Source organism: Bacillus cereus group sp. MYBK227-1 (genome assembly GCF_051916325.1).
GTDB lineage: Bacteria > Bacillota > Bacilli > Bacillales > Bacillaceae_G > Bacillus_A > Bacillus_A cereus.
Genome location: NZ_JBQAGK010000007.1, coordinates 115,343 through 173,013 on the forward strand (window position 1 = coordinate 115,343; position 57,671 = coordinate 173,013).

The window sequence follows — 57,671 nt, forward strand, 5'->3', positions numbered from 1 at the left end:
AGCTAGTCCATCATACTTAGACGCGCTTTCTAATCGATTGAGAGCTGCTTCGAGTTCTACAGCTTCAAAAGAGGATTTATATACGCGAGATTGCTTTTTATTCACACCTGCGTATTCGTACACTTCCCTATAGATTAACTCTCCCTCGCGGTCCGCGTCACATATGTTCACGGCATGGTCAACATCAGGTCGCTGTAACAGTTTAACAAGGATTTGTAGTTGCTCTGCATTATCTTGTATCACCTTATACGATGGTTGAAAAATTAAAGGTAAGTGTTCTAACTGAAACACTTTATACTTTGGATCCATCTCTTCCGGATTTTTTAGTTCCAGCAGATGTCCGCGGCACCAACTTACAATATAATGATCATTTTCGTAATAACCGTAATAAGGTTTGCTCCCAATGTACTTTTGTGAGTGACGGAATCGTGGCGATTTCATAATTTCATTGGCCACTTTTGGTTTTTCTGCAATAAATAACGTTTTCCCCATAACTTTTTCCTCCTTAAACAAAAAAAGGACACACCTACGCTATGGTTATGCGTAGGTGTGTCCTTTTGCAATATGATTTTTTAGTATTGGATTACTATAATTATAGCACATATCACATTTAATATACATGATGTCTGATTCATTCACTATCAATATTTAACCTTAAACGTCTTTAAAAGAGGAGGAAACTGTTCTTTTAGCTTTTCTTCTACGAAGTTGCAATCCTCAACAAAAATATATGCGTAAATCATATTATGATTCTCTAAACATTTATAGCAATTTAGGTGTAAGTTACTATTACCTTTATGACCATTTACATGAGCCATTCCTCTTCCATAAATAATATCACTTTCTCCCCAATATAACACATAGTAGTTTTCTTTGATGGGTTTGATTTCAAGATTGTTTTCTCCTAATCCACCTAATTCTTTAGCCTCCTTAATTAAAATTTCCTTTTGCTTTTTATCTAACTCACAAGCCACCCCATATACAACTCCATTATTATTCGGATTACTAGAATCCCTATCATTTTCCCAAGTATCTACCTTGAATTGAAAATTACCCAATAACTTTGTTTCCCTCCTATTCATTTTTTTTAAATTCTTTCTCATAAATGATAATAGATCCATAACTTTAGGCTCCCTACTTCGATATTCATTTTAATCCTATATTATAATATTAGCATTTAACTTATTGTTTTTTAAAATTAATAAATAAGATAAATTAAGATATACTCATATGGTAAATTAAAAAATAAAATGGGGATGATTTTATTGATAACAAAATTAAAAAAAGATAAGTTGTTTTTGTTTCCTAATGTAACAACAGAGGCATATTATGATCCAATAAGTCAATCAATAGTATATTGCAGTATCAATCGTAAAGATTTCGATAATATTCTTCAAAATCCTTATGATTTAAGCATAATTAATAAAACAAGGGTACTCGTTCATGAAATTGCTCATTATATAGACCATCTCTCAACACTTCACGGACAAAAGTTACTAGAATCTACTTGCAAGTCATTTAACGCAATTATGCATGGTACAGAAAAAGATTACCATCATATGATAAAAATGAATAAACAGATACGAAGTCTTAAATTCGAAGATTTTTATAAGCAATTATCCGGCTTACAGGCTAGAGGAGGTAATGAAAAAGATTGGGAGTTTAGAACATCCATTGGTTGTCGATATAATATAAATGGGGAAACAGATAAGACAAAGCCAATCATTTTCAGTCAGTTTTTCTATCGAAAGCAGTTTATAGGGAGAATCCCTCTGTCAGTTGAATCGCTTTGGGAAACTAGTGCAATGGCCACAGAGGTTACTATGCATTCACAAGCCATGTTAAAACTAAGTGATAATGACGAGAGACAGGTAGCATCACATGAATTTATACGCAGTAGTTATGATTGGCTATATAACTCTGAATTACTTACATATTCAACTGCAGCACACCTTGTTTCTGGTTTATTAAACATTAGTGATATTTATACAGGACTTCGATTATCAAAATTATTAGCTTTAATAAGTTTAAATTTTCCAAAAGAGTATGTCCCTATGTTGAAACATGGTAACTATTTCAATTTAGAAAAAGATACAAAAAAGGCACTTATAAACACAAATGATCCAAGTTATATCTTTTACAGACTTGTACATAACATTCAATTGTCTAATGAAGATATAATGAGCAAAGATGGGGAATTTGATATAGAAAAAATACTACAGATTAATGGATTACCTAGTCAGAAGCAATTTGAAGAAAGAGTTGTTAATTCCATGAAAGCTATTAGCGATAATCATATAGACGGTCAATTTTCTAAGCATATGAAAGCTTGTCTAGAGCTTGGTACTTATACTTTTAAAGAGTTCGGTTTGAATATTTATAGATTATCGCCATTACACTTAATTGAACTCGCAAAGAGTGATAAACTACCTTTAATCTTTGAGGAAGATGATACTTTTGATGAAACGAAATTTCTACCCGAAAGGTACATCTATCTAGGCGGTATTGAGAATAGAATAAAAGAATTTATCCAGGCTTGTGGTTATTAACAAATTAAATATTCTTAAAAGATAAATCCTCACAATTAACTTACTTTAAAATATAGTCTGAAATTCTATCATTTTTTTTGATTTAAATATACTTTTGGCGAAATTATTGGACTAAGAATAATTAAAGAAAAGGATACATCTTTATAAAAAAATGTATCCTTTTCTTTTGAATTAACATCCACCTACTGATTTGTTTTTTTTATAAAATTTTTCGGATCTCCTTTTAGCTTGTAATACTTCATGTTAAGACGAATAGCTACTAAAGAGATTACAATAAACCCTATTACATATAACATATATCTCTCCATTTCTTATTGTTTAGCAAACTTATTCTGTAAATACTTCACATGTTTCTTTTCAACTCTCCATTTCTTATTGTTTAGCAAACTTATTCTGTAAATACTTCACATGTTTCTTTTCAATATCTTTATCCGTAATGTTCACTCGCGATATTGTTTGATAAATATGCTGGATCTCGTCATTTGTTAGTTGTACATCAGTATATGATTCAATACATTTTTGTAGATCGTTATAATACAGGGCATGTTTATCTTTAGAATGAACATGTACCCTTTTTAGACTGCATTTTGGATGAAACGCAGCAATCGAAATACACGGCAGCTGTTGTTCCATCACCCATTCAATTGCTTTTATATGTTTATAGTTTTGTCGAAATGGATTTTGAAAAGAGTGTTTCTTTCTAAAGATACCTTGTGTCCATCTTGCTGCTTTCTCACTTCCATAGATCCAGCCCTCATAGTTCTTCGTCTCTAGAACAAATACACCTGTTTCAGCGATAACAATATGGTCAATTTGCGTTGTATCACCATACTCCGTATTAACCGTAACATCATGTAACACGCAATAACTTTGAGAATCTAACTTGCTCAATATACGTTTTACTAATTTCTCTCCGGCTTTTCCTTTCCATTTCGGTACATGTTTTTTTACAACAATATTCAACGGAATGAGAACCGCAATGAGAATTAATTCAAATATCAATACTTTCATAATAGAAGCCCCCTTTTTACACCCTTGCGTTTCTGCGCATTAAACGATATACATGCGTTTCTAATCCTAAGATAAAATATGAGATACATAAGCCTTTAATCACCATCTCTACGAAGCCTAATGCTAATGAAACAAGGAGCCCACCTCGAAACTGAAAAGGTCTAGTCACTCTTCGATTTACTGGTTTTTCAATGACGCCAAAGTTGGCCCAGGTAGGCAAACGTTTTTCCACATTTTTCACGGTACCCATTAATCCGTATTTTAACGATAGAATGAAACATCCGATTAATAAATAAACAACAGAAGAAAAATAGATAGATAGGCCTATTACGAAGCATGTCAGTAACCAGCCTATTAATATAGAATTTCGCAAAGTAATATATTCTCGATTTCTATTCAATACAAACAGTCCTTTCAAAATTTATAAGGTTATTTTTATTTGGAAAATATTTACATTTGTTTATAAGCATGATATGATACGTCTATATTAATTTACGAACTAGCCAAAAAAGGATTGTGATAGACGTGTTAAAACTTGTAGTAGATAATACCGTAACAGAACAAGAAACAGATTCAGCTTTTTCAAACTTTTTCACTTGCAAAGACTGTGTATATTATCTTTCAAAATCAGATTCTTGCAGTCTACAATTAGCGGCTGATTCAAATAATCCCCTTATTCCTTATGAATGTGGGAATTTTGAGGAAACCTATGAAATCGGAACGGAAGATCCATTGAATTCACATATTCATCAACGACTTCGTGAAGAAAAAGTACAAACGCTAGCTGAAAATTATCCAGCACAACCTTCTATTGATCCAATTCACAAAGACGCAATATGGTATGGAACAGTAAACTATGGTTGCTGGATTGTAAGTGATGCAAAAAAACGCTTTGCACTTGCAGAACAGGTTCCTTTCGGTGATAATAATATGTTACCTGAAAAATACGCATCTCCTTTTCCTTTACATGACCATGGTGCAAAAGAAGGTATCCGACACTATATGTGTTGGTACGTAAATGAAAAAGGAATTGGCGAATACCATCTTCTTATTGGTGGTGTCATCATGAAAATTGCAGAAGGAGTTAAGAAACTTGGATTCAATAACTAATCACATCTATAAGAAAAGAATGTTAGAACATACCCTACTATTTAGTTTGGTACAGTTGGTACCACTGATCATATCTACCGGTATCATATATATGTTGCTAGAACTTACTGATACAGAGTGGATAACCTGGTTTAGTTATGAAGGTATCTTTGCCGTTCTTTTCCTTATAACGAGGTTCCAGGTGTTCCAGAATAAGAAAAGTATTATTTCTTTGAATCAATATGAAAAGTGGTTTTCAAAGTTAAATATTTTCTTGGTCTCTATATTTCTAGTATTATTTGCCTCCATACCAACTCTATTAAAGGTTGCCTTCATTCTACAAATGACTGTTATTCTATTTCTACTAGAGTACCTTTGTTTGTATATTAATCGTTTACCAATACATAATTTATATAGAGTACAAGAGATCATTTGTGATAAAAAGCAACTCAAAATTGAACGAATTATTCCAAACAATGAGGAACACGGTACTCATACAATTAAAACAAGAGATGGGCAATGCTTTTTATATACCGCTGTGTATTTGAGCGGCATACTATCGCCAATTTCAGAAGAAGTATTTGAAGAATATGAAAGAAAGAACCTAATGGGTAGATAAAAGGTACTGAATGTAGATTCAGTACCTTTTCTATCTTTATATATAGTTCTTTACATATTAGCAAATAGCCATGGAGCGAGTACGGCTAACATACACAGCAAACAAGATCCCGTTATGACACGATTGGCCCAACGGTAATATTCTGGCTGTTTCGTACTCTCATGAATTCTTCTTAAACGAATACCTGCGATTAACATGAATGGTGTGAAAATAAGTGCTGTTGCTTTAAACAGGTCTAAAAAATCCGTAAAGATGTTCATAAATGAAAATACATCGGAACTAAACAAGAAGTATACACTTAGTCTCATCGACATCATGCTGATAAATGAGAAAATCATACTTCCGGTTGCCCACTTCATCCATTGACCATTTTTTGTAATTAATGCCATAACCATGACAATAACGCCTAATACGAATGAAATAGAAAAGATATTGACTCCTACTTTAAAAGCCGGTGCATACAATCCTTCAATCTTTTGAATGATTGATGATCCAAATGAATCATCTTTCTCTGTTGTTTTCGTTCGATTGTTTAGTCCATCTTTAAATGATGACGAAACATCATTTCCTTTTAACTCATTAAAATCTACTTTTACAGAAGCTTGAGCTGCTTGTAAGGGTACAAGTAATAAAATCATCAAAACAAGCGTGCATAAGACTCCTATCATTCCTTTTTCTCGTTTCATCACACATCACCCGCTAATTTTGGTTTGATGCTCTTTAATTTGATTTCATTTCCTTCTGCAGCATAATAAAGATCTGCTGCATAATAGATATTTGCTTTTGTATATGCCCCCATAATTGCATTTGCAATTTCTTCTTTTTCTACTGCCACATATGTTTCATTTTCATTGTAAAACTCAATTTCAATTCGGTTAATATTATTATTTAATACTGTAATATGTAATTCTTTTAAGCTATCTAAGCGATTCCCTAATCCACATACCAACTTAAATACTTTATTTGCAATTGTTGGTGGTTTTACATACGTCGTATTAAAATGAATCGTTTCATCATCTATCACACCATCTTCCTCGACTTCACACGTCATAATGAAAGAATGATTTTGTTTTTCAATTTCTTGTTGACTCAACTTGCGATCAATGACATACTTCACGCTTGTTGACAGGTTTTCTATATATTCATCCAGTTCGGTATTTGAAATTTTAACCTCTGAGAATTCCGGAAAAATCATGTAAGCGTGTATATTAGAACTACTTTTACTTACACGTAATACCTGGACTTGTTTCTTTTCATAGCGCACCGTTTGTTCTAATTTTTCTACTACATTGTTACTTATGGAATTAATATTCATTTACATTCACCTTTCAAAATTGTTATTTTTTTAACTCAAAAATATTTTTTACTTCATATAATCCTCATGTTTGGATTTAATCTATTTTAAGCATTGTAATATTACGAAGAGTTCTCAATTCCCCTGTTTTAAGACTGTTAATCACTTGAATCTCAAAACATTTCAATATTACAATGACGTACAATGTCTCATTATAGTCGAATATCTTTATATGGTGAATCATTCTGTCCCACTCATTTGTACAAAAATAAAAAAATATTTTACTCTTGTACAAATGAGTGGAAAAATGCTGTATTTCATGCTATTTAACTAAGAAAATACAACTAGGAAATAGATTTATATATTCCCTAGTTGTCTATTACTCCATTCAACTAGTGTATAAGAATAAGGTGAATTGACCTCTAATTCCATATACAGTAATTGATTTTTTGGTAATATCTCTCCCTCTGTATGAATCCAATAACGCTTCTTATTAGACATATTTATGACGCGTGTCAGTCCTTGTTCTTTTTCTTGTTCTATTACTTTTGCAGTCCACCTCACAAAATCCATATCTTCAACATTAGCTACTCCTTGTTGAACAGGAAAAACGTGTTCTGTTTCCGGTGGAATTGAAACATATTCTTGTTGTGGATACATGTCCTCATATTCTAATAATTCCACTGGTATATCCTCATCACTTGGAAAAGGCATATCATAAACAGCCTCAGGAGTGGGAGTATGATGAAAATCTTCAGCATACTCCACTTCTTCTATATCCTCATGTTTTAATCTATCACTCTCTTCCTCACCCAGATTCTTATGAACAGATGTAGCAACTAAATCATATATACTTGCTACATCCTTTTCTAAGGCGATCTCTTTTGTTGGAACAGTAACACGCTCTTGTTCCCTTCCAATAGGTTTATTTTCTCTTGGGCACCAATAAACGGGGCGTTCCACCGGTTTATTTTCCATTTCTTTTTTCTTGGCTTCTTCCATTAGAAATTTTTTCTTTGAATTACGAACTACCAAAAACACATAACAAAATAGACCAATAAATATTTTTGTAATCATAATAATCCCCTCTCGATCATCCAAATAAATCGAACTCAAACTGTCCATCGATTACTTTGTTTTTTCGTTTTCCATTCTTTTTAGAAGAATCCACTTCAACAATAACTGAATCCCAGAATGTGATATCTTGTTTTTGTACAAGCATGCGCTTATCAGTATTCAGTGTTGTTAAAGCTCGAATGACACCTTCTATTTCTCCATCTATTTCAAGTACATTCTGCTTCACTCGAACTCCAGGTACTCGCTCTTTTTTAATACATTCAACAGCCCTTTGTACAAATTGAGCCTCTTTCATAAATGCTACGTCCATCGTTTCTGGTAATTTCTCTACCCAATTTGAAAATTGAATTTCAATTGATTCAAATACAGGCGTAATGACATTACCGATATTTGCAAGGACGCGTTTCGATTCATCAGATGCTGCTTTTGTCCATTCCTCTGTTGAACCCTTTAATTGATTTCCACTCTTAATGTTTTGAATTAATAGAGTCTGTAGATCTCCAGTATCACCAAGCATTGCATTCAGCCCATCGCTTGTAGCCTCACCGTTCATTGCTTCAGCAGCTTTATTCTTTTGGGCAATTAATTGCGCCATCTGCTGCTGGAACGTTTCTCGGTATCCAAGATAGAAGGTCCTACATTGTTTAGTTTGTCCAATACGACAGTGTCTTCTAGCTGCCTGATTCAACGCGAATAAGCTAAATGGTAATTGATAAAATATCAATGTAGGTGTTGCCAGTAAATCAAGACCCACCTTCACTAATTCTAGCGAGCATATAATTACATTCACACCGCTATTCACTTGATCTTTTAGCCATTCACTACGCTTTGGCGGAGTAACTGTATTGGTACGGAGAATAGCTACTTTCGCACCAGGTATTTGCTCTACAACCTTCTGTAAACGGGGTTGAACGTCTCGTTCTTTTACTGTAGATCCTGTATCACATACGTATACGATTGTTGGACGGCCCTCAGAAATTTCTGTACGCAATATATCTTGCAACTCCTTCTCTTTAGGCTGTATACAATCCTCATCAAATTTGAATTTATCATTAGACCAAACCAGTTCTTTTTCTGCATCATCTAAGTAATAGTTCGGATAATGGATCATATTGTCTGGATATGCATTACCTGTACGAATATAAGAAAGCCACAGTTTTCCGGCGTCTGGTGTACCTTTCGCTGCTTCAATTGCTTTTTCAAACGACTCTTTCATATGCTCATAGGCTTGCTTTTGTTCTTCCGACATATCGACAAGAATCGTAGGTACATTAATTAACTCCACAGGATTTGGCCACACATCTTTTAAGCGTACATTAATGGTTGTATCCATTAAAAATTGGGTAAACACATAAGGTGAAATACCAGGTACAACCTTAGTTTTATCTAATATACCTTGTGCTCCGCGTGAAGCTATATTAGATGTAACCTCACCATCATGGTAATATGTTCTCTCGATGTTTCCGTAGGTTTCATTCCATTCCATGAAAGAACTGTATTCAAAACCACTTTTCACCATTTTTTGAGGGAATAAACGCCATAACGTATAGAATACATCGCTTGCGCGGCCACCAAATAATGTACCTGTTCCAGCTACAACTTTCTTACAAACCTTTGCTAAACTTCCTAAGGCAGTTCCTTGTGCTGTTTCACTTTTTAATTCGTGGACTTCGTCACAAATTAAAGCATCAAAAAAGTGTTTCATTTTTCTACGAATATACTCAACAGTAGCTACCTTTCGATATGCTCTTCCTGATTGCTTCGCATCATATGGCTTCACACGATTCTCTAACTCTAGTTGTTTTTGCAGCGGTTTATTTCCCTCTTTTATTGCTTGCAATAATTTATTTTCATATTTGGTCCAATCTTTAAAACTTGCATATTTTGTTTTTACTTTTGGACTCCAAATATTTGAATTACAATCAGCACATACACTGTTTTTATTTGTTTTCGAATCTAAGTCACTTCCTGTAAAATCTTTATACTGACAGACTTCTTTCTGTTCGCCATTAGCTTGGTGAACCATGATAGAAGATGTTTTTTTACGTAACTTAGCACCACAATCTGGACAGTAATATCCATCCTTATAATATCTTTGCACCTCTTCCTCCGACTTCTTGGGAAGTGTAATTTTCTTATAAGGCAATGGCATTTGTTTGATAGAATCCCCTCGCATCGTTGTAAAACTAATGACAAAAAAGGTTGGTTTTTCTGGTTTTGGTCTTCCTGCCTGAATCCAAGATTGATGAATGCGTATTAAATCCTCTGTACGTTTAATCAGATGTACGTCTGCGTCTGGTATTAAGTGTCGTATTTCTTCTTTTGCCCACTTCTCAGTAAGAGTCGGTGGAACAAATACGCAGGTACGATACCCTTTTTTCCCGGTTAAATGGAAATATCCATCTACTGTCGCTGTCATAATTGCACTTTTGCCGGACGACATTTCTCCCTGTATAATGATTCCTTTTTGTACTTGTAATGCTTTTGCTGCACCTGTTGCTACATGTGCCTGTACAGGGAATAATGGTCTCTTGTATGTATCAAAATGAGATAATGCCTGATCTTTCATTGGTTGATGCAATGGCTCATCTAATTTTGTTACCTTATCAAGCATGACAGGTGAATATTCCAATAGATATTCATTTAAATCTTGTATTTTATTAATTTTTTCGCCTGTACCCTCTTGTGGAAATTGACATTTTCCAGAGCGAATCATTTCTGATAAAAACTCTTTACAATCCTTTTCTTTTAGTACGACTTGTGCAATAGATAGAGAAGAAAATTCATTCTTATCAAAATATACCTCTAATGGCTGTAATAGATTTCTTGTTAGCATCTCCTCATAAATTGGCTTCGCCCATTCTTCTAAAATTGGCAAGCCGTACGGAGGGGCCATTAAGAAGTCTCTCACTTGCATTTCTGGTGCTTCGTCAATTGCAACAATGTATTTCGTCTCTAATTGTTTGGAAAACGCAATAATTGCTTTCTTTTTATTGATAGTTTGCGTATTAATAAATTCAAATTGTCCTTTTGAGATCACATTCACTTTTTTATCTAATGTGTAATGTGATTCTTCCCTTTTTCCTTCTCCAAAATACAAACGGCTAGTTCCCATTGATATGGCTGCTCTGAATGACTTTAATGTATTGTCATTCGCACCTAACACTGCAAATTGCATTTGGTTGTTATGATTAACTGCCATAACAAAGCAGAAAGCTGAATGTGAAGCAGTGCCTGTCTCCAATTGCAACATCGCTGGTGTTTGTTCTTGATCAAATGTATTTTGTTGAATCATTTCCTTCATCATAAAGTTCCCTCCTAAAATAAAAAACGCATCATAATCGATACGTTTCATGTCCTACTCATTTAATTTGTTGTTTAAAAATCTATAAACTGTTTCCATTCTGGTAATGATTGCTCAGCTGCATGTAGCATATCACCTGCACCTTGGAACAGTGAGAATTGTTCTAGTACTACCAAATGTGTACCTGCACTAAATTGAGATGCACATAAGCAAATGACTGTTAGAACAATAGCAATGCGAAACATTCGATTACTAAATTCCCATACGATAAATAATACTCCTATTCCTAATAGTACAGACATATCCTTCTTCCTTTCCTAGACCAGTTCTTTGACAACACCAGTTGGTGTTGCGGTGATAAATTTCGCACGGCGTTTTTGTAAAACAACTTCTTTCGTTGTTTTTTCAAGTGGCTCAAATGAAGTTTCATAATACACATTCTCGGATCCACGGACCGCATGGAGTGTATCACCTTCACCAAGCAAACCATCTGCCACACCCGTTATCAGCAATAGTCCTAATTGTCCAGAAGCAATTGGCATCTTTGCTCTCTCTGCAGCTGTTTTCTCGCCTTGTAGTGAGTAACCATTCCCTCTATTTAAACGCTTTTTGAACGACGAGATGCCTTCCGATTTCCCTATCCCTTCATAAGCACTTTTATAATCCACTCTTGATGTAAAAATGATTTTTTTCTGATGATGCAATTCAGGTATAATCCAACTTTTACGATTCACCATTTGCGCTAATGTATTCACCTTTTTTCTTACGAAAGCAAGGTCGGACATGTTTTCACAAAAATTAGCGAATCCATCATTGAAGTATGTATCATTTTTCGTAGCCGCACGTTTACGGCCGATAAAGACACATTGCTTAAATGCATCGAATTCTTCATTTTCATCACCAAAACGCATTAATCCTATTTCTTCGTAATTCTTAGCTAAAAAGTAACTAATATCATCCCTAGCAAAACGATCATATGGAATGACATACACCATAATGCCACCTTCTTGTAAATAATGGTGAGCACGTTTTAGGAAGTTGAACTCCATTCTCTCTGATTTTGTATTTTCTGTACGAAGCTCCGTATTATAAGGAGGATTTAAAAAAACAAGCGGAAAGTAGTCATGACTAATCATCATGCTTTCAAAGCTAGATCGTATCACTACGTCTAATTGCTCTTTTGCTTTGTTATATCGATTTGCATCTAATTCCACACCATATGTATCAAGTTGTATACCAACTTGTTTCACCTCATCTGCAAAACTTCGTAAAATTGTCCCTTCTCCACAGCATGGATCAAAGCAAGCATAAGCTCGCTCTGATTCCATTTGTAATAGTTGTACTAAGTGTTTCCCTTCTGTTAGTGGTGTTGGATAAAATCCCGCCGCTAAATCATTTTCTAAACGCATAATCGTTCCCTCCAAGTTCTTTTTTACAATAAAAAAAGGAAGATCCAAGTAAATACATCACTTAGTTCTTCCTTTTACCCTCTATACACTACCTCGACTTTATTAAAACGGTAGTAAATCATCTGCAATCTCCGATAGCTCATCCAAACCAGCGAATATATCATCCGACTCTTGGGATTGCTCTTTTGTTTCCTGCTCTTTTGGATCATCTAATACTGTCCAAATCTTATCTTTTTTCATATCTATATCCCTCTATCCTTCTTACTTTTCTGTTTCATAAATAAGTTCTTCGTAGTCAAAAAGATAATCTTTCAACTTACGCATGATTTTACGAAACTTTGGTTCGGCTACGATCTTAGTACCACTATAAAAACTTTGTTGCCCAACAAAGCGCCATAAGATACCATAGCCTATGTTCATTTCCTGTATCCCTTCAATAAATAATGCGATTTCTTGAATGGCTTCTTTTTCATTCATAGCATGTGGTTTAAAGTATTGAAATTTACCAACTGGTAATATAATTTCAGCCTCGAAACAACCTCGCATTTGATTTAATCTTCCTCTTGTTTCAGATGACATTGTAGATGTAGCATATGACTTCTGTTGATATGTCTCATTTGCCTCTATTCGTGTTTTATGCTCCTCTACTGTTGGTACTAGTCGTAAGTGTCTACAATCTTTTTTCATTTTGTTTTATCTCCCCTAACTGTTTAATTTGTTATTTTATGAATAATAAATAACCCCGCCTGCATACTTGAAAACAACACAAAAAGAGCTTCTTCAAGTCGATTAATAATGTGCATAGCAAAATAAGCTATATATACACTAATCGGCTCAAAGAAGCCCTTTCACAAATGAAACAAGACGCAACTTGCTTCTACAACTCAACCACAACACAAAAAAAGGTGTGGGAATAAACGGAATCAAATAAACTAACAATATACCTATATATTATATAATATTGTTATTGATTTCAAGAAGTATTAATTAAAACTAACACATTAACCATAATTATTCTTACTCCTCAAGCTTGTGAAGGCCGATAGCCAACAAAGATTTTGGTAATACATTAAGAGTTAATAAAATACTATTAAGCATCTTACCATTTCACGCACCTATAAGGAATACAACCATGCTGTTCTTGAATCTGAATATGTGTATTATATTTCAATCCGCGCACCTACATAAGGTGCGATTTTATCAAATGGCAAACCGCCTGGTTGGTCAGATATTTCAATCCACGTACCTACAAGAGGGACGACTTTTCTTTAATAAATGGTTAATTAACTTTTTAATAAATAAGCTTTCCTTCAATTATTCTAACGTTTTCTTCATTACAGTCCATCAATAATCGCTACTTTTAAAATATCTAATTCTTTTACCAAAATGTTATAGTCATCAATTATTTTTGGTTTGTCAATGTTCCGCTTAATATCCAGTAAATAGTGTACTTTTGCGGAAGAGTACTGGCCAAGTTTTGAATTATGTTTCCACCAACAAAGTTTATGTACTTCTATACTTCCTTCAGGGCGTGCTACTGACCCAGCATTCCCAAACAATTTAACCAGTTCATTTTTAATCTTTTCTGCATCCCCTTTGGTGAAATCTGTCTTCCTTGTTCATTGCATATGAATACTTCCATAAAAAATATAAGCTCCAAGATCAACACGATGCTTCATCCCCATTGTATCTGAACCTTTATCCTTCCCATGCTCAGAACTTACACTTTTCGTAATCTGCATACTAGTATAATGTCAATCGGATCAATACTAGTCGTCGTATGAACTGAAGCAGATCCTCTTACTCCAACAGAGACACTAAATTACTATCAATTATCTTACCAGTCTTAATCCACGCACCATCAAAAGGTGCGTCCAGCATGTACAGTAAATACGATGTGATGACAAAAATTCCAATGCATACACCTATAAGGGGTTTGATTTTTGTGTTTCAAACTTCCATAATTTCTATTGAGATTTCAATCAACACACCTAAAAGAGGTACGACTAAAAAACTCTCTAATTTTCCGATATTCGGGTGATTTCAATCCACGCACCTATTTAAGGTGCGAGAGCTTTTTATTTTAGGAGGGAAACTTATGATACAAATTTCAATCCACGCACCTGCAAGAGATGCGACTTTCCTTTAATAAATTGATAGAGTATATCTTTATAAGGATACTTTCTTTCAACTATTCTGACGCTTTTTATTACATTCCTTTAATAATCTCAACTTTTAAACCATCTAATTCATGTACCAAGACAGTATAATCATCGATTGTTTTTGGTTCATCAATATTCTGTTTAACCTCTAATAAACGATGTACTTTTGCAGAGGAGTATTGACCAAGTTTTGAATTATGATCCCACCAACAAACTTTATGTACTTCTATACTTCCTTCAGGGCGTGCTGCTGATGCATCATTTTTAAACGATGTAACCAGTGCATTTTTAATCTTCTCCGCATCTTCGTTAGTAAAACCTGTCTTTTCTGCTAATTGCGTATTAATACTTCCATAAAAAACATAGACTCCAAAATCAACACGATACTTCATCCCAATTGTATCTGAACCTTTATCCTTCTCAGGCTCAGAATTTATAATTTTCGTAATCTGCATACTAGTAATGTCAATTGGATCAGCTGTATGAATTGAAGCAGGTCCTCTTATTCCAGCAGAGACACTAAATTACTATCAAACATCTTACCAGTCCTAACTCACGCACCTATATAAGGTGCGACTCCAGGCTTCGCCAATTTCAACCATTAATGCACGATTTCAATCCACGCACCTGCAAGAGATGCGACTTTCCTTTAATAAATTGATAGGGTATATTTTTATAAGGATACTTTCTTTCAACTATTCTGACGCTTTTTATTACATTCCTTTAATAATCTCAACTTTTAAACCATCTAATTCATGTACCAAGACAGTATAATCATTGATTGTTTTTTGTTCGTCAATATTCCGTTTAACCTCTAATAAACGATGTACTTTTGCAGAGGAGTATTGACCAGGTTTTGAATGATGATCCCACCAACAAACATAGACTGCGAAATCAACACGATGCTTCATCCCCATCGTATCTAAAACTTTATCCTTCCCATGCTCAGAATTTACACTTTTCGTAATCTGCATACTAGTAATGTCAATTGGATCAACACTCGTTGCTTTATGAATTGAAACAGGTCCCCTTTCTCCAACAGAGGCACTAAATTACTATCAATTATTTTATCAGTCTTACTCCACACACCTGAGATGCGAAGAAAGTAATCTAGATAAGGCAGCAAGTAATTTCATTTCAATTTAGGCACCTATATAAAGTGCGACGTAATTCTTCTTCTGTGGATATATCTCGTCTAATATTTCAATTCACACACCTATATAAGGTGCGACTTGTTTACTTCTATTTTTGCATTGAAATAATCTAAATTTCAATCCACGCACCTATGTAAGGTGCGACGTTCCTCCTGAGTTTGCCAAGGCACATGCTGGACATTTCAATCCACGCACCTATATAAGGTGCGACAAACAGAAATATGATGGTTATTTTAGATATGTTATTTCAATCCACGCACCTATATAAGGTGCGACATTACCTTACAACTCCTAAAATCTTACCAAGTGTATTTCAATCCACGCACCTATATAAGGTGCGACCTTATAACAACCTTTTCATTTTCTGCATTCGTAGTATTTCAATCCACGCACCTATATAAGGTGCGACTTGTGCATGATTCCTGTGCTAAATGTTAATTTTTTATTTCAATCCACGCACCTATATAAGGTGCGACATGTAATCTCTCTAAAACGACTATCCACGTTACTATTTCAATCCACGCACCTATATAAGGTGCGACGTTTAGTTTTAACGTATTTTGTCCACCACCAGAATTTCAATCCACGCACCTATATAAGGTGCGACAGCGATTTTTGTTTAAAACCATACAAAAATACACTAATTCTGTTCAAAAATATACATATTTCTTTATTTAATAAGAGAATTTGTATAAAAAATATTAAACTTCTCTCATAAATTATGAAAATTCAGGTGCGAATGCACGAGGAATTTTATGTGTGCTATACATTCGCACCTAAAAAATCAAAGGACTTTCTAAATCAACGGATTCCTTTATACCGATATGTTCAACCCTATTTTTATAGTTATTACCTAACTGATAAAATCTAAGACTATCCTCATCTTCGTTAATAATTTTAATTAATTCCATCTTTAAAGTAGCAAATTGAGTTGCATCCACAACACATTCAAACACTGAATTTTGGACTCGTTGACCATAATTTTGACATATTTTCGAAACTTTTCGCAGTCTTTTTTGTCCAACACTGTTAGTTGTGCTTACATCATATGTTATTAATACTAGCAACTGTTACACCTACTTCCATAAAAATGGTGGATATTCATCTAAGTCATCACGTAAATAACGAGCCAATAGCAAAGCTTGCGCATGTGGTACTAATCCCCAAGATATTTTTTCACCAAGATATGGATGTGTTATTTTTTCTTGTTTTTTATTTTGCCAAGCTGTTATAAATTTTTTTCTAGCTTCATCCGTCATGATAACAGCTCCATTTTCTTTTTGGAAAAAATCCCCCTTGTTTATGACTCGCTTATTAATTAATGACAAGACAAATTTATCTGCATAGACTCCTCGTAGCTCTTCTATAACATCTAAAGCCAAAGATACCCTTCCTGGCCGATCTCGATGCAAAAAACCAACATATGCATCCAATCCAACACTCTCTAATGCAGATGTCATATCATTTGCTAATAATGTATAAGCAAATGATAACATTGCATTTACATTATCTAATGGGGGTCTTCGAGAACGTCTATTAAAATAAAAATCCTCTTTTTGTTGTAGGATCATCTGATTAAATAATTTATTATAACTTGTGGCAGCCTGCCCTTCTAATCCCCTTAATCTTTCTAAATCCTCACATTCCCTTACTTCAAGAATAATAGATGATAAGTGTTGAGAGATTGCTTTGAATTGATCCACATCTATTCGTAATGGATAATCTCGAGTCATTCTTTCAATTATCCATTTGTTATTGTAAATCTTTCCAACAATGAAGTTGCGCGCAATTTTAGCTGATATAACTTCATCTTCTGATATACGATATTGTTTTTTTCTTAGAATGACATTTCCCTTACTTTTCCCAATAACTCTTGCAAGAAATTGTCCATACATTGTTAAAAATACCAATGAAATATTTTTTTCTGCACAATACCCCATAAGTGCAGGACTTGTACCCGTATAGCCAAAAGATACAATTGATTCTAAGTTGTGAAGTGGCAACCTTCCTATCTTCTCTTTTTCCTTTAGAAGAACGATGTTATCACCATCTAACGACAAATAAACATCTGGTTGAGTTATAAACAATGTATTAAGAAGTTTTTTCATTCATGGATCTTCCCTTCAATATAACTTTTTACAGATCTTTTATTCATTAATCCTGGTAAGCATAAATTTTGAAGGGAACAACTTTTGCAAAACGATCCTGTTTTTACTTTAGGAGTATACTTGCGTTTATAATAATCATACATTTCTTTGACAATTGACCTAACGTTATTTTTTTCATATGTCGTTAGGGGAACTTCAATACGGTGTTTGATTTCATTATAAAATATAAAGCCTGTCTTTATTTCACAAAGCAGCATTTCTTCAAGACATATAGCTTGTGCTGTTAATTGTAAAACATCCGAATCGTTTATTTTCGGTTTCCCACGTTTATATTCGATTGGTTGCACAATATATTTTCCCTCGGCACCATTTATTTCAATCCCATTATTATCTTTAATAAACTCTACCACATCACAAACTCCTGTAATTCTAAGTTCATTTGATTTTATAGGCATCGCACGCACAGTAAATTTGTTTCCTCGTTTTTCCTTAATAAATGGTTGATCAGCTTTCTGATGAAGAAACTTCCCTTCTATCGTCCTAACGTTTTCTTCCCATTGTTGTTCAATATGAATAAGGGCCCATTGTCGTTTGCAAAATTGAAAATGTTGAATACCAGATAACATTAAATAACTATTGTCTTCATTACATTCCATCAATAATCTCAACTTTTAAACCATCTAATTCATGTACCAATACAGTATAATCATCAATTGTTTTTGGTTCGTCAATATTCCGTTTAACCTCTAATAAACGGTGTACTTTTGCAGAGGAGTATTGACCAAGTTTTGAATTATGATCCCACCAACAAACTTTATGTACTTCTATACTTCCTTCAGGGCGTGCTGCTGATGCATCATTTTCAAACAATGTAACCAGTGCATTTTTAATCTTTTCCGCATCTGCGTTAGTAAAGCCTGTCTTTTCTGCTAACTGTGTATTAATGCTTCCATAAAAAACATAGACTCCATAATCTACACGATGTTTCATCCCCATTGTGTCTGAACCTTTATCCTTCCCAGGCTCAGAATTTACACTTTTCGTAATCTGCATACTAGTAATATCAATCGGATCTACACTCGTTGCCGTATGTATTGAAACAGGTCCTCTTACTCCAACAGAGACACCTTTTCCAGCTCCCCCTTTAAAGGCAAAAACTTGTCCAAAGCTTCTTACATCAATCCACTCTTTACATGCAATTGCAGCAAATTGTTCATGTGGATTATCCTTCGATTTTAACGCTTTGACTAAATCTACATTGGTTTCTGCTCGTTCCCTTAAACTATTAAATTGGTCTACCTTCCTGTCATTTGATTGAACAAAAATAGATTCTTCCATGTCTTGCAGACGATTTCTAATCTTTCGTTTAATGGCTACATCAGAGATTTCACCATGTCCATCATAATTTTGTCTTGGGCGATTTCCATTCAAAGGATCTCCATTTGGATTAGCCTTTGTAACTGATAAAACAACTGCAAAATCGATTTTGTGATCTAAAGTTTTCATTTTTAATTCTCCTCTCCAATATTTACTGCATCATTTAGTGAAACATTTTTTTCTTTTTTTTGATACAATTCATGCCGTTGACTATAAAAGCCTAATAAGTATTTTCCAGACAGTGGTTTATTATTAAAATCTTCAATTTTTATCATTGAGCCAATCTCATCAATTAATTTGTTATAATACCAAACTTTCTCCCCTAAACGTGCTTGATACGGTTGTAGGGCCCCTTGAATGGTCCTCCATGTTCTTTCCGGATGTTGAGAAAAGGAATTCATATATCTCCTAGCATTTGTAGCACGTTGGTCACCATTATTTAATGCCTTTCTTTCCAAAACATCCGCAACCGCTAGAAGGCGTCCGAAGAGATAATCTCTATTATTATTTTCCTTATCTAATACCAATTGATATCCCTCCATTGTATTAATTAATGCACATGTAATACTTAATGTTTTTTCCCATTCCCATTTTTCCATTGATAGAGGGTTTGATGCACGTTGAAAGGCACTTCTAACAATGTCGAAAGGGATTTTTCTCTCGTCTATGATGCAAGGAAGCATACGCTCCATCAAACTCTTGACTACTTTTTCGTTTGCTTTTGGCCCATAAGCAGCAAATGCAATATCTCTGGTTGACGGTGCCCCATAAAATTTAACAAATTCATTATCTGCATTTTTACGGTAACCATGCTCCCAGACACATGTAGAATGCCAGTTCTTTAACTTATTTAAATAAAGGTTTTTATCCATATTACGATAGTAAAGAACTGCTAATCTGCCTGTTGTCGCTGAATCAAGCAAGAGAATATTTACATTTTCACTGGAAGATAAATTATTTTTATAACCATCAATTGCCTTAGCAACTTCATTGGCAAATTGTTCATGTGTATAGGATTTTATTTCTCGCTTTTTAGTTCCTCTTATATCCATTGAAAATATATTGTAACTATCTTCTACAATATCTGGAACATCTTCTGCATCATTGCCCCATACAAGAAATACACGTTGATCGATAATTTTTCCTTGCTTGTTAATAAGCCATTTCAATGCATTATGTGCTTTTTGGGACACATCATAGCTAATATTCGCTACTTCATTTGACGTAGTAAATCTTCCTCTAAATGTGAAACCTCTTAAATCATTTGAAGAGATTAACTTTGCTTGATCACTGGCATTTCTAATCTTTTTCGCATGTTTATCTGTACTCGGTTTTATTTCCCCTGTAACATAGCAGTAATCTTCATTATCTAGGAGGCCATCATAGAAATTAATAAAGGAGTTATGTATTTCTTTGTCTTGCCATACCTTTGATAGCATCTTATTTGGAGAATACACGGTAAATCTAACAAACGCAGCTTCTTGGCCAGCTGGAAGCACTGTAAAGATTTCGGGCTTGTTCCCAAGAAAAACTTCAACTTTTTTATCCCACTTTCCAATCAGCTTTTGGTTTTCATCAAGCCATAATATTTTGGTATCTATCAAGTCTTTCACTAATTGTTTTTTTCTTAAGTATTTGTAAATGCTTTTTAATTTATCTGTAGTATATGGGGATTCTACCCAATTCCTTAGCTGTTCGATATAAAAGCCAAATGACTCCTCTTCTTTTTTACTGCCGCCGTATTCACCAAAATCACCTGCAACGTAAGTTAATTTATCATGTAATGGATGGGGAACTTTATACGCTCCGGTACCAGACCTACTTGCAGAGTCTTCTGTACAAGGGATCAATGTATTGGCATCGCTCTTATCTATAACTGTCGCTGAATGGAACTCCCCTTCTTCTGTAATTAAAACTTCAATATTTGCTGACTGAGTAGTGTGTGAAATAGGTAGCAATGTATATTCTTGACCATTATATTTTTTTTCAATTTTACCGACTCGATCTAAATTTGATTGATAGGTCTCATACAAATTCAATAGCCAACTCATTTATTCACCTCCTTCTTCTAATTGTTTTATAAGCTCATCAACTGATTCAACGTTTGAACTGTCAAAAATCTTTGGCTCCATCTTGGATATTTTACGGATTTTTGTACATTCTTCTGGTCGGATGAATTGAATAATTCCATCTCTCATTACCGGATTCCATAATCGAACCTCTAATTCATTCCTACCTGTTTCATCAGGATAATTAAGCCCATGAATCATTGTGCCTAAATGAATATCTCCACCATAATTATCGTAAAAGCCTTCTCCTTCACCAAAAACACAAGGCTCCACATATCCTTGGCATTCTCTCGTTCCTAAAAAAATGTCTCGCCGTCCTCCAACTTTAAGTGAACGTTTTAGGATGTTATGATGCTTATATTCATTACGATCAAAAGCTAAATCAGGTCGATGAGGATTAAAGATAAAATGTGCTTGAACTTGGTATCTTACATTCTTTAAATATGTGTAATTTGCGAGTGTATTTCCACCACCATATTCAATTGGACGAATACCTTTTGATTCCATTTTGATTGCATTCATAATTCTTATTTTATCTACGATCATAAGAAGAGTTGGCTTCCAGTAAATTGATTCGACAATCCCTTTGATAGCTTGATAAGTTGGTACTTGGTAAGTTAACTTTTCTCCTCCCATTTTCATCAAAGGATCTGTGAAAAGTGCGTAATCACCAAAAACCTCAAATTCAATAGCATTCCGCAAAGATTCTTCCTCCTTTTTCATTTTCTATATTTTTCTAGTAAATTAATGATACTCCTCCTATGTAACTATATCAATATTTAACGATTATATATTATATGAAATTTAAGAATTCTTTTGATATGGTATAAAAACATGGATTAAAAACCCTATCTCAAACAAAGATAGGGTTTAAAATATAGCTGTCTTAAAATCACTCTCATTAAGCACATTCAGACCATATTCATCATTATAAGCACTTTCCTTCAAGGCTAGAATTTTCCCATCAAGATAGTATACGAGTCCATCATTTATTATCAATTTTTCTTTTTCATAGTTGAATACGTTAACTGTATACTGCTGTGCCTTTCGTAATAATCGACTCAAATCCTCAATGGAGTTATTGCTATTTAATTCTGCGATAATATCCTTTCCTTCTTCATATGGGACAATAACTGAAGTGGTTAGATCATCAATGACGTTAAAATGTTTGGCCGCTGTCTGGTAGCTATTTATAATAAATAATGGAATATCTTTTTTATCATGTTTATGAATATATGCTCGACGATAGCTATTTTCTATTCTTGGTACGGATAATAACTCAGTCATGTTCTTTTTTAGTTTTGGAATAAAATAATCTAGATCGGATTCAAATTCTCTATAATATTCTTTAAAATACCTCTTCATTGCCTCTCTTGATAAAATATGTCCTCCATATATTTTATCGTTATGTTTTAAATCCATAAGGATTTTCTTAGTTATTTTCTTTCCAATTTTAATTTCCTTTAAATGACTTAAGCTTTCCTCTTCATAATCAATCACATAGACATTCTGTATGCCCTTTTCACCGTGGCGATTACATCTTCCTGCAGCTTGTGCTATAGAATCTAACCCTGATAAAGAACGAACAACACACTCAAAACTTACATCTACACCTGCTTCGATTAACTGTGTGCTGATGCAAATGATCTTTCTTCCTTCCTTAAGGCATTCTCTAACTTCTTCTAAAATTTTATGTCTATGTGCTGCACACATTGTTGTGCTTAAATGATAAATAGGAACATTTAATCCTTGACTCTGTAATTGTGTATATAAATCTCTCACAACTGATTTTGTATTTAGAACAATGAGGATACTTTGTACTTCCTCTATTTTTGTATGTATAAATGTTTTGAGTTTATCTTTATTAAAGATTTCATTAGTTGCTTGATCAATGATTTCTACTCTTTTAAATGCTTCAATTACATGATCGAGGTTATTAATCATTTCAGCATCCGTATTTATGTCTAATTTTTGTTCTACAAAGTCCAAAGCAGGTTGAGTAGCAGTGCAGAGGACTATACTGGAACGAGTATATATTTTTAAAAAATTCAATGCTTGATTAAATAATGAAACACATGAAACAGGAACTTTTTGCACTTCATCAAAAATAATAATTGCCTCACTTAAATTATGGAGTCTTCTAGTATTTCTGTTTCCCTTTGCGTAAAACACATTTAGAAACTGAACCATGGTTGTAAAAATAATAGGAGAATCCCAATTATCTTTAGCTAATTTTAATTTTTGTTGTATGCTAACCATACCGTCTTCATTTTCATCATGCTCATTCACTTCTTCAACTATATTTGAATGATGCTCTAAAATATTTTCTTCATCCTCTAATATTCTTCGAACCTCTTCCGCATTTTGCTCGATAATTGTTGTAAAAGGTACAACATAAATAATTCGTTTTTTATTATGGGTTTTTGCATGTTTTAGTGCATATCTTAAGCTTGCTAATGTTTTACCACCACCAGTTGGAATAGATAATGTATATATTCCTGATGGCCTCTCAGCGAACTGATCACACTGATCTGACATGTCTGCTCTCAACATGTTAATAGGGGTATTTGCATTCTGCTGTTTTTTGAAAGCATTAATTTTTATCATGAGTCTCTCGTAGTATTTCTTAAATAACTCATCAGAATTTATTACGGATTCTACACTTTTTTCTTCTTCAAATAATCGGGTGTTTGTTCTATCGGCATCAATTAATGTACTAAAGATGAATTTAGTTAAAAACATTAATTGTTTTTCAGCATTTTCTGGGGGTTCTTTAAGTAGGAAACTTTCTAGTTCTACAGTAGCTTTGTCAACATACTCATGAAAATCTTTCTCTTTCATGACATGTTTAAAAAAGAATTGTTGTGTAACATCAAATCCTCTTAATTGCTTATCTCGCACTCTATTTAAATAGGGCGATTCTAAATCTGGATTTAAAAAATCTTGAAGGTATCCGTGATGAGAAATAATGGCATTTCCCACTATCTCAGATATTATCCCTTTGTAAGGAATCATATTTTCTGTATGGAATAATTGATATAACAATTTCCCCCCTGCAGTTGAATGGTCAACACTCCCCCTTTTAGGTGGAGAATTAGGATTATTTACTGCTTCCAATATATATTCTTTAAACTCATTGGTGTATTTACCCATATCATGGAGCATACCCGCTAAACCAGCTAAATGTTTTATACCGATTTTTTCTCCATAGGTTTCAGCTAGTTCTTTTACTCCTAATAAATGCTCTTCGACTGTTTGTACTTGCCTGTCACTCTCACGTATATGAGCAATGTAGGTCATTCAATCTCCCTCCATTTTATATTTTTTATATGTTTGTTAAATACTGCAGTTTAGTAGATACTTCCAGTTGAGTATCTACTAAACTGCAGAGCGTTTTAAAGCCAGAGCATTACTAATTTCAATCCACGCACCTATTTAAGGTGCGACATTAATAAAGTCCGCTTGTACACCAATTGGCATATTTCAATCCACACACCTATATGAAGTGCGACTTTGGGCTCGATTTCTTTGTCGTAGACGATGGTTTTTCAATCCACGCACCTATATAAGGTGCGACTACCTAACATTTCATCGGTATCAATATCTTTAGCTTTTCAATCCACACACCTATATAAGGTGCGACTAATACCTTTAATTCATCAATTTCAGCTTTCATTTTTTCAATCCACGCACCTATATAAGGTGAGACACCGATTTGTGTTCAAAATCAACAACAAATACGTTAATTCTATTTAAAAGTATAAAAATATTTTTATTTAATAAAGTAATTTGTATATAAATTATAAATTACCATCATAAAGCATGATAATTCTAGGTGTGAATGTACTAGGAATTCCATGTTCGCTATACATTCGCACCTAAAAAATTAAAGAGATTTCTAAATCAATTCATTCTTTTACAGAATATGTTCGATCTTAATTTGAGATTTAACTTTTCAGCAGACACTAAAAACATGAAAAGGATGGCACCATTTTGTATAACTGGGGCCAAAATAAAAGCAACTAGAATCCAATTCTGATGCCTATCTTTCTTACCTTAAAGTAGCTTGTCATACACGAAAAAACACCCCTCCACCCGTCCAAAAAAGATGTCAACAAACTAAAAAACCTTAATAATTTATAATCACACTGTAAAAAGATTTATGATTGCGTATCTTTGACATTTTGATGTAACTTTAAAAATTCCAAAGCAACCTTCTCATAATCTGTTTTATCTTCATGAATATTTATATCAGAAGTGTTCTCCTGATATTTATCTATTAAAATATCAGCTATTTCCTGAGGATTAACAGTCTCTTTTATTGCGTTATACGAATCCATTTTAAACTCTATAATTGTAGTTTTTTTTATGTTTGAAGTGGAAATTAATATAGAAAATCCTAATAATAATTTTTCTGCCCCATTTGGTTCTGTTAACCACTCTTTTATTTTTAAACTTAATTCTGTTTTATCATTGTTATTTCCCCATCGTAAAATACTATTTAGAAGTGTTGATGAACCCGTTTTATAAGTATCTAAAAAACTTTCATTTTGAATTTCTGTTTTTATTTTCTCTATAACAACTGTAGCTATTCTTTGAAATTCATCACGGGTAAAGAAATCTTTTTTCACCTCTTCTGATGGTACAATCCATCTTAATATATCAACACAAAACATTAGTGATTCCACAATATTCATTGCTCTTGTAATTACAATTTCAGCTTCATCTTTAGGCTGTAATTGTAAAAGATGCCACATTGTTATTGCAATCCTTGAACGAATACTAAACATTTGATAAAAATGATTCGGAATTATCTTCTCAATTCTCGCAAGACAATATATAAGGTTTTCTGATTGTTTTACTTCCAATTTCCCTAGTGTTAAGTTTGCATCAATTATTACAAGAAATTTACCAAGGGCATCTGTATTAACTATATCATTACTGATAATCATACCTTTAAGCTTGCTAACTGCTTCATCAACATTCTCATTTTTCAACTCATCTAATAAGGAATTAAATTTCACATCAGATATGAGTCCATTTCGTACTGAGTAAACAAAATATTTTTCAAAATAAAACTCAGAACAAATTCTTCTATCCACAGACCAAGTTTTATCCCATTCACCACCATAAACATTCTGACCTGTAATTAAATATTCACTTCTCGGAAATAGTGCTTTTAAAATAGAAATGACTATATTCTTTTCTGTAGAAGGAAGTTTTTCAAATAACTCTTTCAATGCCTCTTTGTATTCATCATGTGTTGTATTTTTCCCGCTAAAACCGAGGTTTTTACCCGCATATAAAAATGCTTTTGCATTTCTATATATAAACTTATAGACATCCGGATAAAACACACGAATGCCCTCTATATAAAACAAGTCTACAACATTAACTTCATCTTTAAGTAAAGGCAAGGAAAAAACGATTGAATTTTGATGTCTTTTTGCAGCTCTTATTGTCAATGGTAAAATACCAAGGGATTTACTCCAAACCTCATTAAACCTTCTTAATTCTTCATCAGATAAAAATATCTGATTTTCATTAAGGACATTCTTAAATCCTCGAAAAATTATCCTTCTTATATCCTCAGAATCCGCTGGTGGCAAATATAACGGTACTTGAATAATTTTTTCTAAAAATGATGTTCCAATCTCACTCGCCTTTTTGCCACTATATTTTGTTGACAATACATTCTCGACTATCTCCTCGTCAAAAGCCAAAATATATATTGTATGTCTAAAATCAGCTATTAATTTTACCAGCTTAAAAACTGAATGAATCTCTTCGTCATCCAAACGATCTAAATCATCAATATATACGATTATTTTTTTGTTTTCTTTTTCAAGTTGATTCTCAATAATATCTTTCAATTTTTGTATATCACTATCAATCTTATTAGCTGCAATAAAGTCTTTAAATGAAAAATTGAATACTCCCATTCTTAATGTAACGGATGTTATCATTTGTGAATAATTTTTGATATTTGATATTAATTTACTTTTTTTCCCCGAAAAATTTTCTTCTATTCCAGCTATAAATTTATTGAAAAATTGCAATATAAGTTGCTCTTCATCTTTAAAATACCATGGATTAAATGAAATAATGACATTATTCTTATCTTCTTCAAATTTGGTTTTCATTAAATTTAATACTGAAGTTTTTCCTGTTCCCCATTCACCGTATAATCCGATTACAATACTCTCTGTTTCTTTCCAAGAACTAATCCTCGTTACTAATCCGTTTACAAAACCAGTACGCTCTAATTCGTCCTCTCCTTCCATTTTTATTGCATTATCTGCAAGGAAGGATAGATTTTTCGAATCAACTTTACTTTTTTTTATGTATAAATTTCTATTTCTAACTAACAAAACTATGAAATAAAAATAATATACTGTCCATCCCGCTATTTCCAAGCGATAAGTTAGGTCACCTTTAAAAAAACCAAACTTTACTGACAGCATGTAGAGTATACAACTTAAAAGAATACCAATCATATATGTATCAAAATTAAATGTAAAAATGGGATAATTTATTATCCTGCTTATATATTTCTTCTTAATTAGCACATAAATAAAAAATAATGCTATTACAAAAAATGTAGGGAGAATATATACATAACTTTTCATATAGCCATAAATTGTGTTTAAATCCATTGGTATAGATATTACTTTTTCATCTAAAAACCCTTCTATAGCAAATAAAAAAGCGGCTATAAATAATATACTGAGAATTCTTTCGGTATATTTTTGCCCTTTCAGATTTGTAAGACGATATTCTAATATTTTTTGTTTCAGTGTAACCTTATCGTTCATCTAGATCTTTTCTCCAATCTTGAGTATCTAATTCTTCCACTTCAATATATATTTAGTTCATACTTATCCCTATTTACTATAATTATTAATAAACAACACCCAGGTCAAACCTATATCGATCCCTGAGTGTCGTTTAAAAATATTAAATAAATTTATATAAAAAGGTTGTATCCCTATCTTAATCACATATGCATAGTAGCTTATACTACAATAAGTTCACCACTTCTTGTCTTTCTATCCATTTATCAAGCTTAGCCTTTGTATCATCATTTAATCTTTTTCTTTTACCTGATAACATCCTTGAAAGTGTTGAATATGATATATCTATTTCTTTCGCTAACTCACGAATACTTTTATTGTTCTTCTCTTTATACGTGTTCATCTTTTCAATATAGAACTCAATACTATTAGGTTTTTCTTGATTTAATATACTTATTGGCTTCTCTTGAATTACGGGTGGCTTTTCTTCCATCTCGATAACTAACGGTACCTGCTGCTTACTTTTCTTAGTAATCAACTCTTGTTGTAATTTAACCAGTTCATTTGTAGGAGAAATGATTACTTTCAATTTTAGCCAGTAGTTTTCAAACCAGTTTTTCCCCTTACATTTCTCCTCATCAATTTCAGGAGAGTACTTCCATTCCTTAATAACTTGGTCCCTCATAAGATCATCTAACGTCTTTTCAAAAACTTGTCTTATTAGACTTGGCTTTCTATTCATACTTATCTCCATAACTTGTAGTAGTCCTTTAGGGCCACCGATACTATATGAATGAGTTAGATGTTGATACGATTGTTGAATACGCCAACGCCAACTTAGATATCTGGTTACTCTTTTGTGATATCTTTGTTGCTTACTGTTATACTCCAATGCTTTCTTAGATAGTAAACCTGTTAGTTTCTCAGAACCATATAGATACTTCGATAAAAAACTACCTGGTGTGACATTCATACTCTCTATTCCTAATGTTTTATCCGTATCAATATCTTTTGCAATGATAATTTCATCCATTACAAATAACCTTCTAATTCTTTGCTTTTTATAAGCTAAGGTTTCATTCGGATCCTCTTCATTTAATATAACGATTTCATTATCTTCATTTACATAAATAAAAATACTAGCAAGCGCAGCTAAACGCTCCATAATCTTTAATCTGTCTTCTTTTCGATAATAAGCCTTCCCATTCTTGATTTGTTTCATATTACACATATCTAGTATTTGTTCGTAATGTACAGGCACAATAGTCTTATCATTTTCCGCACTCTTTACCCATAATTCCGTTACAATATCAAGGCAATCCGCCGTTAAATCATCCATTACTCGAGTTAAAAATGTAGAATCAATTAGCGTGTTCCACCTTTTAAGCTCTTTTCTTTGTAATTTCATATCACCATCATCGTGTGATGATACTACCACTAGACTATTTTGTTTATCCTGCAATTGCGCAATACGAACATTTTTATCTTGATCATCTGTAAACTTATTCTTAGCTATAGTGTCTGATAAATGGTACATAAACCCTGCATTACTTCGCTCTATATAATCACTCTTAGCCTCTGTATCTAAAGGTAATTCTTTTGCGACAACAGGCAGTTTAATCCCAAATTCCATATATAAGTCGTCTTTTAAACATTCGAAAATTTCTTCCTTATGATTATCTAGTTTTGGGAGAATGTCTATCGCAGATAATCCCAAAGCTTCTTTTTTAGAAACCCATTTCACTAGCCTTTCGAAAGTCTGTGATGAATAAGTTGAGTTGTAAATCCCCTGTAAATCTCTTTCTACATCTTGATAGAATTGTTGCCATTTATTTAAAACTTTTTCACTCCCCTCAACTCCAGTAAATAAAGGGTATGCTATGTAAAGTGTATTCTGAAATAAAACTTTTAATTTTTCCATTTAAATATATGCCTCCTGAATCCTCTTCTTTTAATTATAACAAGAGGTGTATACTATTCCTACTTTACTTGTATAAACTCTTACTTTACTCGTAAAAAATAGTTTCCAAAATCCTTCATACACAGGTAGCTAATTTAAAATTAGATTTGCTTTATCAGCTTTTATATCAGTAAACAATTTAATGATATAATTACCATTAATTATATTTATACTTAGGGGAGGAATTCTTTTGAAAAAAAACGTATGGTCTATGCGTATCTATACAAATCCAGGTATTATAGGCTGGGATTTAGGACCACACTTTCATTTTTTAAATGGTGATTCTGAAGAAATAACATTGAAGCCTATATTTGAATCACATCATGTAGATGTTTTAAAACCACAGGAATCTACAAGAGCGTATATTCGCTTTAACGCTTTAATGCGTCTAGTAAATGGATTACGTATTATAAATAAAGCAGACTTGATTAAATTAGATACATCCCTATTTTTTGATAACGGGATTAGTATTCAAAGTGTAAACTATGGGACTGATCTTGATATTTTATTGGAGGAACTAGAAAATCCTTTTGACAAAAATATGCTTGCAAAATTAGAGAAAAGAGATGTTAGTTCTCCCCCGTCTAGGCTCAAAGATTACACACAATTAATAATAGATGAACCTATTGTTAGAGAAGTAATAATTTTATTAACACTTTCACACGAACAAGCTATTTATCTTTTAATAAATACATATAAAATTTTTGAAAATATTAATACTGATTTGGATTTAAAAACAAGTAAATATGTAAACCCTGGTCATTTACCAGAAGATTTATTTGATTCGTTAACGAAATTAAAGGAATATACTCAGTACATAAACTCTAGAAATGGTTCAGGGATTTTAAGTAGACATGGCGCAACTAATATACCTGCTCCTGCACATAAACCAACTTTAAATCAAATAAAAGAACTTCTTGTTTCAGTAGTTGATGAATGGATGAATTATAAATGCACTATTGCATTTAAACGGAAATACACACGGAAATAGAACGTCAATTGACACTAAATATTACTACTCTAAAAACATTGTCTGATAAACCATATTAATATAAGCCAAACCATAAAAATCAGGACATATTTTGTAGTACTATTACTTAAAATACGTTCTGGTTTTTATACCTTATCTTTCTATGCACTTTATTTGTTCAGCTAGAAACGTTCCAAAAAATTGTGTTTTTTTATTAAAATCCGAGTCTTTTTGCCCATCCTCACTTCCACTATAAAACATGCAACATTTTTCCCTCCTTGCGTATCCTTCTTGCAAAACATGCAACACTTTCCCATCTTGCGTACCCCTCCTGCAAAACGTGCAACGTCTTTCCCATTTTGCCTACCTATTCTGTAAAACATGCAACATTTTTCCCTCCTTGCGTACCCCTCCTGCAAAACGTGCAACGTCTTTCCCATTTTGCCTACCTATTCTGTAAAACATGCAACATTTTTCCCACCTTGCGTACCCTTCTTGCAAACATGCAACACTTTCCCATCTTGCGTACCCTTCCTGCAAAACGTGCAACATCTTTCCCACCTTGCGTACCCTTCCTGCAAAACGTGCAACGTCTTTTCCATTTTGCCTACCTATTCTGTAAAACATGCAACATTTTTCCCACCTTGCGTACCCTTCTTGCAAAACATGCAACACTTTCCCATCTTGCGTACCCTTCCTGCAAAACGTGCAACATCTTTCCCTCCTTGCGTACTTTTCCTGTAAAACAAGCAACACCTTTCCCAACTCACGTCCTATTCCACTAAAATACGCAACATTTTTCCCATGTTGCGTACTTATTTCTCTAAACAAGCAACACCAAATATTTAAATTTCTAATGTCCAGTTAAAAAGAAGCAACAATTTTCCCAAGTCGCGTACCTATCCTATTAGCAAAATCAGCCGCAAACGCTGTTATATCAAGTGGTTTGAGATATTAAATCAAAAACAAACTATATATTCCATGAAAATTCTTTCCCAAGTTGCGTACCCATTTTTCTGAAAAAGAAGCAACATCTTTCCCAAGTTGCGTACCAAAAATCAATTGAAATATCTATAAACCATTGATGTTAAAGGGTTCCGCCCATTCTCAATAAATAGCATCATACAAGAAAAGAGCAACATCCCTTCCCAAGTGGCGTACCAAAAAAAAAATCAAACTTTTTTTCTATCCCTTGTGGCTCTAAGGCTCATAAGGTGTTGCCTTTTTTGAAATTCTCTCTTAAAGGGCACATTTTTACAAAATTCGTTTTGCTATAATCAAAATTGGAATATTTTATAGTCTTTTGGCATAAATTTCTGAATTTGTAGAACGGAGGTGAAAAAGATGGGGAAATCATTTGTAATACGAAATCAACGTAGCTTAAATGGGGAAACAACCAATGCTGTGCTAGTAACCATAAAATCTTGGCAAAAATTTGTGGAAACATTTGAGGAGAAATACTACAGCTATAAAGATACATATTTAGAAGATATTCTGCAGCACATGACATACGAAGAACGTATTGCTGACGTAGAAGGCTTTGTCGAAAAAGCCAAGCCATCTTTTTCACGTCGCGCAATGTCTGCAATTGCAGAAAAAACCGGAAGAAAACATAAATTATACGGTATTACGAATGCAGATCTTGAAGTATTCTTGTACTTACATAAAAAATGCTATACAAATGGTGTCATTCCAAATGTAACAATACATATGATGTGGGAAGATTACAAGCAATATAAAGAAGAATTTGCTTATATCCAACACTCTCAATTCTATATTGCATTAAAGAAATTAAGCTTACATAACATTATCTCTATTGAAAATGGCTTAGATGGCCGATATACAATCAAACTGACTCATTTTATGAACGAGGAAACAGAAAAAGCAAATCCGTACGTATATATTAGTCCTGTTGTATTTACAAAGGATTTCTTTAAGCTATCTGTAGCGGCTAAGAAATTATTCTTAGACATTGCGATGCAACAACATACGGAAACAACATTAAAGCGTTCTTTGGACAAGCAGGACGAAAGAGGAAACAAAACTCACTTCGGTGGGATGTATCGTTTCTTACATAAAAAATATCCGCATCAGATTCGTGCGGTTATCGAGGAATTAACAACTGCATTACCATGTACGGGGAATCCCCTATTCAAAATTTGCAAAATGCAAAAAGGTGTAAAGCATACAAAACGATATACAACACTATATCTATCTATCCATTCAGACTTCTTATGTTCGAAAGAAGCTGGAGAAGAACAACATAGGGATCCATTTACACCAAAAGCTACTTATGCTCGAAAAGCGAAATTTATCGAAGCAGTCCTACAAGAGATGAATATCGGTGAACTGTCTGCAGACATGAATAAATTCATTCATGTATTAAAGCATACTTGTCACCGTCAAATTCGCAGTGTAATTCGCGGACTACGTGACATGGTTGATCGAAAAGAAGGATATCCAACGAAAATTGTATATACATTGAAGAAACTATTGCATCAAACATCTCAATATCAAATTCTCGATACAGCAGCAAAAGAAGGTATCTACCCTCTTATTTCGCAGCATATACCAAAAGAGAGAAATAGTGACCGTGAGCAAGCTATCTTTAATTTTGGTCTACATTATTCTATGTACTCTCTTCATAACATTAAGAAGATGTTTAAGAATGTGCATGCACTACTGAAGCAGAAGTTTGCGGTACCAGTGACGGAAGAGTCTTATCACCGTAATTATCTAAAATACCAAGAAGAAACGTTATTTAGAAAATATGCATATGATCAGGGGGTTAATCTCCATGCATATATCGCTTTAGAAATTGAAATGCGTGAAAAACTAAAAGTTCGTGGCCATAAAGAACGCACGATTCCAAGTGATGTACGTGAATGGTTTATCGAGGCAATTGATAAGCTGCCACAAGAAAAACTTCGTGTTATTGAACTACCAAAGCAGTTTAATTTACTAGAGTTTATGCGTACCTTCGAACGTTTAGTACGTGCTGGAGTAACAATAACAGCTCCAGATCAGGTGCTACACGCAATGGAAATAAAATAATAGTAATGAGCTCTCTATTTTTGAAAAAATCGAAAGTGGAGGGCTATTCGTGTTTGTTTCATTAACACCCCTTTTCGACTACTCTATTTATACATACCAAATCAGAAGGACTTCATGTAAAATGGAGTCTTTTTTTATGCAATTCTATGCATATTCGATTCTAGCAATATATAACTCTCCACATAACGTCAGGGAGTATTCTTCTAATCTATTAAAACCTATCTTATAATACCTACAAAAAATCATAAGGAAAATTATAAAAATAGTGGATATGCGGACAAATATGATTCGATGTGAATATAATATTTCTAAAATCATTGTAATTACTAATGTTGTTGCATTTATCTAATAAAAATCATCAAAAAAAATGTGAGTTATGTGCAAACATTGATTAATGTTAACAAATAGTAGTCTAATCTGGATAAAATGTGGATAATTGAACGTTAGATATTGCTGTATTTAACAAAATAAAGAAAATAAATCCTATTTTCATAGGTGGATAAATATAAAGTAATTTGTATCAATTTCTTTCCGATTTCATGTAGAAATACATAATTCTCTTTATGCTTTTTTGTAGAATTGATAGTCTAATAATTATTGAATTTCCGTATACATTTTCTACTATTTATGATTTTTTATGTTCTAACATCAGATATTCCCTTGTGGGAGTAGATCTTTCCCCTATTTTTGATAACCTATAATAGTTTTATCTTTATTTCTTTTTAATATATAAGATATATATTTATAATAGATTTTTAATACAGCTAGTCTGATTGTTAATAAGATGTCCGACCTAATTGAAAATATTTGTAAATTACGTTATAATAATGGAAAATAAACAAATCATTACCCACATACTAAAGGACAAACCTACGTATCCCTACCAGGGCGAGGTTTGTCCTTTTTTCATTTTAGTAAACAATTCATATTTGGAGGATTAGTTTTTGTAATTCCTTTTTGGAGTATTATGATAACCCTATTTATTTTACTTTATAGATAATAATCAACATCTTCAAAACGCAAAGGGTTGTTTGTCCGTTTGCGTTTTGGAGATGCCAGCAACCGTGCGTAGCAAAGGGCGGTAGCAGGTCTTTCACTTATTTTCTGTTATAATATATCCTAAGAAATTAGGTGATTATTATGAACGAAACAATTTGTTTAGAGAAAACATTAGAGGCTTTTTCAGCGTATTTAAATGAAAAAGGACGAAAACATTCTACAATTCAACGTTATGCATACGATATTAAGGATTTTTTTAAGTGGTTAGAAGTAAATGAAATACTTTTTCATATCAAATCATGGAATGAACTTTCTGAAGCAGACTATCAGCTGTATTTCTCTGAGTTAGAAGACAAACGTAAATATTCTCAGAAAACAAGACACAGAATATGGGTTGTTTTAAAGAAGTTACACATGTTTTTAGGTATAGTTAGTCCGTTGGATGGTATTAATCTCTCTTTAATTCCGGATCAATCACTAAATGATAATGATTTTATTACCGAAATGGAAGGAAAGCTTTTAAAGCAAACTGTTCTATCAATAAAGGGATTAACGGAAAGACAAGCCAAATATCGGCCTCTAATCATGGATAGAAACGCTTGTATAATTAATTTAATAGTAAACTATGGTTTGTCTTTACAAGAGCTTGTATCGCTTAATATGAGCCATATACAGTTTGCTAGAAATACCTTAATGGTACCTGGAGAAAATGGAGCAACTAGGTCTGTCTCTTTAACTATGGAAGATACGCAGCAGCTTTATAAATATTACACGACTATTCCGGAACCTGTAAGACCTAGACAACACACAGATAATCCTCTATTTGTGGCATTTGATTTTAATCGAGGTACGTATCGTTGGGTGTACGAAAAGGATGCGCCAAAAGCATTGTCTGAAGTTGCTATACAAAAGATGATACGACTTGAAGTGAAACGTGCGGAATTAAATAGGCGTATCTCTGCACAGCAGATGAGAAACACTTTTATTCTCCGTCTTATTAAGCAAGGATTAACTGAAGATGAGTTGGTAAGTATGATGGGGTTCAAAACTAAAATATCTTTAAAAAGATATTATCAATATTTACAGTTGTAGCTTTGAAATAAAGTTTGATCAAAAATACCTCGCAATCAATTGAATAAGACTACATAAAAAGTCACTTTCCCTTACGTAAGGAAAGTGACTTTTTAGATTGATTTTTTCCCTTGTTATCAAGTTATTACTTTAAGTTCCTTTGACCAATTTTGAAAATGTTGTTGACTATTCAGTTGAACTGCATTATGTTATTATTAAGTTGAACTATACAGTTGAACTGAATGGAAGGTGAGGATATGAAACATAAATTATTACCATTGTCTGAAACCATGCACTATATTTTATTAGCTCTGCGTGAGCCACTCCATGGCTATGCCGTAATGCAGAAGATAGAAAAGATAAGTAACAGTACTGTTATTTTAGCAGCTGGTACATTATACGGTGCGATTGAAAACTTGAATAAGCATGGTTGGATTGAACCTGTTGGAGAGTCAGGTCGGAGAAAAGTTTATATGATAACTGCAGAAGGAAGCGCCATTTTGAAAATGGAACAAAATAGGCTATTGCATATTTTATCCCTGTACGAAGGAAGTGAATCCAATGAAGAAATTTAAGATGTTTTTTGATATTGAAAAAGAGGAGCAATGGCTGAACGAGCAATTACAAAAAGGCTATCGTTGTACAAATATTAGTGGATTAGGAATATACACTTTCGAAGAAACTGACAAGAGATATATTATACGACTTGATTATCAAGATTATTTACCTAAGAAAAAGTTGTTTGAATACAAAGGAATATATGAGGATTTTGGTTGGAACTATTTAAAGGGGCCCTGGCTTAGTGGAATACGGTATTGGCAAAAAAAAGATGCTGATCAAAATGAAATCTTCTCGGATCGCCAATCTAAGGATAATCATTATAAAAAATTAATGAATTCTTCATTTTGGTTGGTTATGCTGTGTTTAGCCTATTCTTATATGTTTTACAAGGATTCGGGATTATATCATGAAGGTCTTTGGAGTATGAAAGGTTCATTATTTTGGAAGGCATTTTTATTTGAAACTCCATTTGTCCTTTTGAAGTTGTCTTCCACACTTCTGTTTGTTTTTTTGGGTATCAATTTCTATAAAGCTTATCGAAAGTATTCAATGTTAAAAGAAAAATAAACGTTTTTTAATTTTTCCAGAATCGGGCGCGATTCTGGAATAAGAAAGGAGATTACATATTAGTCATATAAAATATGTAATCTCCTTTAATTTATTTATCTTTTTTTAATTTAGGTCTTGATAACATATTGATCAAAATGGATTCTTCCCCAGCAGATTTAAGTTTGGTTTTTATAAAAAAGTTCGATCATTTCTACCTATGTTGTTCAACAATCGCGCCCGTTTGTGAAATTGGCAAAGGCAGTCTAATTATCGAATAGCCCTCTTCCTCTCAGATTTGCGGAAACAGGCTCCTTTCCTATTTCACGTGCCCATATAGATAACTGGCCAATATGGTGGATTTCGTGGACAATGACATGACGTATGATCTCTCCGTGTGTACATTCAATGACTCGGCGCCTGATTGGTGCGTCTCTAGAGCTAATCGGTTCTTCATTGAAATCAGTTTCTGAAAGTTTCCGAGAATCCATTTCATTTGTCCAAGATGTCACAAATGGCTTCACTTTCTCATGGTATTGAGCTGAAAGATTTTTCACTTTTTGTAAGCTAGCATAATCCTCAAACAATGGCTCCTCAGGCACTGGTTCACCTCGCAAACCTAAGATCCACATATATTCCACATCTACAATGTGAAATAGGGTATGTAGTATACTGCCGAACCCACCGACCTGTTTCTTTAATAGTTCTTCATCTGGTATGTCTTCGCACAATGTAAACCAATCATCACGGATTTGCCAGTTATATTGAAACAGTTTCAACATCACAACAACCTCTATCTTTTATAGATTTAATATTTAATTTTCACCAAAAGACTTCAAAATCCTTTCTTAAATAATAACTCTAAAAAAACTGTTAAAATCCTCCACAAACTGGCCCTTTAGTTGAGTAACTTTATTGCTACTCAACGGTTCCTTAATCCGCCTTTCAGCTCAGATCTTCTTTTCACTTTTCACTATAAAAACACCCCTTTAGATAAACAGATCCAAAGGGGCAAAACATCGCGTCTTTTTTATAAACAGTTGATCTTTATTTCAAATCAATAACAGTGACCTATATTAATGTATTTTTCTTTGATTACTTCTTACTTTTCCGCATCTATCTTTTTAATTGCAGCTTCGTTCTGACTAATTATATCTTGAAAATGCTCTTGCTTATTTTCTTCTACAAACTGTATAAGTTCTTCGAATTCCATTATTATCACCTTATTTCATTAACTTTGGTTACTTGTTCTAATTCGAATACAGAAAGTACCTGGATGTGTAAAAATGTCTTTAGGGCATTCCAAACCTCTCTGTGGTCATCTAACGATACCTGGAGGGCGCTTTTCCAAACATCCATCCCAACCTCGTTATATTCAGGGCTTCCTTTTATAAGGCATCCTTTATGTATAGTAAACGAAATCGGATCAGTTTTTATATCTTGATATAGTACAAGTGTAGGAACCCAATCAATTGGAGTATATAAGTGCATAAGATTCTCCAAACATTTCTTTAGAACGCTATTGTCTCCTATGCAATGTATTTCACCACTTATTGTATCCATTATGATTTTTTCACTCGGATGTATCTCTCTAACGTAAAATGGTACTTGTTCTTCATAATGTTTATATATCCTTTTAAATGCTTCTATGGCCTTTTCTATTGATGCCGCATTAATAAAACTGATTTTATGTTTTGTAGTAATTTCTAATATGTATAGGCGCATAATTATTAATCCCCCTATATTTTCTATATATTAATTAATACATTGTATCATCTTACTATTAATTTAAAGAAAGTGACTACGTTACTGGTAGTCACTTTAAATATAACTTCTATTTACATGTTAAGCTATTTAAAAAGCCTCGTTTCCTAATTCCTTAAGTATTTTTGCAAAGAGATGGTTTGTCTCTTCGGATAGTATTTCCTCTCCCACTCTGCTTTAAGGGTACAGAATATAAAGAAAAATGCAGTGAAATCAAGGAATATAGCAGCATATAAAACAGTGTAAACCATAAAATACTATAAAAAAAGGGCAATCAAAGTGCAGTATTTGCATCTAATTAGAAATAGTTTATTCTCTCAAAGCGTTAATAAAACATCAATATTCAAAATAACATTATTATATATTAAAAATGCATTATATCTTGAACGCCTTTTCAAATGTAACTGTATTTCATATGGAGATTATCGTATCTGTTTTGAATTAAATAGATTTGGATTTGCTATAAAATAGTTGCCCGTCAAGCTAATCCAATCATTTGTTAGTACAGCAATTTGATAGATACATTTAGATGTTTTTTCTAAATACTCTTTTTTAATTTTTATATTTAGTAACAGCTTTTTCTTTATTTCTTGGTCGAATCTTCCTCCGCTAATAACAACTGCTTTATTATCTTTAAGTGGTTGCATAAGAATGTAAGAATCTGAAGAATTAGTTGGATTTATTTTATAGCCAGAAACAATCATATATTTAGAGCATTCCCCAATTACATCGAATACGCCCTCTGAATAAATTAATTCTTTATATTCACGAAGTGCAAAAACCATTTTTGCTAACAAACGTTTTTCTTTATCAGATAAGAAAAATGTTTCTAGTCCATCATTGAAAAATTTTATTAAATCACTTATATTCAAACCTATATTTTTATAAAAATGAAAACCTAATATTATCTTTTCTTCTAAAATAGATGAAATGTCTTCAGAAGAAGTCTGTAGTAATTTGGGATAGTTATATCTATTATTCTTATTTTCATCTGTTTCAAATAATAACGCACAGAAATCAATAAGGATACTTTGAACATGAAGATCTACAGTTCGTTTTGTCGTTAAGTATTCTTTTTTATCGATAATGCGTGTATTAATAATATTTCTTATAGAATCATTAAGTAGTTTAGTTAATTGTTTTTTTGATAACGATGTATTCTCTTTTGAATTATAAATAATAGGTTTCCTGAATCTAATATCAAATGGTAAATCTTCAACTTTGCCATATTCCGAGTTGAAAATACAAAGAATTTTAGACCAATCTAAAACTCTTGAAGCATACCCCAGCTCTATTAAGACATTTGGATTTGGCGTATATCGCCCTTCTGTAGCAGAATTAATTATACTTATATCTGACAAAAAAATGTCACAGTTATCAATTTTTCTAAAAATACTATCTACTAAATCTGGTGTTCCACTTTCATTTCGACTATCCATTTCTATTTCAATTTCCGTTACTTGCGGACAGACCTCGAGTAATTGTTTTGAAACTTTTTGAATGCAATCTCCTATTAATCCTCTGTTTTTGTTATTTGGCAAGTCAGATTGCCACGAGTAAAAAATTACAATTTTCATTTGCCTTAGCCTTCCCTTTCTCCTACAGCATATCTGATATATATATTACCATGATTTAACTTATATATTGATAAAAAGAAGAACAATAACTCCAATATGAATGCCAAATAATCATATGACGCTCAAAAGTGAGTGTCTATTTTTTTACCCTATTTTGAAAGGACGTGAATTTATGAAAACAGAACGAAAAGAGAATAAAGGTCGCTCCCCACCGTGCAGACCATCAAAGAAATGAGATTTATTCAAACATAAAAAGAAAGGATAGGTAAAAATATGGAACTTAAATTTATGATTCCCAATATGGACAAAACGTTCAGCAATTTAGAATTTGCTGGCGAGGATAAAGTCGTTCAACGAAGAATCAACGGAAAGCTAACCGTCTTACCTCGAAGCTACTACCTCTATTCTGATGTTCAAAGAGCAGATGATATTGTATTGGTACTTCCTGCTGAAGCTGGTGAAAAGCATTTAGGTTTTGAGGAACGTGTAAAGCTAGTCAATCCACGTATTACCGCAGAGGACTATAAAATTGGTACTCGTGGTTTTACAATTAAATTTTGCACGTTGACGACATGGTAAAAGAATAAAGAAAGAGAGGGTAAGTGATGAGATTAGCAAATGGTATTGTATTAGATAAAGACACAACGTTTCTGACCCTCCAACGATTATGCCCGCTTGGCAGTAGAGTCTATCTGTTTAATACTTTATATCAATTCAATTACTTCAGTAGTTGTTGAACACTATAAACGACAAGAGATAACTCAGCAATTTCGTTCCATAGCAAAATATCATTTTATACTACTATAGTGCATTCCTTTTTTAGATAGACAAAGAGAGTCCCTCACTATAGGGACTCTCTCTTATGTATATCCTCTATTTTTAATCAATTACGATTTCATGTATATTTAGCTCGTTTAATTTTTCGTTATAGAAACTCATTACTTTTTGAGCATGTTGTATAGCTATTAACCCATCTTGAACAGTAAGGGCTTCAAAATATGGATAACGAATGTCAGTAGCATAACCATTTAGCTGCACGCATTGTTCTAAAATCAATGAGAACTCCTCATCTAATCTACAACAAGATTTGTGCAGCAGTAAAAGGTTATGAGTTTTAGGGACTGGTCTACCGTTTAGTGCAAGAAATCCTTTTAGAAGTTTCTCCACACATTGTTGACTATGATAACAAATAATTGCAGTGGGGAAAGGTTTCATGTGAGTTAAGTAATTAGCAGAATCTAAATCAGATTTTGCAATGGTTACCCACTCTTTTAGATCCTCAATATTTCTCATATAGGACCGTCCCTTCTAGTGCAATCTTATGTTCCATAGTTACATTACGGCTAGCACGCTCTTGAAACTCTTCTGGCCCATACACTAAAATATCAACTGGTGTTTCCATTACATCGTAAATCCCCCAATTGATACGATTAATGACTTCTCTTTTTCTTTCTCCTACACCTTCCACAACAATACAGAGATCAAAATCACTGTCTTCATTTGGTGTGCCATATGCATGAGAGCCAAAAAGGATGATTTTTTGGACAGAAGACACTGTTTCACGAATCTTTTGCACCAATAGGTCCAATTCCCTTTGTACTTCTTCGTTAATCCGAATCACCCCTCGGATAATGTAATTAAATTGACGTTTAAGTATATTATACATGCGTTTCTCTTCTCCCTGCTATTATATATATTTTTTTTATTGTTTTCTTGTTTTCCAACGTTTTGCAATGCTTGATAACATTCGTACCCTGCTTGAATTCTTATAAGGGGCTACCGTCTGCACTACTATTCCCTCTTTTACTTATTAAAACAATATATGGTACAAGCTTTTTTCCTTTTGCAATATTGATAATAATGCTGATTGTAGATATCCCCCTAGTTTTATTTTGAAAGTGTATTCCCTAAGTTTCTTAGATATGAAATTGATAAATTTGTAATCCTATGTACGGTGTACAAGTCAAATGAGTACATCAATAGTATCGATGCAGCATGGATAACTCCTTCCTCCTGCACAATGGAAATAACATATTGAAGTAAATTCGCCTGCTTAATAAGTGTATGTATATATACTGGATGGGCATTTGAATCTATATAAGTATCATTCCTCTGGCCTTCAAGTGCTTTATATAGTTGATCTATCTCTAACTCACAAATAAATTGAAATAGCTTATAGTCATGATGTGGTTCCTCTAATATTGGCTCAATCTTTGTAAGCAGAAACAAGTAATGCTTAATATTTGTAAACATTGCGAATTGGATAGTTTTAAATGTTCTCATAATAAAAGAAGGAGACAAAAAATATGCCTCCTTTATGCCCCCTTGTATATTTATTTTAGATACCTAATCCCGCTTAGATTATAATCTTTGCTAACTCCTGTTACTGAATACTCACCTGCAAATATGAACTTAAGATGAATACAGTAAAAGTTACTTACCGTATTTCTATTTTTCCTATCTCTGTGAATTTATTCAAAAAAGACATTGAACTAGGTCGTTCAATGCCTTCTCTCTTCTTACATATTTGTGTACTCGAAGAACAATTTTTCCGGTTCTCCATACTTATTAATTTCATTCTGATATACAGCAGCTAATTGCTGTGACATTTCAATACTCTCCATATAAGACAATGAAGTAACTGCTTCTATTTTTTCTTTAATGTTATTAGGAAGAACTGAATAAGATAAGCTATCCATCTTACTCCCTAATTTAGTTTCTGTAGCAGCTTCATAATAAATCTCAGTAATTAGAACTTCATTATCATCTGGATCATACATATACCCTCGGTTAACTGTAATCATATTATATGACTCCTCTCTAGTTTACAAATCCTAATCGCTAGTGTTTTTAGCATTGCAACAAGTACCCTATTTCTATATACATTCTCTAGTTTTTAATTTTTATATTCCACTCTCTATCTAGTTTACTATGGATTAGGAATTAATCTCTTTCTTTTATGTCAAATTCAAAAATCTTTAACAATAATAAGAAACGCTGTAAACCTAGTGCTGTTATTCACATTATTTTTTATTTGTCTTACCTGTGTGCTTAACTTTTAAACATTTAGGTACCTTACACAATCGCAGACAAGATATGTTTCTGTTAAATAAAGGCCCATTGTTTCATGGTTATTATGAGTACTAATGACTCTCATATTCTTTTTCTTATGCCATACTTTGTAAAATTCCATATAATCTCTCCTCTAAATGAAACAAAAAACACAATGGGTGTACTCTTCTATTTCGCATATTATTAGCCCCGAAGGTCTACGTACAAGTGATTCCAAACTTAAAGACAACACAAAAAGGGCTTCTTTAAGTCGATTAAAAACGTGCATAGCAAAATAAGCTATATATACACTAATCGGCTCAAAGAAGCCCTTTCACAATTGAAACAAGACACAAAACTTGCTTCTACAACTCAACCACAACACAATAAGGTGTGGGAATAAACGGAATCAATTAAACAATAAATATACGTTTATATTAATCTATTTTTATATGATATTCAATTGTTTTTAATAGAATGAAGACAAGAAGGGACCTTCTATGCAGTTGTTATATGTATTAATAATAGCTCCCTTGTTTCTTCTGCTGAAAATCCCCTCTTATTTTCAGTTCTTGGTATTAATTCATGTACTGCATTTCAAAATAAAGTTTTTCTGGCTTTTGATTTTGGTCTAAATAACAAAGTATTTCTGGAATGGTTTGTTCTTCTACTTCAATACTTTCCATATAAGACATACTTTCGTTTTCTTGAACTTTTTCAAAAATAGAAGTAGGTAGCTTGTCTGCAGCAAACACACCCATTTTGCTGCCTAATTTTTGTTCAGATGCAGCGTTGTAGAAAATTTCGTTCACAATGACCTCATTATCATCTGGATCATACATGTAGCCTCGTTGTATACGTAGCAATGTGTTACCCCTTTCAAATATATTCCTTCACGCGAATGATTATATTTGTATATATTGTTTTTCTTCGTAAAGGTGTCAAAGAATATTATTTCGTAAAATCCGTACTTTGTATAGAGGTAGATATGGGATTATTAACATTAAATTTGTATTTTCAATTGTTTATAACTTAATAGATGCATTAGATAAATTGCTATCATTTTATTTTAGAATATTCAAATAATACTTGATAAATAGTTAGGTTATATTTTTTTGTTTTTTCTAATATGATAATATACTAAATAAGTGGAATATAATTACAAATTTAACATCATGAGGTTCTGCTTTTATTTAAGAACATTAAAATAAAAGGGGAGAAATTTATGTTAAAATTTCAGAAAGTGTTTTTAGCAGGCGCATTAGCTTTTACTGGTATTGTGGGGACAAGCATCATCGATACGCCAAAGGTTGAAGCTGCTTCTATTACTGCACAACAAACAACTAGTCATTTAGTAGACAGTGCGGGTAATCCAAGTAGTAAAATTAATGGAGCAGGTCAATATGGTCGTATAACTTTACAATGTGGTACCATATATCCAGGTTGGCAAAAACTTGTATTAAAAAAGGTAAAAGGTGGCTGGTTTGATGAAGAAATTGCAACATTAGAACTCTCTGGTGCAGACCATGCTAATGATCTACATAGAGTGTCCAATAATGTGTGGCTAGAAAAAGGTGAGCTTTATTATATTGAAGTTACTGGAGAGTATAATGCTACGGGTTCTTTAACAAATTATAATTATTAATTACATCATAAATTAAATAGTAAATTAAAAGAGCATTCTTTATACTGAATGCTCTTTTTGGTTCAAGAATTTAGAATTTATCATTTAAACTTACAATAATAACAAGCCACCCTTTAAAAGAAAGCGATAGCTTGCAAAGGTGGCTTAGTTTGTTGTAAATAACTTTGTATTTAATTGTTTGATTTCCCCATCTGTAAGGGGCTGGTAAAATGCATGCTGTAATCCTTCTAAATGTAATGTTTCTCCTATACATAGCAATACTTTACCAGGAATTAAATCGAGTAGTAGTTCATTATTAATTTGTTTTGCTTGTTTTTTAGTAGAAACATAAATAACTAGGATTGTAGGGTTATTCCCTAAATCTTTTATAACAACATCTTTTCCTGACTCTACGAAATCTTTCCAGCTGGCAATGATACGTTTTAAGCGTCCTTTATTATCTGTTAATAGAGTGGAGTATACAACGAAATTACACACTTGATCTGCTCCGCCTTGCACTGCAAAACTTAAAGGAGGGGTAAAAATTCCTTTACTAATAGATGGGTGCATAATATGTCCTAAAAATGATGGAGCGTAACGTAAATGACAAAGTAAGTCTATATCGTGCCAATAACGCAGGTGAATATATTTACCATGATTATCAATTCGCTCTGGAGCAAAGAAAAACATATTTCCTTGCCAGTACTTTAAGAGTTTATAACCATTATCGGATAACGTATATGTTTCTTCAAAGACCTCCATATCAAAAATCTCTACTTGCCATTTCTCAATTAGACGATAGTAAAGTAATCCTTGAAGTGCATCATTTATTTTCTTACGTGAATACTTACTTTTGAATAAATATAATAAATGATTGAATCGAACAGACATATGCACACCAATGAAAGTGAGTAATGCATATTGTTCTTCTGTTAAACGCTGCTTAAACTTAACTAATTCGTCATAAGAATGGAATACATAGGTTTTATCTAGTTTATGTATTCGATATATTTGAAGTCCCTGTACATCCTCATTTGATAAATGAGGAATTGAAGGAATATAAGTAGACAATTGTTTCTCTATTGTACGCATAATCATCCATTAAAATTGGTAAATTGACGAATTAGATTTTTTACTTTGACCTTGCGGATAATTTAGGATACGTACAGTTCCTCTTCTATTTTTAGCATCAATATTAAGCAGCTCACATGTAACGATTGTTTGATTAATCGCATCTTCTGGAGTTGGATTAGCCAGATTACGGCTCTTTAGTCCTTTAAACTGAATACCTGGTGCAACCTCAACGAAAATCCCAGCAATTGCATCTACACCTACAATTTTACCTATAAAGCGGTCACGGCGTTTGTTTAGTTCTAATAGCTTCTCCATTGGATCTGTTTCTAATATCTTTTTATTCCCTCTAAACTCATAGCGGCCATTCTTTTCTACTACTTTATCGATGACAAGTTCTACAATATCACCAATTACAATATCCTCAGAGCGAACGAATGAATGAGACCATTGTGAATACCTTACTCCTACTGTTACACCATGAACTTCAACTAGAACAGTTTGTGCAGATGGGATATGTCCCGAAACGGTTCCTGTGTATACTTTATTTCCTTCTTGTGTTTCTACTTCTTCATATAGTCTTTTTTGAAGTGCTAGTTCTCCTGCTGTGATAGATACAACTGCAAAGTTGCCTTCTTCAGTTTTTTGGAAGTGTTCAATAATAACAGGCTTTGTTCTACCTACTAACCATTGAGGATTTTTAGGAATGTTTATACCTGCCTCTGTAATTGGACAATATGCTGTTGTATGAGAACCAATTTGCATTGTAAGCACTTGTATACGCTCAGACTTTCCGTTTTTAGTCGGGAATAGCTTTTCGGATACGACTGTAATTAAGCCTTTTCCTACAGTACGCTCACGTTTCATACGGGCTAATTCCTCTAGTTCATGTTCACGTACTCGCTCAAATTGATTAAAGTTTGTTTCTAACAGTGTTTCACCTTGTGGGTTCTCTGATTCAAAAGCCATTCCAAGTTCTTCTACAGTTTGAGTGTTTGTTTTTTCTTCTGCCATTACATTTTCCTCCTAGAACGTAAAAAAGGACACACCTGTACCGTTGGGATGGTACGTAAGGTGTGTCCTTCACGTAAATTATGTTTTATTTATATAGTTGTTAATACAAATATAATGGTATTTTTACTCAAATGCAAGAGTAATTTTTAAATCATAAATTTACTATAGGTTCATACCAGTTCTAGAATTACACCAATTTTGTCTAGATCCTTTCCCTACTTGGATAATAGCAGTAGAAAATTTTACTCAAAACAAAATCTAGAATGTATTTTTCTAAACTTTTTCTGCTACCTGCTGTATATTTACCAACCTTAAATTAAAATCTAGAATGCTGCCTTACTAGGGGGACCGCTAGTATTTCGGAAAAAACCACGCTAAGAGTATGCAAGATATTATACAGTTTTTCTACTAATTCACGAACAAAAGAAGACCCTAAAACCTTGTCAGGATAGTAATGTATAGAAAAATGCATAGACCCATAGAACAAAAAAGGGGGTTCCCTTGTGAGAGTAGAGTTCCTCCTTTTTCCTTGCTACCGAGCATGTATAGAATATTCATCTTATGTTGTTCCATTAAAGGGCCAGTTTAATTCAGCAAAAAGGAAAATTTATTAGACATAGAGAAATACAAGTTTGTTAGCAATTGAGTAAGTTAAGGAGATTATATTTATAATGAATACTATAAAAACCACAGGGTGCTTTACTATTGTTGATAATAATGAAGGCAAAATATTGCTAGTTAAACGAAATGATTATCCTATTTGGGATTTGCCTGGGGGAAGATTAGAAGAGAACGAACAGTTAGATAAATGCGCTATAAGAGAAACTGAAGAAGAAACGGGCTATATAATTGCTATTGAACGTAAAATAGGAGAATATCACCAGCCTGAATACAATGATATGCAACATATATTTTCAGGAAAATTACTAGGAGGAGAACCAATAAATAATGGACCTGAAACTGCAAAAATTGGATGGTTTAATCCTAGTAGATTACCTTTGTTAATGGTTCCAAATAGAAAAAAACAGATCAATAATTTTATGAAACACAAAAATTCACTAATAAAAGAGACATTAAAGACACCATTTATGGTAAAGGTATTGAAAAAAATTATGTGAGATGGTTATTGAATTAACGGGTGCTTTTCTTGAATAAGGATCAGTTCTTAATTTCTTGTATCTATCAAAAAAGATAATTTTTACTTCCGACTTCGATAATTATGTAAATAAGCTGTCCATATGGACAGCTTATTGTATGTTTTCGCTTAGCCTGTTTTTTTTCGAAATACTGGCCGTACCCCTCGTAAGGTCAGTTTAATCTTCGATTATTTTATTTTGAATTATCTGTATAAATTGACCAAGATTGTTGCTTTGGATATTTCTGATGCCCACTTTTTCATTTTTATTCCAAAAAAGTATACTGGATACACCAAATAAATTCTTTTTTTCTTTCAGTTTTGATAGATTTTCATAAAAATATTCATTAATCCATGCATCACCAACTAAATCAGGCCCATAAAAAAATAATCTTTTATTTGTAGCAACTAGCACTCCAGGACGTACAGGATGCCGATATTCAAAAACATCTAAAGAACCTTGTAAAACATCTAAAATTTTTTCATCTGAAGATACTATTGTCTTAGCTCGATCTAATAAATTTTGCATTGTAAGACTCCTTTATTATCTAATATAAATTAATTATATCGAAAAATTCATATAATTTTAAATTAATTATTCTAACATATAATTAATTTGCAGATGGTGTCAGCTAGACTCGTACTACCTCTACATAAGAAGCTCTAAATAGAAGGAATCATTACCGTCCACCATTAAAAACAAAAAATAAAAAGAGTAACAAAATGTTACTCTCATCAAAAAAATCAAACCAATGTTTCTAAATTATCTTTCAAATACATTCAATCCTAAATAAATCAAACTATAACTAATTAAAGCACTTGCAAGCATCAAACTTAATTTTAATAATTTATCTTTTATATTAGGCCTTACTTCACTTATAGGTTTTCCCTCTATAAAATCAACTATTTGACGATAAGTTTTTAAATTATGCTCTTTTTTTATGTTTTCAACTTGCTGTAATGAAAACATAAGCAAAATCGTAAGTACCACAGGTATTATAAGACCATAATAACCAAAAAAGTAAAATACAGGTGCAATAGAAATAGGAAGTAGAATCATTAATGCTAACATGATGTAACTCCACTTAAAGAAAGTTGATTTTTGAAGTTCTTCTTTCATGATCTTTACATCTCCTTTAACTAAATCATCCAGGGAGACATTAAAGAGAAGACTCATCATTAGTAAATTATGAATATCTGGATAGTTCCTTTCATTTTCCCAGTTAGAAATAGATTGTCTGGAAACATGAATTTTTTCTGCTAACTTCTCTTGGGACATGTTATCCCGTTTACGAAAGTATTGTATCTGTTTACCGATGTTCATTTATACATCTCCCTTAAATTTGAGGTTAAGTTAAAGGCTAATTAAAGACTACCAAATATCTTTATAATAACGTGATTTTAAGATGTAAAAATGTTTTATCATGCGATTTTTCCTTTATTTTTGGCTTAGCGTGGTTTTTTCTGAAATGTTGACTATACCAATACTAGATTTAATTTGAGGTTTAAAAACTATTAATCAAAGAAATTATTCAATTCCTTACTCATTACGTTCGATGTTTTTTGCTTAGGTTTCTCAATTTTATTAATCAGCGACTGCGAAGTGTTATTCTTATTTTTTAGCTGAAATTTTAAGTGCTCTTGGCGTTCTTTGTAACTCATAGGTGTATATTCTGTTTGCTTCTCATCATTTTTCGAATGATCTTCTCTATTTTTTTCTAAGTTTTCTTGAACCGTAATACTAATAGATTCGTAAACTTTTGCTACATCTTCATCTAGCTTGTTTTCTTCGATATGATTAAGCGTTTCTTCAATTGGAACCGTGTTGATTTCTACATGTGTTTCATCTGGCTCTGTTATTGTAACGGGAATTGAAGTAGATTCTATGCTTGTTTCTGCAGTTCCTATCATTGTAACGGGAAGTCCATCAGATGGGAATTCTTCAAACAGTGGTTCGGTCTCATCAGGAATCACGGAATGAATAATGGAATCTTTATTCCAATCTTGCTCTAACATAGTAATAGATAATTCTTTGTTTAGTTCTGCTACCCCAATGTTTATTTCATAGCATTCGTCCATAGGAGGTAATTCTATATCTATGGTTTCTTTAATATCTTCTTTTATGACTGGTTCTTTTATTTCAGTGCTTATACTTTCTAGATGTGTTTCTTCTGCTATAACAGGCAGTTCACCATTTCTTTGTAGGGCTTCAATTAATCTTGATGCATGTGTATAACTAATTTTAAATGTTTCTTGTAGTTCAAAGGTAGAAGCACCTCCCGATTCTTTCACAAAACTTAAAACCTCGTCGTATAGAATATCCTTAAAGATGCTAGTCTCCTCTTGTACAGTTTCTTGGTCTTCGCTTCGAATCGCTACTTCCTGTGAAATAGTATTATCAGATGAATGAGTAGTATTAACACTTGTTGCTTCTGGCATACTACTATTATTTGAAATTAATACTTTACGAGGTCCATCCCCTGTGTAAGAACTTACAACTAGATTTTGTTCTAACTTCTCAATATATTGCATAGCTTTCATATAGCCAATTTGGAATTTTCTTTGCAGATGAGAAGGTGATACTTGTTGGGATTCAATAATAAATTCCTTAATATCTTCATACAACTTATTTTCAGCTTTATCATCAACATCTCCCTGCTGATCCAAAGTTGCAGGTTCATTAGATAAGGTTTCATTATGAGACTTGTGTTCCTTATAATCCTCCAATGATACAATGTGCTGTTGCTCTTCGGTTGTTTCTACAGAGCTATTTTGTTTCATCTCATCCTCTTTTATAGGCGGCAAAGGTTGTATTTTTTTCATGTTCTCTGCGTCTACATGTTTCATAGGATTTGCTTTTGCAATAGATTCATTAATAAGACGAAGACGTTCATTTTCCCAATATTGCCCTGTTTCTATATCTACTTGAATGATTGCTTGGGCGAATTCTTCTTTTGGTACAAAGTTACTTGTAATTTGTTGTACAGGTTGCACATGATTATCTTGTACGATACGAGCAGCACAGATGAATGCACCTTGTGCCATGATATCCCCTGGTGACATAACAACTTCTTTCGCTTTTTGGTAGGTTGATCCTAGTCGACTAACAGGATTATCTTGCATAGGAGAAATACCCTGTTCGGATTCTGCCTCTTTAAATTCCTCTTTCTCACCGAACATGTCAGAGAAAATTTTTGCATCATATGGCGTTACATCTCCAAATATCATTTTGTTACGGAATGAACCTAGTAAGGTAAACATATATTGCTCTGTAAAGTCGAGAGCTAATTGAGATAGTGTTTGGCTAGCGATTGTTAGAATTACTTTATATTTACGAGATTGTGCAGGGAATTCTTTAAACGGCCGAACGACATAATCAGGGAACTCATCCACAATAATGTGATGATAAGGCGAGACGTTTGGTTCCCTACGGAATACCGCATTCTGCATACTCAGCAATACAAATTTTCCTAATACGTTTGAAAGGTCTGCTAATTCCCCTTTCGCAGTATTAACAAGTAGAATGCCACCCTGCTCTAAATGGACATCGAAATCAAAATCAGATTTCCCAAATAAAACACGTCGTATTAAAACGTTTGAAGCTAAATCTTTTAAGATGTTGCGTAAACCTTTTACATATTCTTCTTCTCTGTCATAATGCATCGGTTGTCCGCGGTATTTTCCCGATTTATAAACTGCTGGTTCACCTTGAAAATCCATCTTTTCGCGAATGGTATTGTCAAACCACTCATCAATTCCTTTTATAATCTTATACTCGTTTTTTTGATCACGTGAAGCAGCTCCAGTTTGAACAAAATCATATAGCTTTTCGACCTGTATTTTTAATAGTTTGTGCATACGGTGAATACGTTCTACATCGTCATACATCTCAATCAAATCGTCGAAGGTAACATCTTTTTGCGGGTTGTGAAGCTTTAATAAATAGATATGTTGTTTAAGGTGGTTACGCTGCGCTTGTTCAAAGAACGCATTGTTAGATTCAGATAAACCTTGAATAACCATTGCGAAAACCTCTGCTACTTTATCAACCGGTCCACGCAGAATGTTTATATTTTTGGTATCAGGATTGGTTGGGTCAATGTAGTAAACCGAGCTTGCTGGGATCTTATGTGCTTGTACCAATTTAAATACTTTTTGACATAAATCATTACTCGGTTCAATAACAGTCACACCATTTAAAAATGTTCCTTTTACTTCTTCTGTATCATAATCATTCTTTTTATACGCTGTTTCAAACTTATTTATAAAACGTACCATCCAGTGTAGATCTTGATTAATCATGGGAATAATTAAACTTGATGTTTTACCAGAACCGATTGGACCAATAATGATTCCATTTAGCGTTCTATCTTTCCCCTTAATACGAACCATCTCTTTATGCTCAATATGCGGTCCAATTTCTACGTCAGGGTATATTTGTTCCTCTTGGCTATTAAACCATTTTTGTAACTTGTGATTTTTATATTCGTATTTTTGTACCCATTTTAATATTTCTTCTCGGTAACGTACAATATGGCCACTATACCAAAGTGTAAACAAAATCATAAATACTGTAGGTAAAAATACAAAGATCATAGTGAGTGTGTGAAAATTCCCTGTTAAAACATGACCTATGGCCTCATACTCCCCAAAATTAACATGCTTTGATTTATCCGTAAGATACGGAATAACCTTTGCATGGATCGGAGCAGTTGCAAACCATAAAAATTGAATATCAACTGCAATATGAGAAGTGATCAAAATTATTAATTTCCCATTTTTCACATGCAAAGCAGGAATACGGCTGTAAAACCTAAAGCTGAATTCTCCTAATAGCAAAGAGAAGAACATTAAAATAAGCGGTACATATGTAATTTCTATAGGATAAGACGGTGGTTCAAATGCATAGTAGAGTAACTTGATGTAGTTTACTAAACCGAATCCAAATGAAAGAATAAATCCACTAATTAAGCCAATTGTAGTAAATAACGGTATTCGTTGTTTAAATGTCTCCATATAGACTCACCTACCTCTTACAGACATAATTGAGCTTTATGTTTAAACTTGAATCGATTATTGAATTCTGGTTGAAATAGTTCCTTTGATTTTTTTAAAAAGAATTTTGCTGCATCTTCAGTTTGTTTTAAATATAAATCAATACTATCTCTTGCACAGAGCTGGTTATATTCTTCCTGAGAAAGTACCGCAATATTTACTTCTATTTTTTTATTTGTTGCTGTTTCAATGATTACATCATACCAGTAGTAATTCGGTTTTCCTGGGATTTTGATATCTTGTAGAGAAACACTAAACGTTGCCCCCTCTTCTGTCATATGGTTGAGGACTAGTTCAGGATTTTTAAACGCTTCTCTAGCAGAGAACACTCCCCCAGTAGTAGTTGTTGCATATTGTAAATCCATTTTGATTTTCCACCTTTCTCCATATAAAAAAAGGCAAGCGACACCCACTGTAAAAACAGCGTGTGTCGCTTGCCTTAATTTCATATGTTCTGATTTGATTGTAGTTTTTTGTGTTTAGTTCAAACGTAATTCTATCATCTTAAATAATAAAAATCAATAAAATTGTATAAAAGTATATAAAAAATATACGATTAATATAATTCAACAAGCTTGCGTCTTTTCGGGTGTATGTTATTTGCAGTACGTGCCATGATTTGTTCATCCGAGTCGATAGTAACACTTTCATTTTGGAGCGATAGAAGTAGTACATTGTCATAGGTGTCCATTAAAAGTATATCTCTAGCCTTTTTGCGCTTTGGATAGATCACAACAAGTGGCACCCCCTCATCACCTTCTCTTCTTGAAAACACAACATCGTCTAATCTAGCAATCATTCGGTAATCATTTTCATTGCCAAAAATAAAGAAGAAATCTTGCATAGCATCTATATCTCTCCTATACGTTCGTCTAAGACCACCATCTATTGTTTCCTTAAATGTTTGAACTTTTTCAACAAATGCGTAGCGCCAATCGGCATCTCCTACTGTACGTTGAGATAAAGGTAAAAGAATATCTTGTTCAAAGTTTTGATTATCATCTATTCCTAGAATGATATCTGAAATAACATCTCCAGCTTCTTTCAAAGAGCAGATGTACATATTTAGATTTGGTAGATTCATTAAAAGTTCATGATACTCACGCATAGAAAATAAGAGATTTTTCATGCGTACGTATGGTGGTTCTGCATCTTCCGCAAGAAACATCGATTTATCATACATAACAAAAACAACAGTTATATTTTTAGTGTTTTTTTGTGCATATTCAATATACTTCCCCACCTTTTCAACTAAGGTAGCATTGGTTTCTTTGCACATATCCATTTCAATGTAAATATTTTTGTCTTGATATGAAATATGTTCATCGGGAATTAAGAGTAAACCTGCATCTTCAATTTCTGTTTTCTTTTGTTTTTGATGATATGAGCGAATATCTAGCTCGCATAATATCTTATTCGTATTGGTCTTTTTCGACACTTCTAAAAGTGTGCGTACTAATATTTCTCGTGAGCAGAGTGTATGTAGTGAGATTGAAGAAGAATATCTACGTTTTGATGATCCTACAGGAATCCTTCCTATTTCTTGAAGGTAATCAACCATTCTATCTTTTAAGGAGAATGTCGCACGTCTGGTTATACTATCATCTCTTTTATCAATTTTTTTGGTCAGGATAGCACCATATTTTGAAAAACGATTAAGTTTTGTAAACACACTATCTTCAGAAAAATCTCTGCCTTCAAACGCACTATAAAGCTGAGTAATTTGTCGTGTAGTAAGATGCCTTTTGTAATATAAAAATGTAAATACAAATATATCAGCCTCTTTTAAACGAAAAGATTTCTGTGTGCCTTTGCTTGTATATTTATACGTTTTACTTTTCATTATATGCAACTCCATAATTCGAATTTATTTTCAATAAATAACAACCATTTCTATATATCTTATTACAGCAAAATATAGTTGTAAATTATTAAAAGTTTAAACTGAATTTGCGCTAATCTAGATACTAAAACTCGTACGCTGAAGTTTGAATTACTTCTCTTGCTTAAAATACGCTAGAAACATTGATTTATATAGTCTTTTAGTTCTTTTAAAATTGTTCGGACGGAAAACATGTTTTAACCGAACAATTTATTAAAGGATAAAGTATACGAATACAATTGTTAGGACGGCCTAACAAATTATTTAAACTATCACATTATGTAAAGCCGTATAATACATACAGAAAATATAATAGATATTATACTTATTCCTTGTAGTTTTTTATTGCTTTTGAAATAGAAAAAGACCGACAAAAATTATATTTGTCGGTCTTTTGTTTAGAATGATAATTTCTTCTTTGCTGGTTGTGAATCGTCAGCAACTTCTACTTCGGGTTCAGCACCAAAATTCAATTTTTTCTTTTTAGGTTTTTCTTCTTGTACTGAATCATCAAATGCAAAAAGTTTATTTAAAACAGCATTTGATTTTTTAGAATTAGCTTGTTCACGTTCTTCTTTAATTCTCGTAATCTCATCAATAATATCACTCACACGTTTTGGCAATGGTAGTCCTGCAACAACTGAATAGAATTTTACTATATCTTCTTCTTTTTTCGCTGTATGTTTATTAACATATGGAGCTATAGGACGTTCATCTACATATGGAGTTCTTTCTTTTAAGAAGTTTTCCATTTGGTTAAGGAAAGAGAAGTTATATAATCGACCTGCTCGTAGCGGTGATGTAACGATAGATAGTGCGCTCTTTTTAGCACTTTCTAGCTCTTCTCTTTCTGTATCGTATAAAACGCCTTTTTCTAGTGCGTTCCCTAATTGAGTCAAGTAACCTAGCGGGTTTTCAGTGTCTAATTGATTTGATTTTAGTTCTAGTTTTGCTAATGATAAAACGCCTGGTGTATTAATTACTTGAGCAAATTCACTCGCATCAAAGTGTGTATCTGAAAACGGTGTAAATGATGAAGTAACTAGATTAATCTCATGTAATGCATCAGCAATGTATTTGTTACTATAGCTAGTATATTCGTTTGCTAAAGCACTTGGATTTTCCTCTTCAAATTTTCTATATAGTTTAGCGTTATCTATTAATACAATTGAGCCAAAAGCTTCTTGGTTCATTGCAATACTACGAATGCGTGAAGTTGCATTTTCTAATACTTTTAAAGCCTCTGCATCACGTGGTAAAGTTAGTAATAATCCAAAATTGTAATCATGTTCATATAGCATTTCAATTGCCTTTAATAGAGCTCCAGTTCCTGTTCCTCCACCAAGGCCACAAGTAATCCAAATGAAATCACGATCTTCAAATTCCTGCTTAACTGCTTCGAAAATCTTTGATTCATGCTTTACAAATGCTTCCTCACCAACTTGTGGATTACGAGCTGCACCCTGCTCATATCCTTCTAACTGTATTTTACGTACATTTCCCCCATTTTTAATCTCAATTTTGTTAAAATCTTGACTATTTGTATTAACAAGAATCGCACGATATGGGTATTTGTTATTTTTAATTTGAGTTTCTTTATTTGCACACTCCGCTGCGATTGCGCATCCACCCATACCTAGTCCTAAGAATCCAAATTTTAAACTAATATTTCCTTGGCTTTCGATCTCTGAAAAATTGCCTGCCATATGTATATCCTCCCTCAAGTATATATTTTAGTTGTTTTTCTCAACTCTTTTTTCTTTTTTCTAGTTCTTTGATCAAAACATTACCTAGATCTGTCACTTCGTAAACTCGAACGCGTCCAAATGGTTTAAAAGATATCAACCCTGCCCCTTCAAGTCGTGCAGTCATAATATCCAAAGAATATCGCGATGGAAGTATCTTTTTTCCTTCATAATCTTTTTCATTTTCAATTTGATATTCTTTATGATACTGATTGATACAATCCCAAAGTTTTTCCTTGTGCATTGCTCCCTCAGCATATAGGACACGTAGAGCCCAAATACCGTCATTTAAATTCTCACAGAGTACATCAATAATTTCATTGCTGTTCATTGATATATTAGACACTAATTTCACACCACCTTTAATAAAAAGCAAAATTTATGTATAGACACAAAAAGCAATAAAAATATTAAGGGATTTAGTCCCGATATATTCACCGTAGATACTTCGGAATATACTTCCGAAGTATCGTATGTATTAACTATAATATATCTCTGCGTTTTTATCAAGAACCTTTTAATATCAATACTTTAAATACTTCCGAAATATTAACCGTAATATCACCCGTAATAATA

At 32.9% G+C, this 57,671-nt stretch carries 49 protein-coding genes, 3 pseudogenes and 1 CRISPR repeat array (1 of these 53 cut by a window edge); of the genes and pseudogenes, 11 read left to right on the forward strand and 41 right to left on the reverse strand.

Annotation, left to right across the window (positions count from 1 at the left end; translation table 11 throughout):
* Both ACTFRM_RS24865 and ACTFRM_RS24870 read right to left on the reverse strand, forming a co-directional pair.
* A protein-coding gene (locus ACTFRM_RS24865; RefSeq protein WP_440043711.1) for a DNA topoisomerase crosses the window boundary here: on the reverse strand, positions 1–492 show its start. The gene continues 2,172 nt to the left of window position 1, outside the view; the window shows 492 of its 2,664 coding nt (coding positions 1–492); the start codon lies at positions 490–492; its stop codon lies off the left edge, out of view.
* 149 nt (positions 493–641) lie between these two features.
* Positions 642–1,121: a hypothetical protein gene (locus ACTFRM_RS24870; RefSeq protein WP_440043713.1), complete on the reverse strand. Its 480-nt coding sequence runs from the start codon at positions 1,119–1,121 to the stop codon at positions 642–644.
* A 144-nt stretch (positions 1,122–1,265) separates the two neighbouring features.
* Between ACTFRM_RS24870 and ACTFRM_RS24875 the strand changes: the two genes are divergently transcribed.
* Positions 1,266–2,549, forward strand: coding sequence for a hypothetical protein (locus tag ACTFRM_RS24875; protein ID WP_440043715.1), 1,284 nt, complete (start codon positions 1,266–1,268; stop codon positions 2,547–2,549).
* A 372-nt stretch (positions 2,550–2,921) separates the two neighbouring features.
* Here ACTFRM_RS24875 and ACTFRM_RS24880 read toward each other — a convergent pair whose 3' ends face one another.
* The gene (locus ACTFRM_RS24880; RefSeq protein WP_440043717.1) at positions 2,922–3,560 is read right to left on the reverse strand and encodes a nuclease-related domain-containing protein; all 639 of its coding nucleotides are present in this window, start codon (positions 3,558–3,560) and stop codon (positions 2,922–2,924) included.
* Between the two features lie 16 nt (positions 3,561–3,576).
* Complete coding sequence (locus ACTFRM_RS24885; protein WP_002182188.1) at positions 3,577–3,960, reverse strand: hypothetical protein; 384 nt, start codon at positions 3,958–3,960, stop codon at positions 3,577–3,579.
* A 125-nt stretch (positions 3,961–4,085) separates the two neighbouring features.
* On the opposite strand from ACTFRM_RS24885, the gene ACTFRM_RS24890 reads away from it, so the two are divergent.
* Positions 4,086–4,670 (forward strand): hypothetical protein, encoded by a 585-nt coding sequence (locus ACTFRM_RS24890; protein ID WP_440043719.1) that lies wholly within the window; start codon positions 4,086–4,088, stop codon positions 4,668–4,670.
* 19 nt (positions 4,671–4,689) lie between these two features.
* Positions 4,690–5,268, forward strand: a complete 579-nt coding sequence (locus tag ACTFRM_RS24895; protein ID WP_199689485.1) for a hypothetical protein — start codon at positions 4,690–4,692, stop codon at positions 5,266–5,268.
* Positions 5,269–5,318: 50 nt separating this feature from the next.
* On the opposite strand, the gene ACTFRM_RS24900 is transcribed toward ACTFRM_RS24895, so the two are convergent.
* From ACTFRM_RS24900 to ACTFRM_RS24995, 20 genes and pseudogenes are all read right to left on the reverse strand, one after another.
* Positions 5,319–5,954 carry a hypothetical protein gene (locus tag ACTFRM_RS24900; protein ID WP_000817909.1) on the reverse strand — a complete coding sequence of 212 codons (636 nt, stop codon included), beginning with the start codon at positions 5,952–5,954 and terminating at the stop codon, positions 5,319–5,321.
* Complete coding sequence (locus tag ACTFRM_RS24905) at positions 5,954–6,583, reverse strand: hypothetical protein (protein ID WP_001024816.1); 630 nt, start codon at positions 6,581–6,583, stop codon at positions 5,954–5,956. Before ACTFRM_RS24905 ends, ACTFRM_RS24900 begins: the two co-directional genes overlap by 1 nt.
* Positions 6,584–6,919: 336 nt before the next feature.
* A complete protein-coding gene (locus tag ACTFRM_RS24910; RefSeq protein WP_440021137.1) occupies positions 6,920–7,639 on the reverse strand; it encodes a transposase in 720 nt (239 codons plus the stop codon).
* A gap of 16 nt (positions 7,640–7,655) precedes the next feature.
* Entirely contained in the window at positions 7,656–10,946 is a 3,291-nt protein-coding gene (locus ACTFRM_RS24915; protein WP_440043721.1) for a hypothetical protein, read from the reverse strand.
* Positions 10,947–11,017: 71 nt separating this feature from the next.
* Entirely contained in the window at positions 11,018–11,245 is a 228-nt protein-coding gene (locus ACTFRM_RS24920; RefSeq protein ID WP_088118868.1) for a hypothetical protein, read from the reverse strand.
* A 15-nt stretch (positions 11,246–11,260) separates the two neighbouring features.
* On the reverse strand, positions 11,261–12,352 hold the full coding sequence (locus ACTFRM_RS24925) for a DUF6094 domain-containing protein (RefSeq protein ID WP_440021134.1): 1,092 nt from the start codon (positions 12,350–12,352) through the stop codon (positions 11,261–11,263).
* Between the two features lie 102 nt (positions 12,353–12,454).
* Positions 12,455–12,592 (reverse strand): hypothetical protein, encoded by a 138-nt coding sequence (locus ACTFRM_RS24930; protein WP_176543051.1) that lies wholly within the window; start codon positions 12,590–12,592, stop codon positions 12,455–12,457.
* A 21-nt stretch (positions 12,593–12,613) separates the two neighbouring features.
* Positions 12,614–13,039 carry a DUF6018 family natural product bioysynthesis protein gene (locus ACTFRM_RS24935; protein WP_440043722.1) on the reverse strand — a complete coding sequence of 142 codons (426 nt, stop codon included), beginning with the start codon at positions 13,037–13,039 and terminating at the stop codon, positions 12,614–12,616.
* A gap of 647 nt (positions 13,040–13,686) precedes the next feature.
* Positions 13,687–14,168, reverse strand: a pseudogene (locus ACTFRM_RS24940) (type I CRISPR-associated protein Cas7); the annotation flags it as partial.
* A 393-nt stretch (positions 14,169–14,561) separates the two neighbouring features.
* Positions 14,562–15,032: pseudogene (locus ACTFRM_RS24945) on the reverse strand (type I CRISPR-associated protein Cas7); the annotation flags it as partial.
* A gap of 195 nt (positions 15,033–15,227) precedes the next feature.
* Positions 15,228–15,557 (reverse strand): annotated as a pseudogene (locus ACTFRM_RS24950) (type I CRISPR-associated protein Cas7); the annotation flags it as partial.
* A 90-nt stretch (positions 15,558–15,647) separates the two neighbouring features.
* A CRISPR array of direct repeats spans positions 15,648–16,275; the repeat unit is 33 nt; unit sequence TATTTCAATCCACGCACCTATATAAGGTGCGAC.
* A gap of 169 nt (positions 16,276–16,444) precedes the next feature.
* Positions 16,445–16,735: a CRISPR-associated endonuclease Cas2 gene (gene cas2 / locus ACTFRM_RS24955; RefSeq protein ID WP_000960662.1), complete on the reverse strand. Its 291-nt coding sequence runs from the start codon at positions 16,733–16,735 to the stop codon at positions 16,445–16,447.
* A 9-nt stretch (positions 16,736–16,744) separates the two neighbouring features.
* Entirely contained in the window at positions 16,745–17,776 is a 1,032-nt protein-coding gene (gene cas1c, locus ACTFRM_RS24960) for a type I-C CRISPR-associated endonuclease Cas1c (RefSeq protein ID WP_000735203.1), read from the reverse strand.
* A complete protein-coding gene (gene cas4, locus ACTFRM_RS24965) occupies positions 17,773–18,432 on the reverse strand; it encodes a CRISPR-associated protein Cas4 (protein ID WP_000389015.1) in 660 nt (219 codons plus the stop codon). The genes cas1c and cas4 overlap by 4 nt, the downstream gene beginning before the upstream one ends.
* Complete coding sequence (cas7c, locus tag ACTFRM_RS24970; protein WP_000853369.1) at positions 18,422–19,282, reverse strand: type I-C CRISPR-associated protein Cas7/Csd2; 861 nt, start codon at positions 19,280–19,282, stop codon at positions 18,422–18,424. The genes cas4 and cas7c overlap by 11 nt, the downstream gene beginning before the upstream one ends.
* A 2-nt stretch (positions 19,283–19,284) precedes the next feature.
* On the reverse strand, positions 19,285–21,204 hold the full coding sequence (gene cas8c, locus ACTFRM_RS24975) for a type I-C CRISPR-associated protein Cas8c/Csd1 (protein ID WP_000118650.1): 1,920 nt from the start codon (positions 21,202–21,204) through the stop codon (positions 19,285–19,287).
* Positions 21,205–21,924 carry a type I-C CRISPR-associated protein Cas5c gene (gene cas5c / locus ACTFRM_RS24980; RefSeq protein WP_098349527.1) on the reverse strand — a complete coding sequence of 240 codons (720 nt, stop codon included), beginning with the start codon at positions 21,922–21,924 and terminating at the stop codon, positions 21,205–21,207. It lies immediately after the preceding gene.
* Between the two features lie 168 nt (positions 21,925–22,092).
* A complete protein-coding gene (gene cas3, locus ACTFRM_RS24985; RefSeq protein ID WP_440021130.1) occupies positions 22,093–24,522 on the reverse strand; it encodes a CRISPR-associated helicase Cas3' in 2,430 nt (809 codons plus the stop codon).
* An 860-nt stretch (positions 24,523–25,382) separates the two neighbouring features.
* Positions 25,383–28,037, reverse strand: coding sequence for a KAP family P-loop NTPase fold protein (locus ACTFRM_RS24990; protein ID WP_440021128.1), 2,655 nt, complete (start codon positions 28,035–28,037; stop codon positions 25,383–25,385).
* Between the two features lie 205 nt (positions 28,038–28,242).
* On the reverse strand, positions 28,243–29,937 hold the full coding sequence (locus ACTFRM_RS24995; protein ID WP_440021127.1) for a helix-turn-helix domain-containing protein: 1,695 nt from the start codon (positions 29,935–29,937) through the stop codon (positions 28,243–28,245).
* A gap of 229 nt (positions 29,938–30,166) precedes the next feature.
* Here ACTFRM_RS24995 and ACTFRM_RS25000 point away from each other — a divergent pair, with 229 nt between their 5' ends.
* The 5 genes from ACTFRM_RS25000 (at position 30,167) to ACTFRM_RS25020 (ending at position 37,198) form a co-directional block, all read left to right on the forward strand.
* Positions 30,167–30,967, forward strand: coding sequence for a hypothetical protein (locus ACTFRM_RS25000; protein WP_440021126.1), 801 nt, complete (start codon positions 30,167–30,169; stop codon positions 30,965–30,967).
* 1,323 nt (positions 30,968–32,290) lie between these two features.
* Entirely contained in the window at positions 32,291–34,000 is a 1,710-nt protein-coding gene (locus ACTFRM_RS25005; protein WP_440021124.1) for a hypothetical protein, read from the forward strand.
* Positions 34,001–35,140: 1,140 nt separating this feature from the next.
* Positions 35,141–36,091, forward strand: coding sequence for a tyrosine-type recombinase/integrase (locus ACTFRM_RS25010; protein ID WP_440021122.1), 951 nt, complete (start codon positions 35,141–35,143; stop codon positions 36,089–36,091).
* A gap of 236 nt (positions 36,092–36,327) precedes the next feature.
* Entirely contained in the window at positions 36,328–36,645 is a 318-nt protein-coding gene (locus ACTFRM_RS25015; RefSeq protein WP_002139689.1) for a PadR family transcriptional regulator, read from the forward strand.
* Positions 36,632–37,198, forward strand: coding sequence for a DUF2812 domain-containing protein (locus ACTFRM_RS25020; RefSeq protein ID WP_440021120.1), 567 nt, complete (start codon positions 36,632–36,634; stop codon positions 37,196–37,198). Before ACTFRM_RS25015 ends, ACTFRM_RS25020 begins: the two co-directional genes overlap by 14 nt.
* Positions 37,199–37,443: 245 nt before the next feature.
* On the opposite strand, the gene ACTFRM_RS25025 is transcribed toward ACTFRM_RS25020, so the two are convergent.
* The 3 genes from ACTFRM_RS25025 to ACTFRM_RS25035 all read right to left on the reverse strand — a co-directional run bounded on the left by ACTFRM_RS25025 (position 37,444) and on the right by ACTFRM_RS25035 (position 40,518).
* A complete protein-coding gene (locus ACTFRM_RS25025) occupies positions 37,444–37,959 on the reverse strand; it encodes a DinB family protein (protein ID WP_440021118.1) in 516 nt (171 codons plus the stop codon).
* Between the two features lie 436 nt (positions 37,960–38,395).
* Positions 38,396–38,902 carry a hypothetical protein gene (locus tag ACTFRM_RS25030; RefSeq protein ID WP_368661126.1) on the reverse strand — a complete coding sequence of 169 codons (507 nt, stop codon included), beginning with the start codon at positions 38,900–38,902 and terminating at the stop codon, positions 38,396–38,398.
* 461 nt (positions 38,903–39,363) lie between these two features.
* Positions 39,364–40,518, reverse strand: coding sequence for a hypothetical protein (locus ACTFRM_RS25035; RefSeq protein ID WP_440043723.1), 1,155 nt, complete (start codon positions 40,516–40,518; stop codon positions 39,364–39,366).
* Between the two features lie 273 nt (positions 40,519–40,791).
* Here ACTFRM_RS25035 and ACTFRM_RS25040 point away from each other — a divergent pair, with 273 nt between their 5' ends.
* On the forward strand, positions 40,792–41,097 hold the full coding sequence (locus ACTFRM_RS25040; protein ID WP_440021116.1) for a YdcP family protein: 306 nt from the start codon (positions 40,792–40,794) through the stop codon (positions 41,095–41,097).
* Between the two features lie 300 nt (positions 41,098–41,397).
* Here ACTFRM_RS25040 and ACTFRM_RS25045 read toward each other — a convergent pair whose 3' ends face one another.
* From ACTFRM_RS25045 to ACTFRM_RS25065, 5 genes are all read right to left on the reverse strand, one after another.
* Complete coding sequence (locus ACTFRM_RS25045; RefSeq protein ID WP_440043724.1) at positions 41,398–41,811, reverse strand: HEPN domain-containing protein; 414 nt, start codon at positions 41,809–41,811, stop codon at positions 41,398–41,400.
* Positions 41,798–42,184: a nucleotidyltransferase domain-containing protein gene (locus ACTFRM_RS25050; protein ID WP_000282359.1), complete on the reverse strand. Its 387-nt coding sequence runs from the start codon at positions 42,182–42,184 to the stop codon at positions 41,798–41,800. Before ACTFRM_RS25050 ends, ACTFRM_RS25045 begins: the two co-directional genes overlap by 14 nt.
* A gap of 221 nt (positions 42,185–42,405) precedes the next feature.
* Positions 42,406–42,801 carry a hypothetical protein gene (locus ACTFRM_RS25055; RefSeq protein WP_440043725.1) on the reverse strand — a complete coding sequence of 132 codons (396 nt, stop codon included), beginning with the start codon at positions 42,799–42,801 and terminating at the stop codon, positions 42,406–42,408.
* Positions 42,802–43,037: 236 nt separating this feature from the next.
* Positions 43,038–43,322, reverse strand: coding sequence for a hypothetical protein (locus tag ACTFRM_RS25060; RefSeq protein ID WP_103653290.1), 285 nt, complete (start codon positions 43,320–43,322; stop codon positions 43,038–43,040).
* Between the two features lie 825 nt (positions 43,323–44,147).
* A complete protein-coding gene (locus ACTFRM_RS25065; protein WP_440043741.1) occupies positions 44,148–44,411 on the reverse strand; it encodes a hypothetical protein in 264 nt (87 codons plus the stop codon).
* A gap of 383 nt (positions 44,412–44,794) precedes the next feature.
* Between ACTFRM_RS25065 and ACTFRM_RS25070 the strand changes: the two genes are divergently transcribed.
* Positions 44,795–45,214, forward strand: coding sequence for a hypothetical protein (locus ACTFRM_RS25070; protein ID WP_440043727.1), 420 nt, complete (start codon positions 44,795–44,797; stop codon positions 45,212–45,214).
* A gap of 144 nt (positions 45,215–45,358) precedes the next feature.
* Here ACTFRM_RS25070 and ACTFRM_RS25075 read toward each other — a convergent pair whose 3' ends face one another.
* Entirely contained in the window at positions 45,359–46,285 is a 927-nt protein-coding gene (locus ACTFRM_RS25075; RefSeq protein ID WP_440043729.1) for a hypothetical protein, read from the reverse strand.
* A 9-nt stretch (positions 46,286–46,294) separates the two neighbouring features.
* Entirely contained in the window at positions 46,295–47,278 is a 984-nt protein-coding gene (locus ACTFRM_RS25080) for an RNA-binding protein (RefSeq protein ID WP_103653286.1), read from the reverse strand.
* Positions 47,279–47,949: 671 nt separating this feature from the next.
* Between ACTFRM_RS25080 and ACTFRM_RS25085 the strand changes: the two genes are divergently transcribed.
* Complete coding sequence (locus ACTFRM_RS25085) at positions 47,950–48,396, forward strand: NUDIX hydrolase (RefSeq protein ID WP_440021106.1); 447 nt, start codon at positions 47,950–47,952, stop codon at positions 48,394–48,396.
* 195 nt (positions 48,397–48,591) lie between these two features.
* On the opposite strand, the gene ACTFRM_RS25090 is transcribed toward ACTFRM_RS25085, so the two are convergent.
* The 7 genes from ACTFRM_RS25090 to ACTFRM_RS25120 all read right to left on the reverse strand — a co-directional run bounded on the left by ACTFRM_RS25090 (position 48,592) and on the right by ACTFRM_RS25120 (position 57,426).
* Entirely contained in the window at positions 48,592–48,942 is a 351-nt protein-coding gene (locus tag ACTFRM_RS25090) for a PH domain-containing protein (protein ID WP_440021104.1), read from the reverse strand.
* A 234-nt stretch (positions 48,943–49,176) separates the two neighbouring features.
* Positions 49,177–49,737: a helix-turn-helix domain-containing protein gene (locus ACTFRM_RS25095; RefSeq protein WP_440021103.1), complete on the reverse strand. Its 561-nt coding sequence runs from the start codon at positions 49,735–49,737 to the stop codon at positions 49,177–49,179.
* A 191-nt stretch (positions 49,738–49,928) separates the two neighbouring features.
* Complete coding sequence (locus tag ACTFRM_RS25100) at positions 49,929–53,429, reverse strand: DNA translocase FtsK (protein WP_440043731.1); 3,501 nt, start codon at positions 53,427–53,429, stop codon at positions 49,929–49,931.
* A 17-nt stretch (positions 53,430–53,446) separates the two neighbouring features.
* Complete coding sequence (locus ACTFRM_RS25105; RefSeq protein ID WP_179880220.1) at positions 53,447–53,833, reverse strand: hypothetical protein; 387 nt, start codon at positions 53,831–53,833, stop codon at positions 53,447–53,449.
* Positions 53,834–54,024: 191 nt separating this feature from the next.
* Positions 54,025–55,311: a replication-relaxation family protein gene (locus ACTFRM_RS25110; protein WP_440021099.1), complete on the reverse strand. Its 1,287-nt coding sequence runs from the start codon at positions 55,309–55,311 to the stop codon at positions 54,025–54,027.
* Positions 55,312–55,748: 437 nt separating this feature from the next.
* Complete coding sequence (gene repX, locus ACTFRM_RS25115; RefSeq protein ID WP_000918307.1) at positions 55,749–57,056, reverse strand: plasmid replication protein RepX; 1,308 nt, start codon at positions 57,054–57,056, stop codon at positions 55,749–55,751.
* A gap of 40 nt (positions 57,057–57,096) precedes the next feature.
* The gene (locus ACTFRM_RS25120; RefSeq protein ID WP_033689979.1) at positions 57,097–57,426 is read right to left on the reverse strand and encodes a hypothetical protein; all 330 of its coding nucleotides are present in this window, start codon (positions 57,424–57,426) and stop codon (positions 57,097–57,099) included.
* Between the last annotated feature and the right edge of the window lie 245 nt (positions 57,427–57,671).

Coding starts and splice junctions, on each gene's coding strand:
- ACTFRM_RS25035 (WP_440043723.1), bottom strand. CDS start 40,518: ATGAAAATTGTAATTTTTTACTCGTGGCAATCTGACTTGCCAAATAAC.
- ACTFRM_RS25025 (WP_440021118.1), bottom strand. CDS start 37,959: ATGTTGAAACTGTTTCAATATAACTGGCAAATCCGTGATGATTGGTTT.
- ACTFRM_RS24910 (WP_440021137.1), bottom strand. CDS start 7,639: ATGATTACAAAAATATTTATTGGTCTATTTTGTTATGTGTTTTTGGTA.
- ACTFRM_RS24920 (WP_088118868.1), bottom strand. CDS start 11,245: ATGTCTGTACTATTAGGAATAGGAGTATTATTTATCGTATGGGAATTT.
- cas4 (WP_000389015.1), bottom strand. CDS start 18,432: ATGGAATGTAATGAAGACAATAGTTATTTAATGTTATCTGGTATTCAA.
- ACTFRM_RS25080 (WP_103653286.1), bottom strand. CDS start 47,278: ATGGCAGAAGAAAAAACAAACACTCAAACTGTAGAAGAACTTGGAATG.
- ACTFRM_RS24900 (WP_000817909.1), bottom strand. CDS start 5,954: ATGAAACGAGAAAAAGGAATGATAGGAGTCTTATGCACGCTTGTTTTG.
- ACTFRM_RS25090 (WP_440021104.1), bottom strand. CDS start 48,942: ATGCAAAATTTATTAGATCGAGCTAAGACAATAGTATCTTCAGATGAA.
- ACTFRM_RS24895 (WP_199689485.1), top strand. CDS start 4,690: ATGTTAGAACATACCCTACTATTTAGTTTGGTACAGTTGGTACCACTG.
- ACTFRM_RS25005 (WP_440021124.1), top strand. CDS start 32,291: ATGGGGAAATCATTTGTAATACGAAATCAACGTAGCTTAAATGGGGAA.
- ACTFRM_RS24925 (WP_440021134.1), bottom strand. CDS start 12,352: ATGCGTTTAGAAAATGATTTAGCGGCGGGATTTTATCCAACACCACTA.
- ACTFRM_RS25055 (WP_440043725.1), bottom strand. CDS start 42,801: ATGAGAACATTTAAAACTATCCAATTCGCAATGTTTACAAATATTAAG.
- cas1c (WP_000735203.1), bottom strand. CDS start 17,776: ATGAAAAAACTTCTTAATACATTGTTTATAACTCAACCAGATGTTTAT.
- ACTFRM_RS25040 (WP_440021116.1), top strand. CDS start 40,792: ATGGAACTTAAATTTATGATTCCCAATATGGACAAAACGTTCAGCAAT.
- ACTFRM_RS25065 (WP_440043741.1), bottom strand. CDS start 44,411: ATGTATGATCCAGATGATAATGAGGTCATTGTGAACGAAATTTTCTAC.
- ACTFRM_RS24930 (WP_176543051.1), bottom strand. CDS start 12,592: ATGAAAAAAGATAAGATTTGGACAGTATTAGATGATCCAAAAGAGCAG.
- ACTFRM_RS24880 (WP_440043717.1), bottom strand. CDS start 3,560: ATGAAAGTATTGATATTTGAATTAATTCTCATTGCGGTTCTCATTCCG.
- ACTFRM_RS25030 (WP_368661126.1), bottom strand. CDS start 38,902: ATGCGCCTATACATATTAGAAATTACTACAAAACATAAAATCAGTTTT.
- ACTFRM_RS24935 (WP_440043722.1), bottom strand. CDS start 13,039: ATGAAAAAAGATTGTAGACACTTACGACTAGTACCAACAGTAGAGGAG.
- ACTFRM_RS25060 (WP_103653290.1), bottom strand. CDS start 43,322: ATGATTACAGTTAACCGAGGGTATATGTATGATCCAGATGATAATGAA.
- ACTFRM_RS25070 (WP_440043727.1), top strand. CDS start 44,795: ATGTTAAAATTTCAGAAAGTGTTTTTAGCAGGCGCATTAGCTTTTACT.
- ACTFRM_RS25085 (WP_440021106.1), top strand. CDS start 47,950: ATGAATACTATAAAAACCACAGGGTGCTTTACTATTGTTGATAATAAT.
- ACTFRM_RS25075 (WP_440043729.1), bottom strand. CDS start 46,285: ATGCGTACAATAGAGAAACAATTGTCTACTTATATTCCTTCAATTCCT.
- cas8c (WP_000118650.1), bottom strand. CDS start 21,204: ATGAGTTGGCTATTGAATTTGTATGAGACCTATCAATCAAATTTAGAT.
- repX (WP_000918307.1), bottom strand. CDS start 57,056: ATGGCAGGCAATTTTTCAGAGATCGAAAGCCAAGGAAATATTAGTTTA.
- ACTFRM_RS24870 (WP_440043713.1), bottom strand. CDS start 1,121: ATGGATCTATTATCATTTATGAGAAAGAATTTAAAAAAAATGAATAGG.
- ACTFRM_RS25020 (WP_440021120.1), top strand. CDS start 36,632: ATGAAGAAATTTAAGATGTTTTTTGATATTGAAAAAGAGGAGCAATGG.
- cas7c (WP_000853369.1), bottom strand. CDS start 19,282: ATGAAAACTTTAGATCACAAAATCGATTTTGCAGTTGTTTTATCAGTT.
- ACTFRM_RS25095 (WP_440021103.1), bottom strand. CDS start 49,737: ATGAACATCGGTAAACAGATACAATACTTTCGTAAACGGGATAACATG.
- ACTFRM_RS24995 (WP_440021127.1), bottom strand. CDS start 29,937: ATGGAAAAATTAAAAGTTTTATTTCAGAATACACTTTACATAGCATAC.
- ACTFRM_RS24915 (WP_440043721.1), bottom strand. CDS start 10,946: ATGATGAAGGAAATGATTCAACAAAATACATTTGATCAAGAACAAACA.
- ACTFRM_RS25105 (WP_179880220.1), bottom strand. CDS start 53,833: ATGGATTTACAATATGCAACAACTACTACTGGGGGAGTGTTCTCTGCT.
- ACTFRM_RS25110 (WP_440021099.1), bottom strand. CDS start 55,311: ATGAAAAGTAAAACGTATAAATATACAAGCAAAGGCACACAGAAATCT.
- ACTFRM_RS25120 (WP_033689979.1), bottom strand. CDS start 57,426: ATGAACAGCAATGAAATTATTGATGTACTCTGTGAGAATTTAAATGAC.
- ACTFRM_RS25100 (WP_440043731.1), bottom strand. CDS start 53,429: ATGGAGACATTTAAACAACGAATACCGTTATTTACTACAATTGGCTTA.
- ACTFRM_RS24905 (WP_001024816.1), bottom strand. CDS start 6,583: ATGAATATTAATTCCATAAGTAACAATGTAGTAGAAAAATTAGAACAA.
- ACTFRM_RS25045 (WP_440043724.1), bottom strand. CDS start 41,811: ATGAGAAATATTGAGGATCTAAAAGAGTGGGTAACCATTGCAAAATCT.
- ACTFRM_RS25010 (WP_440021122.1), top strand. CDS start 35,141: ATGAACGAAACAATTTGTTTAGAGAAAACATTAGAGGCTTTTTCAGCG.
- ACTFRM_RS25050 (WP_000282359.1), bottom strand. CDS start 42,184: ATGTATAATATACTTAAACGTCAATTTAATTACATTATCCGAGGGGTG.
- ACTFRM_RS25015 (WP_002139689.1), top strand. CDS start 36,328: ATGAAACATAAATTATTACCATTGTCTGAAACCATGCACTATATTTTA.
- ACTFRM_RS24990 (WP_440021128.1), bottom strand. CDS start 28,037: ATGAACGATAAGGTTACACTGAAACAAAAAATATTAGAATATCGTCTT.
- cas3 (WP_440021130.1), bottom strand. CDS start 24,522: ATGACCTACATTGCTCATATACGTGAGAGTGACAGGCAAGTACAAACA.